A 56,168-nucleotide genomic window follows, 5' to 3' on the forward strand; every position below is an offset into this window, starting at 1 on the left:
AATCTCTTGTCTGGTGGCGATAGCGAAGAGGTCACACCCGTTCCCATACCGAACACGGAAGTTAAGCTCTTTAGCGCCAATGGTAGTTGGGACTTTGTCCCTGTGAGAGTAGGACGTTGCCAGGCACCTGAAAAAGGACTAGCTATTTTAGCTAGTCCTTTTTTGTTTACAATTTATTTGTTTTGTGAAAAAGTATAGTAAGAACAATAAAATTCACGATTTGCAGGTTTTGAAATAAATTTTAGTGGCAACGATAAAAGTAAAGAATAAACTTTAATAGTACATAGTTGAAAATTTTTTCGTTTCCTTTTATATTTAAATTAAGGTCAAATATAGTCAAAGTCAGAAGGAGGGGGCAGTGTGCCAAATATCTCTGACATTATCGAACAGTATTTAAAACAAGTACTTGAATTAAGTGAAAGAGAAATTGTTGAAATAAGGCGCAGTGAGATTGCTGATAAATTTCAATGCGTTCCGTCGCAAATTAATTACGTTATCAATACCCGTTTTACAGTTGAGAGAGGTTATCTTGTAGAAAGTAAGCGAGGCGGCGGCGGTTTTATTCGTATTGCAAAAGTAAAAATGCATGATGCAGCGGATTTGTTTCAGCAAGTAATTGAGATGATTCAAAATGAAATTTCACAAGTAAGTGCTGAAAACGTCATTATTAGGTTAGTTGAAGAAAAAGTCATCACAGAACGAGAAGCAAAAATCATGTTGAGTGTTATCAATCGTTCAGTTATTAATATTGAACTTCCTTATCGTGATGAGCTAAGGGCTAATCTTTTAAAAGCAATGCTTAATTCATTACGCTACCGATAAGCTCATGATCTATTTTATTTAGAACAGGGAGTGATGACAGGATGATTTGTCAGCAATGTGAAACGAGACCTGCAACTCTTCACTTCACAAAAATCATTAATGGTGAAAAGACGGAGATGCATGTATGTGAACAATGCGCTTCAGAAAATGGAGATGCATTTTCTTTTTCAAATCAGCAAGGTTTTTCAATCAATAACTTACTAGCTGGCCTACTTAACCTAGATCCAGCAGTAACTGAAAATTATAAGCAACAAAGTCAGGAGATTCTTTCTTGTCCTACTTGTGGCATGACATATCAAAAATTTGCTAAAATCGGCAGGTTTGGATGTGCAGATTGCTACAAAACATTCGAGCGACCTCTTATTCCTTTCTTGAAGAGGCTGCATGGAGGTAATTATCTGCATCATGGAAAAATACCAGCAAGAATTGCAAGTAATCTTCATTTAAAAAAGGAATTACAGGCATTAAGATTGAACTTAAAAGAGTATATCGAAAAAGAGGAGTTTGAGAAAGCAGCCGAACTCCGAGATCACATTCGGTTACTAGAAAAGAAGATGAACGAATCGAGAGAGGAGGAAGCGTAATTCATGTCCCAGGATTTGTTCTTTTCCCAGCCTGTTAGCTCTTGGATGCGTCAAGAAGCTTCGAATTCAGATATTGTTCTAAGCAGTCGAATCAGGCTGGCTCGAAATTTAACTCATTATCTTTTTCCAACTCTCTTTTCTAAAGAACAAGCAGTTGAAGTGGTTCGAGCATTCGAGCAAGTTTTTCAAAAAAGTGAAAACACCAATCAGTGGAATTTGCATTTACTAAAGATGAACGAATTACAGCCTCTTCAAAAGCAAGTGTTGGTTGAAAAGCATCTTATCAGTCCTAACTTGGCTGAAGGAGATAACAACGGAGCTTGTTTTTTATCAGAAAAAGAAGATTTGAGTATTATGGTTAATGAAGAAGATCATTTACGCATACAATGTTTATTTCCAGGCCTTCAATTATCTGAAGCTTTAAGCACAGCGAATAAAGTAGATAATTGGATTGAGAAATACGTAGATTATGCGTTTGATGAAAATAGAGGGTATTTAACCAGCTGTCCCACAAATGTGGGTACTGGGCTACGTGCATCTGTGATGATGCATCTGCCGGCTTTAGTGATGACCCGTCAAATTCATCGTATTATTCCCGCTATTAACCAGCTTGGCTTAGTGGTGAGAGGAATTTATGGAGAAGGTAGCGAAGCTTTAGGGAATATCTTTCAAATTTCTAATCAGATAACCTTAGGGAAATCTGAAGAAGATATTGTGGCAGATTTAAATAGTGTCGTACAGCAGTTGATTACACAAGAGCACTCTGCAAGAGACGCGCTGTTTAAAACATCTCATGTAGAGTTAGAAGATCGAGTGTATCGTTCATATGGAGTATTGGCCAATAGCCGTATTATTGAGTCAAAAGAAGCTTCACAATGTTTATCAGATGTTCGATTAGGAATCGATTTAGGGTATATAAAAGGACTGAGTCAAAATATATTGAATGAACTTATCATTATGACGCAGCCAGGCTTTTTACAAAAGTATTCGGGAGGTCCTCTAAAACCTCAAGAACGTGACATTAAAAGAGCCACCTTAATTCGAGAACGTCTCACTATAAATAAAAACACAAATTAAACGTGGAGGGTGACGATTATATGATGTTTGGTAGATTTACAGAGCGCGCACAAAAAGTATTAGCTTTAGCACAGGAAGAAGCACTACGCCTAGGTCACAACAACATTGGAACGGAGCATATTTTATTAGGTATCGTTCGTGAAGGTGAAGGAATTGCAGCAAAAGCTCTTTCTGCTCTAGGCCTAAGCACTGAAAAAATTCAAAAAGAAGTGGAAGCATTAATTGGCAGAGGCCAAGAATTAACGCAGACCATTCATTATACACCTCGAGCGAAAAAAGTCATTGAACTTTCAATGGATGAAGCCCGAAAGCTTGGTCATTCTTATGTAGGAACAGAACATATCTTACTAGGCTTAATTCGTGAAGGTGAAGGCGTTGCAGCACGCGTTTTAAATAATTTAGGTGTCAGCCTAAATAAAGCTCGTCAGCAAGTGCTTCATTTATTAGGTAGTAATGAAGCTGCTTCAAGTCATCAAGGCGGAGGCTCTTCAAACGCTAATACACCTACGCTAGACAGCTTAGCACGCGATTTAACAGTTGTAGCGCGCGAAGGAAGCTTAGACCCTGTTATCGGACGTGGGAAAGAAATTCAGCGTGTTATTGAAGTGTTAAGCCGACGTACAAAAAACAATCCTGTATTAATTGGGGAGCCAGGTGTCGGTAAAACGGCAATCGCTGAAGGTTTGGCTCAGCAAATCGTCAACAATGAAGTTCCAGAAATTTTACGTGACAAACGCGTTATGACTTTGGATATGGGAACGGTCGTTGCTGGTACAAAATACCGCGGAGAATTTGAAGATCGCTTGAAGAAAGTAATGGATGAAATTCGTCAAGCAGGTAATATCATTCTCTTTATCGATGAGCTACACACATTAATTGGCGCTGGTGGCGCAGAAGGTGCTATCGATGCTTCTAATATTTTAAAACCGTCTCTTGCTCGTGGAGAACTTCAGTGTATCGGTGCTACGACTTTAGATGAATACAGAAAGTACATTGAAAAAGATGCAGCGTTAGAGCGTCGCTTCCAGCCAATTCAAGTGGATGAACCAACGTTGGAAGAGTCTGTTCAAATCTTAAAAGGGCTTCGTGACCGTTATGAAGCGCATCACCGAGTATCTATTTCTGATGAGGCAATCGAGCAAGCGGTGAAACTATCAGATCGCTACATTTCCGATCGTTTCTTACCGGATAAAGCAATCGATTTAATTGATGAAGCTGGTTCAAAAGTGCGTTTACGTTCATTTACAACGCCGCCAAATTTAAAGGAATTAGAGCAAAAATTAGAATCAGTACGCAATGAAAAAGATGCGTCTGTTCAAAGTCAAGAATTTGAAAAAGCAGCATCTTTACGAGATACAGAGCAACGCCTACGCGAAGAATTAGAAGACACAAAGAAAATTTGGAAAGAGCAGCAAGGTAAAGAAAACTCAGCTGTAACCGTAGAAGATATTGCGATGGTGGTATCTAGCTGGACGGGTGTACCGGTCTCTAAACTGGCACAGGAAGAGACAGAAAGACTGCTGAACATGGAAGAGATTCTTCACTCTCGTGTAATTGGGCAAGAAGAAGCGGTAAAAGCAGTTGCAAAAGCTGTGCGCCGTGCTAGAGCAGGCTTGAAAGATCCAAAACGTCCAATTGGTTCATTCATTTTCTTAGGACCAACAGGGGTTGGTAAAACAGAGCTTGCACGTGCATTAGCGGAGTCAATCTTCGGGGATGAAGATGCAATGATTCGTATCGATATGTCTGAGTACATGGAGAAACATTCTACTTCCCGATTAGTAGGTTCACCTCCAGGATATGTTGGATACGAAGAAGGCGGCCAGTTAACGGAAAAAGTAAGAAGAAAACCTTACTCAGTTGTTCTTTTAGACGAAATTGAAAAAGCGCATCCGGATGTATTTAACATTTTATTACAAGTGTTAGAAGATGGACGCTTAACAGATTCAAAAGGCCGTACAGTTGATTTCCGTAATACGATTTTAATTATGACATCAAACGTAGGTGCTGATACATTAAAACGAAGTAAGCACTTAGGGTTCACAGTAGAAGCAGAAGGGCAAGACTACAAAGATATGAAAGGAAAAGTAATGGCGGAAATGAAGCGCGCTTTCCGTCCGGAGTTCCTAAACCGTATCGATGAAATTATCGTCTTCCATTCATTAGAGAAACCTCACTTAGCTGAAATCGTTAAATTAATGGCGGATCAGTTAACAAAACGCTTAAAAGAGCAAGAAATTGATCTTGAGTTAACAAAAGAGGCAATTGATAAGATTGCAGAGGAAGGTTTTGATCCAGAATACGGTGCTCGTCCACTTCGTAGAGCAATTCAAAAACATATTGAAGACCGTTTATCTGAAGAGCTGCTAAAAGGAGTTGTTCAAAAAGGTCAGAAAGTGACGCTAGATGTAGACAAAGGAGAATTTGTTGTTAAATCCTCCGCTCCAAGCAGCATCAGCTAAATTTACTCAAACCAAGACGAGGCATACGAAAAAACACGTATGCCTCCCTTTTTATTTTAGCTTAGGAAATAGTGTACAATAGAGATAGAAATCGATTGAATGAACGGAGAGATTGATAACATAATGGCGAAACGAAAAACAAAATTTGCATGTCAGCATTGCGGATATGAATCAGCAAAATGGATGGGGAAATGTCCTGGATGCGGAAGCTGGAATTCTATGGTAGAAGAAATGGAAGAAACGAAATCATCACGCCGAGGAGCTTTTTCCGGAGCTACTGCTTCTAAAGTTCAAAAACCTCAGTCAATTACAGCGATTGAATCTACAACAGAACCACGAATTTTTACACCTTCTGCAGAGTTAAATCGTGTATTAGGTGGAGGTATTGTCCGAGGCTCACTCGTTTTAATAGGGGGAGATCCGGGTATCGGAAAGTCTACTTTACTTTTGCAAACCTCTGCGCAGTTAGCAATGAAACAAAATAAAGTACTATATATTTCGGGAGAGGAATCAACCAAGCAAACGAAGTTAAGAGCGGACAGGTTAGGTGTAAAAGCTGAAGAGCTTTATGTTCACGCAGAAACAAACTTAGAATTAATACTAGAGGCCATCTCAAGCATGCAGCCTGATTTTGTGGTGATTGATTCAATTCAAACCATTTACCATGCTGATGTCACATCAGCGCCAGGAAGCGTCTCACAGGTGCGAGAGTGTACGGCTGAACTAATGCGTGTTGCTAAAACGAATGGAATTGCCATCTTTATTGTGGGGCATGTAACGAAAGAAGGGGCCATTGCAGGTCCAAGACTTCTTGAACATATGGTGGATACGGTTCTTTATTTTGAAGGAGAGCGTCATCATACGTATCGTATATTAAGAGCGGTTAAGAACCGGTTTGGGTCTACAAATGAAATGGGCATTTTTGAAATGAAAGAAAGTGGGCTAGAAGAAGTATTGAATCCGTCTGAAATCTTTCTAGAAGAACGGTCTCAGGGAGCAGCAGGGTCGGTTGTTGTCGCTTCAATGGAGGGGACAAGACCCGTATTAGTAGAGCTGCAGGCGCTAATCAGTCCAACGAGCTTTGGAAACCCTAGAAGAATGGCGACGGGAGTAGATCATAATCGCGTTTCGCTTATCATGGCTGTTTTAGAAAAGCGTGTAGGAATGCTGCTGCAGAATCAAGATGCTTATTTAAAAGTAGCAGGTGGAGTGAAATTAGATGAACCAGCAATTGATTTAGCTGTAGCCGTTAGCATTGCTTCAAGTTTCAGAGATGCTGCTTCTAGCGCTACAGATGTTATTGTAGGAGAGGTAGGATTAACAGGTGAAGTACGCCGAGTATCTAGAATTGAACAGCGCGTTCAAGAAGCGGTAAAATTAGGGTTCCAACGAATTATTATCCCAGAGAAAAATTTAGGAGGATGGAAAGTCCCAGATGGTATTGATGTGATTGGGGTATCAACAGTAGCGGAGGCTCTGCAATATACATTAGGAGGATAAGCAGTGGAAGGAGAAAAAACAACAGTTAGTCAAAAACAAATATCAGAAATTCTGCAGTTTGTAGCACCAGGAACCCCTATTCGTGACGGTATCGATAACGTCTTGCGGGCAAAGACGGGCGGCTTAATTGTTATGGGCTACAATGAACAAGTCAAAAAGATGGTAGATGGAGGATTTTCGATTAATTGTGCATTTACACCTGCGCATTTATACGAGTTAGCCAAAATGGATGGAGCGCTTATTTTAAACGACAGTGGAAGCAAGATATTATTTGCTAATGCTCAGCTCATGCCAGACCCCTCTACTCCTTCTTCACAGACAGGAATGCGACACCGTACAGCAGAGCGCGTAGCTAAGCAGTCAGGTGTATTGGTGATAGCCATTTCACAAAGAAGAAATGTGATTACGCTTTACAAAGGGTCTCTGCAGTATGTATTGAAAGACATTAGCGTTATTTTAGCAAAAGCGAATCAAGCGCTTGGAACACTTGAGAAGTACAAGGCGGTATTAGACGAATCGATTACAAGTCTCAGTGCATTAGAGTTTGAAGAGCAAGTAACTCATACAGACGTGCTGCAGTCGCTTCATCGTACAGAAATGGTTCTGCGTATTAAAAATGAAATTTTGAGCTATATTAGCGAGTTAGGAACAGAAGGAAGACTAATCCGTCTCCAAATGAATGAACTACTTTCCCACTTAGAGGAAGAAGCAACTTTATTAATCAAAGATTATATGTATGACCTCAGCTTTGACCCTTACCGAGTAATTGAACGCATGCAGCAGCCATCAAATAATGTTCTTCTCGATGACCAGACGCTTCTTCGCTTAATGGGATATCCCATGTATACAAGCTTTGAAGACAGCGTTATTCCTAGAGGGTATCGAATGCTTCATAAAATTCCAAGACTTCCATCGATTATTATTGAAAATCTCATTGATGAATTAGGGGATTTAAAAACGATAGCAGATGCGTCGGTAGAAGAATTGGATGAGGTAGAAGGCATCGGTGAAATTCGAGCACGGAAAATCAGAGAAGGCCTAAAAAGACTAAAAGAGCAGCATCTTACAAACCGTCAGCTATAGGATATTAATTGACATTAAATGTTTGATTCATTAAGATATTGTGAAAATACAAAAAAAGTGACAGTTTGTTTACAAATTCTGTTTTTTGGTTAAATAACAGGTTTCAATCATTGTAAACTGTTTATAATGATAAAAGGAGGTGAAGGCGTGTTAAAACGTTTTGTACAGTTATTTTTTATTATTACAGGTGGTACATTGGGCGTCTTTTTTATACCTGAACTTATTCAATTATTAAATCTGCAAGATGTAGCATTTCTAGAAAAGCCTTACGTCGATGCAATACTGGGAGCCATTTTGTTTTTCCTTGTCACGTTTTGGATTGTTGATTATATAGTTGAATTAATTCGCCGAGTGGAAGAGGCGTTACTGAAGGCGCCTGTAACGGATGTGCTTTTTGGGAGCTTAGGATTGATTTTAGGGCTTATTGTAGCCTACTTGGTCGGAGCTTTTTTAGGCAGAATTCAACTTCAAGTAGTAAGTACCATTTTACCAATCTTTCTAAGTATTCTTTTAGGTTACTTAGGGTTTCAAGTCGGATTTAAAAAACGTGATGAACTTGTAAGCGTGTTTTCGATGCCAGCTCGAATTGGGAAGAAAAAAGGACAAGAAGAAGAAACAGATAACGAAGAATCATTAAAGTCTCTTAAGATTTTAGATACAAGCGTTATTATTGACGGCCGTATCGCAGATATTTGTCAAACAGGATTTTTAGACGGAACGATTGTTATTCCGCGCTTTGTGCTTGAGGAACTTCAGCATATTGCTGATTCGTCGGATGTTCTAAAACGAAACAGAGGTAGACGAGGTCTAGATATTCTAAACCGTATTCAAAAAGAACTGGCAATGAAGGTAGAAATTTATGAAGGCGATTTCGAGGACATTCAAGAAGTAGACAGCAAGCTGGTTAAACTAGCAAAGCTGACTTCCGGTTTGGTCGTGACAAACGATTTTAATTTAAATAAAGTATGTGAACTTCAAAATGTTGGCGTTTTAAATATCAATGACTTAGCAAATGCCGTCAAGCCAATTGTACTTCCAGGAGAAGAAATGAACGTATTGGTTATAAAAGACGGTAAAGAGCACAATCAAGGTATTGCCTATCTTGATGACGGTACAATGATCGTGGTAGAAGAAGGAAGAAATTATATTGGAAAGCAAATTGATGTACTGGTGACGAGCGTACTCCAAACCTCAGCAGGCCGTATGATTTTTGCGAAACCTAAGTTATTAGAAAAAGCACTGTGACGTAACAGGTAAAGGGAGTATACCGATGAAGTATGAAATTATCGTGTTAGCTGCAGGTCAGGGGAAGCGAATGAAAGCGGGGCGGAACAAACAATTTTTAACTATTCAAAACGTTCCGCTTATCATTCATACGCTGCAAAAATTCGAACAAGATCCTTGGTGCAGTGGAATTGCACTAGTCGTAAACGAAAAAGAAGTAGAGATTTTTGAAGAGTTATTAATCGAATATCCAATTCAAAAGGTTCAATCATTGACAGTTGGAGGCGATGAACGTCAACATAGCGTTTATAACGGTCTTAAAAGTTTAAAGCAGGCTCAGATGGTATTAATTCATGATGGCGCTCGTCCATTTGTTCAACAAAACACAATCCATGAGTTAGTAGAAAAAGCTGCTAGTGATAAGGCTGCTGTGCTGGCTGTTCCAGTAAAAGACACAATTAAGCGTGTGGAACAGGGTACTGTCATTGAAACAGTTGAGCGCTCTAGCTTGTGGGCTATTCAAACGCCGCAGGCTTTTCTTTTTGATGTAGTAATGGATGCACACGAAAAAGCAAAAACAAATGAATACTTAGGCACCGATGATGCAAGCTTAGTAGAAAAAGCGGGGCAAAAAGTATCGATTGTAGAGGGAAATTACGATAATATAAAACTAACAACACCAGAAGATTTGTTATATGCAGAAGCTATATTAACAAAGCTAAACAGGACTGAAGGAGTGGAAAAATGAACATTCGAGTAGGACAAGGTTTCGACGTACATGAATTTGCAGAAGGAAGACCTTTAATCATCGGAGGTTTAGAAATTCCGTATGAAAAAGGATTATTAGGCCATTCAGATGCAGATGTGCTGTTACATACAATCGCAGATGCCTTATTAGGAGCGGCGGCTAAAGGAGATATCGGAAAGCATTTTCCAGATACAGACCCTGAATTTAAAGATGCTGATTCAGCAAAGCTTCTTCAACATGTATGGAAACTACTAAAAGATGAAGGTTATGAATTAAGCAATGTAGATTGCACGATTATTGCGCAAAAACCTAAAATGGCTCCTTACATTGAACCAATGAGAGAGCGTATTGCGCAGCTGTTAGAAGCAAGCATTTCTCAAATTAACGTCAAGGCAACAACAACAGAAAAGTTAGGCTTTACGGGACGTGAAGAAGGAATTGCCGCCCAAGCAGCCGTTTTAGTTTATCAAAAATAAAAACAGTTGACTTTGACAGATACCTATTTGGTGATAAAATTAGAACATGTCTAAAACATATAAATACATACTATAAGTAATATTAAATTGGAGGTCATCTTAGTTATGTCAAGCGAAGTAAGAGTTCGTTATGCCCCGAGTCCAACTGGACATCTTCATATAGGGAATGCAAGAACAGCACTATTTAATTATTTATTTGCACGAAATCAAAACGGTAAATTTATTATCCGTATTGAAGATACAGATCAAAAGCGTAATATCGAAGGCGGAGAAGAAAGTCAGCTGCGCTATTTAAAATGGTTAGGTATTGAATGGGATGAGAGTATCGACGTAGGCGGCGAGTACGGTCCTTACCGCCAGTCTGAACGTACGGAAATCTATCAAAAATATACGGAAGAACTTCTTGAAAAAGGATTAGCTTATCACTGTTACTGTACGTCAGAAGAGCTTGAAAAAGAGCGTGAAGAACAGCAGGCGAACAGTCAAATGCCGCGCTATTCAGGTAAGTGCCGTAACTTAACAGCTGAGCAGCGTGCTGAACTAGAAGGAGAAGGCCGCGAGCCAAGCATTCGCTTCCGTGTTCCTAGTAACACAGAAATTAAATGGAATGATATTGTCAAAGATGAAGTATCATTTGAGTCTGAAGGCATTGGTGACTTCGTTATTGTGAAAAAAGACGGTACACCCACATATAATTACGCTGTAGCCATTGATGATTATCTAATGAAGATGACACATGTTCTACGCGGAGATGACCATATCTCTAATACACCGAAGCAAATTCTTGTGTATGAAGCTTTAGGCTGGACGCCTCCTGTATTTGGTCATATGACATTAATCGTAAATGAAAATCGCCGTAAGCTAAGTAAACGTGATGAGTCAATCATTCAGTTTATTGAGCAATATAAAGAATTAGGCTACTTGCCGGAAGCACTGTTTAATTTTATTACAATGCTTGGTTGGTCACCTGTGGGAGAAGAAGAAATCTTCTCTAAAGAACAGTTCATTGAAATTTTTGACCCAGCTCGTTTATCAAAATCTCCAGCACTATTTGATACAAGCAAATTACGTTGGATGAACAACCAATACATGAAAAAATTGGATTTAGACGAGGTAGTAGCTTTATCAGTTCCGCACTTAGTGAAAGCTGGAAAAGTTGAAGAAGCGCGCGATGTAGAAACAGAACAATGGGTACGTGACTTAGTTGCTCTATACCAAGAACAAATGAGCTTTGGCGCTGAGATTGTTGAACTTACTGAAATGTTCTTTAAGAAAGAAATTGATTACAGTGAAGAAGCAAAAGCAGTGCTTGCTGAAGAACAAGTACCGGAAGTGTTAAAAGCATTTGCTGAAGAGATTTCTTCCTTAGAAGAATTCAGCGCTGATGAAATTAAGGCAGCAACAAAGGCTGTACAAAAAGCAACAGGTCAAAAAGGTAAAAAACTATTTATGCCAATTCGTGTAGCAACAACAGGCGAAACACATGGTCCTGAGCTTCCAAAAGCTATTTCTCTTTTAGGAAAAGAAACAGTTTTAGCTCGTTTAGAAAGCATTTATAGTTAACAAATTTCTATTTTGCCCATATGATAAAGTAATCAAATATGGATATCGTTGAGAAGGAAGAGTAGGCAAGTTCATTGCATATCAGAGAGGGTTATCACCGGCTGAAAGTAACCTATGACAAAACTTGTTGAAGTGCGCCTTTGAGTCTTTTGTTGAATGCTACTAAGTAAGTAGGCAAAAGCGGGTACTTTCACGTTATGAGAGAAGAGTTGGGATCGTTTGTTGATCCAAACAGAGTGGAACCGCGTATATACGTCTCTGTGTCATTTGACATAGGGGCGTTTTTTTATACAATCAATGAGTAGATAGAGGAATAGCGGAATTGGGGTGAGATGATGCTAAAGTTGTTAAAGGAAGACATTGAGGCCATATTTGAACAAGATCCTGCAGCAAGAAGTTATATTGAAGTGATATTAACCTATTCAGGGTTGCATGCTATTTGGGCACATAGATTAGCTCATGGGCTTTTTAAAAGAAAGTGGTTTTTTCTGGCACGTGTAATCTCACAAATTAGCCGATTCTTCACAGGGATTGAAATTCATCCGGGTGCGAAAATTGGCCGCCGATTTTTTATTGACCACGGGATGGGAATTGTTATTGGGGAAACGTGCGAAATTGGAGATAATGTAACAGTATATCAAGGAGTAACACTCGGAGGAACAGGGAAAGAAAAAGGAAAGCGTCACCCGACGATCGAAGACAATGTCTTAATTGCAACAGGTGCTAAAGTGCTAGGGTCGATTACGATTCATGCGCACTCCAAAATTGGAGCGGGCTCAGTTGTATTAAATGACGTCCCAGAAAACTCAACGGTTGTTGGTATCCCTGGCCGAGTCGTCATTCAAAATGGCGTCCGGATTCCAAAAGATTTGAATCATCAAGATTTGCCAGATCCAGATGCAGAGCGTTTTAAACAGCTAGAGAAAGAAATTTTACACCTGCAAAATCAATTAAAGGAATTAAAAGAAGGGAAGATTCACCATGGCAATTAAGCTATATAACACGTTAACACGTCAAAAAGAGACGTTTGTACCGCTGGAAGAAAACAAAGTCAAAATGTACGTGTGCGGACCGACCGTGTATAACTATATTCATATTGGAAATGCGCGTCCTGCAATCGTATTTGATACGGTGCGCCGCTATTTAGAATTTAGAGGTTACGATGTAGAGTATGTCTCAAACTTCACAGATGTGGATGATAAATTAATTAAGGCAGCAAAAGAGTTAGGAGAAGATGTTCCAACGATCGCAAACCGCTTTATCGATGCCTACTTTGAAGATACGTCAGCTCTTGGATGCAAGCATGCCGATGTGCATCCACGCGTGACTGAAAATATGGATATCATTATTGAGTTCATTGATGAACTGGTGAAAAAAGGATATGCATATGAGTCAGAGGGTGATGTATACTATCGTACACGTAAGTTTGAAGGATACGGAAAATTATCACATCAATCTATTGATGAATTGCAATCCGGTGCTCGTATCGAAGTTGGAGAAAAGAAAGAAGATCCATTAGACTTTACTCTTTGGAAAGCAACCAAAGATGGGGAGATCGCATGGGATAGCCCTTGGGGTCAAGGAAGACCAGGCTGGCATATCGAGTGCTCTGCGATGGCACGCAAGTATTTAGGTGATACAATTGATATCCACGCAGGCGGTCAGGATTTAGCTTTCCCTCATCACGAAAATGAAATCGCCCAATCAGAAGCGCTCACTGGGAAATCGTTTGCGAAATACTGGCTTCATAACGGATATATCAATATTGATAATGAAAAGATGTCTAAATCACTAGGGAACTTCGTGTTAGTTCATGACATTATTAAAAAGCATGATCCGTCCCTACTTCGATTCTTTATTTTATCTGTTCACTATCGTCACCCAATTAACTATAACGAAGAAATTTTAGAGAATACGCGCAAAGGGTTTGAGCGTCTGCAAACAGCTTACGGCAACTTAACTCACCGTCTAGAGGCAGCAACAAATCTTCAAGAAGATGCTTCAGAATGGTTCGAAAAGCTAAAAGAGCTTCGCGAAACGTTTGTTGAAGAGATGGATGATGATTTTAATACGGCAAATGCCATTTCTGTTCTGTTCGAGCTAGCAAAGCAAGCTAACTTGTATTTATTAGAACAAACAACGTCTACAGATGTAATTGAAGCCTTTATTAAAGAGTTTAAAGAATTAGGTACTGCAATAGGCATTACGTTTGGAGAAGCTGAACTTCTAGACGAAGAAATTGATCAATTGATCCAAGATCGTATTCAGGCTCGTAAAGATCGTAATTTCCAATTAGCAGATCAAATTCGAGATGAATTAAAGGCTAAAAATATTATTTTAGAAGATACCGCACAAGGAACAAGATGGAAAAGAGGATAATAGTGTTATGAGCAGCAGTAAATTAGATGTAAAACAGCTAAATAGCTTAGCTCTTGCTTATATGGGTGATGCGGTGTTTGATTTACATGTTCGCCGCCACCTGCTGGTGTTAGGGACAGTGCGCCCTAACCAGCTTCATAATAAAGCTAAAAAATATGTATCAGCAAAAGCACAAGCGCAAATCGTATATTATTTTAAAAATGAAAACTTTTTTACTGAAGAAGAAGAAGGTGTACTGCGCCGAGGACGCAATGCAAAGTCCGGTACAGTCCCTAAAAACACAGATGTGCAAACGTATCGCTACAGTACAGCATTTGAAGCGGTCGTAGGCTATTTGTATCTTTTAGGTGAAGAAGAAAGAATGATGGAACTTATTACTAAAGCTATCTCTTTCGTCGATGAAGGAGAGGGAGGAATGAATCATGGAACATGAATTTATTATTGGACGTAATCCGGTCCTAGAAGCCCTAAAGTCTGGGCGTGACATTAACAAACTATGGATTGCCGAAGGATCGCAAGGCGGTTCTATGGGGCAAATCACGCAGTTAGCAAAACGTAATGGTGTATTAGTGCAGTTTGTACCGAAAAAGAAAATTGAACAAATGGTAGACGGTATTCATCAAGGAGTAGCTGCACAAGTTGCTGCTTATCAATATGCAGAGTTAGATGATTTATTTAACTTAGCGGAAAAACGTAATGAAAGTCCGTTTTTTCTTCTGCTAGATGAGCTTGAAGATCCCCATAATTTAGGTTCTATTATGCGAACAGCCGATGCCGTTGGCGCACACGGTATTATTATTCCAAAGCGCCGTTCAGTTGGATTAACGGCCACTGTAGCTAAGGCCTCTACAGGAGCGATTGAACATGTCCCTGTAGCAAGGGTAACAAACCTATCAAGGACGATTGATGAATTAAAAGATCGAGGCGTATGGATTGTTGGAACAGATGCGAAAGAAAGCGATGATTATCGCAACTTAGATGGAGGTATGCCGCTTACGTTAGTGATTGGAAGCGAAGGAAAAGGCATGAGTCGTTTGATTCGTGAAAAATGCGACTTCCTTGTACAACTTCCAATGGTTGGGCATGTTACATCGTTAAATGCATCTGTAGCAGCTAGTCTTCTCATGTATGAGGTTTACCGAAAACGCCATCCTCTAGGTGAATAAGAATGGATATTCTGCTGGTGGATGGTTATAACATGATAGGTGCGTGGCCCGACCTAAGAAAGCTTAGAGATAATGATTTAGCCGGTGCTCGAGACCTGTTAATCGAAAAGATGGCAGAGTATCAAGCATATATGGGGTACCGTGTCATTATTGTCTTCGATGCTCATATGGTCGAAGGAATTGAAAAGAAGGCAAAAAATCATAAGGTTGACGTTGTATTTACAAGAGAAAATGAAACAGCGGATGAGTACATTGAAAAGCTGGCTCAAGAGCTAAGCAATGTAAAGACACAGATTCATGTTGCTACATCTGATTTCACGGAGCAGTGGGCAATCTTTGGACAAGGTGCGCTCAGAATTTCTGCTCGAGAATTGCACAACGAAATTGAGCAGATTGAGAAACATATTAATCTTGATGTGAAGTCTATTCAAAATCAAAAGCCAGCGGCACGCATTCAACTTTCCAATCAAGTAGCCGAAATTTTCGAAAAATGGCGTCGGGGACAGCGGTGAGGTTATTGACGGTACGGAATTAGCTACTGTATAATATTTCTATCTACTGTGCGGTCGGGGGGATCGATATGGGCGATAATTATGGGAGAAAACTGCATGCTCATTTCGAACAACAAGAGGATGAAACAGTTGTCGATCTTGTGCATAAAGGCGATATTGACGCATTAGAGTATTTGATTCATAAATACAAAAACTTTGTGCGAGCAAAGGCGCGGTCATATTTTTTAATTGGGGCAGACCGTGAAGATATTGTACAAGAAGGTATGATAGGGTTATATAAGGCAATTAGAGATTTTAGAGAAGATAAGCTAACTTCGTTTAAAGCTTTTGCTGAACTTTGCATTACCAGGCAAATTATTACCGCTATTAAAACCGCAACAAGGCAAAAACATATTCCATTAAACTCTTATGTATCATTGGACAAGCCAATATATGATGAAGAGTCCGACCGAACCTTAATGGATGTTATTTCGGGGACAAAAGTAGCAAATCCAGAAGAGTTGCTCATTAATCGAGAGAAGTTTGATGATATTGAATTAAAGATGGCTGAACTTTTAAGTGATCTTGAGCGAAAAGTTCTCGTTCTTTATTTAGATGGTCAATCTTATCAAGAGATTTCAGAAGAGTTAAACCGCCACGTCAAATCCATCGATAATGCACTTCAGCGTGTGAAAAGGAAATTAGAGCGCTACCTCGAGATTCGTGAAATCACAATGTAGCCTTCTATCCTCATATTGACATGCTAAGAAAGTCTGTGATACTTTTTTATAGACATTATCACTCTATAGGTGGTTGACATTATGCGTAAAAAAGTTGTACTTGCGTGTGTGCAATGCGCTAGTCGTAACTATACGACTATGAAAAACACACAGCAAAACGAAGAGCGTTTAGAAATGAAGAAGTTTTGCAAAACGTGTAACGCACATACGATTCATCGTGAAACAAAGTAGATCAATAATCTGCACAGACTAATACCCCTTTTAATTTATTGGAGGTTACAAACATGAACCGTGTAGGAAATTTCTTACGTGATGTTGGGCGTGAGATGAAGAAGGTAAGTTGGCCTAAAAAAAATGAGCTAACTCGTTATACAATTACTGTTATTTCTACAGTTGTATTTATGACACTCTTTTTTGTAGTAGTTGATTACGGAATTTCGTCACTTATTCGTTTAATCCCTTGAATAAATTGACTTAAATCATGGTATAATAAAGCTAAATTATGTTTTTTTCAGAAAAGCCCGGAGACGGGTTTTTTAATTTGCTTTAAGAATGATTGTGCTAGGAGTCAACTATTTTCCTAGTGCGTTGTCTGTGCAATAGATTAGGACATCTTATTTTATAGTGAGCTGGGAGGGAAGGACGTATAGTCCTCAGAAATGGAGAAAAATTGGTATGTAGTCCATACTTATTCTGGATATGAAAATAAAGTAAAAACAAATTTAGAAAAGCGCGTAGAAACAATGGGTATGCAAGATAAAATTTTCCGCGTTGTTGTTCCTGAAGAAGAAGAAAGAGAAATTAAGAACAACAAAGAAAAGATTACAAAGAAAAAAGTATTTCCAGGGTACGTGTTAGTTGAAATCATCATGACGGATGATTCATGGTATGTAGTTCGTAATACACCTGGCGTTACAGGCTTTGTAGGTTCAGCAGGTTCTGGCTCAAAGCCAACTGCTCTTCTACCAGAAGAAGTAGAAATGATCTTAAAACAAATGGGCATGGACGAGAAGCATGCTGACTTTGACTTTGAACTAAAAGAAACAGTATTGGTTCAAGAAGGTCCGTTTGCAAACTTCGAAGGTACCATTGAAGAAATCGATACAGATAAACGTAAAGTTAAGGTTCATGTGGATATGTTCGGAAGACAAACGCCAGTAGAGCTAGACTTTACACAAATTGAAAAAATATAATCTGTAAGACCTTGCAATTCATGAAGTTTAATGTTAATATTTCATAAGTCAGTATGTCTCAAAACTAGAGACTAAAACAACTATTTCTTTATTTTATATATAAAGAACATTGAGTGGGAGGGCATCGCCCTATTACCACATCACGGACTTAAGGAGGTGTGTCTCGTGGCTAAAAAAGTAATTAAACTTGTTAAGTTACAAATTCCTGCAGGTAAAGCAAATCCAGCGCCACCAGTTGGTCCTGCATTAGGTCAAGCCGGTGTTAACATCATGGGTTTCTGTAAGGAGTTTAACGCTCGCACAGCTGATCAAGCTGGTCTTATCATTCCTGTTGAAATCACGGTATTTGAAGACCGTTCATTTACATTTATTACGAAAACTCCACCTGCTGCTGTACTACTTAAGAAAGCGGCTGGTATTGAGTCTGGTTCTGGTGAACCAAACCGTAATAAAGTTGCAACAGTCAAGCGTGACAAAGTGCGTGAGATTGCTGAAACTAAAATGCCTGACTTAAACGCTGCTAGCGTTGAATCTGCAATGCGCATGGTAGAAGGTACAGCGCGCAGTATGGGAATCGTAGTTGAAGACTAATTCCATTTGATTGGGTGTTAGAAGGTTGCGAGAAATGGAAGTTTTCCTATGCTCGCAACCTTTATTAGTGGGAGGTTATTCCGTTAAAACCACATAAGGAGGAAACAAAAATGGCTAAAAAAGGTAAAAAGTACGTTGAAGCTGCTAAGCTTGTAGATCGTACACAAACTTATTCAGTACAAGAAGCGATTGAATTAGTAAAGAAAACAAACACAACTAAATTTGATGCAACTGTAGAAGTAGCATTCCGTTTAGGAGTTGACCCTAAGAAAGCTGACCAACAAATTCGTGGTGCAGTAGTACTACCAAACGGTACAGGTAAAACTCAACGTGTATTAGTATTCGCTAAAGGCGAAAAAGCTAAAGAAGCTGAAGCTGCAGGCGCTGACTACGTTGGCGATGCTGACTACATCAACAAAATCCAACAAGGTTGGTTCGAGTTCGATGTAATCGTAGCTACTCCAGATATGATGGGTGAAGTTGGTAAACTTGGTCGTGTATTAGGACCTAAAGGTTTAATGCCAAACCCTAAAACTGGTACAGTAACATTTGATGTTCAAAAAGCAGTTAACGAAATCAAAGCTGGTAAAGTAGAATACCGCGTTGATAAAGCTGGTAACATCCACGTACCAATCGGTAAAGTATCTTTCGAAGAGAGCAAGTTAGTTGAAAACTTCACTACAATCTTCGAAACTATGGTAAAAGCTAAGCCGGCAGCAGCAAAAGGCACATACATGAAGAACGTAGCTGTTACTTCAACAATGGGCCCTGGTATCAAAGTTGATACTGCTTCATTCTCTGCTTAATAAATTTGGAAATAAATCGGTGTTGACTTTTTGAAAGTCCCTGATTATAATAGATAATGTTGTTAAAAAGAATAACATTTGTACCGTAGACAGTAGGTGCTGCAAAGCTTAATTTCCTACCGAGGTGTGTGAGATAAATTAGTGAAACGTTATGGTTCGCTTACTACACCTCCATGTCTTTATTGTCATGGGGGTTTTTTATTGCACCTTGTCTGAGTGTACGGAAGGAAATCTACAGGAGGTGTAAAGATGAGCAACGTAATTGAACAAAAGAAACAAGTCGTAGACGAAATTGCTGAAAAACTTCAAGCGAGTAACTCAATAGTTGTCGTTGACTACCGTGGTTTGAATGTTGCTGAAGTTACTGAACTTCGTAAGCAATTACGTGAAGCAGGCATTGAGTTCAAAGTTTACAAAAACACTTTAACTCGCCGTGCTGTAGAAAAACTTGAACTAACAGATCTTAATGATGCGTTAGTAGGTCCAAATGCAATCGCATTTGGTGGAGAAGATGTTGTTGCTCCAGCTAAAATTCTAAACAACTTCGCGAAAGAACACGAAGCGTTAGAAATCAAAGCTGGTGTAATTGAAGGTAATGTTGCATCTGTTGAAGAAATTAAAGCACTTGCAGAACTACCATCTCGCGAAGGCTTACTTTCTATGTTGCTTAGCGTGCTTCAAGCTCCAATTCGCAACCTTGCTCTTGCTACAAAAGCTGTGGCAGATCAAAAAGAAGAACAAGGTGCATAATCTAGTCTGTTATATATAACACAATCACAAGGAGGAAATTAACAATGACTCAAGAACAAATCATTGAAGCAGTTAAAAATATGACTGTTTTAGAACTTAACGATTTAGTAAAAGCAATCGAAGAAGAATTTGGCGTAACTGCTGCTGCTCCTGTAGCTGTAGCTGGCGGTGCTGCTGGTGAAGCTGCTGCTGAGAAAACTGAATTTGACCTAGTACTTGAAAGTGCTGGCGGACAAAAAATCAAAGTTATCAAAGTAGTACGTGAAATCACTGGTCTTGGCTTAAAAGAAGCTAAAGAAATCGTTGATAACGCTCCAAAAGCTCTTAAAGAAGGTATTTCTAAAGAAGAAGCTGAAGAAGCAAAAGCTAAACTTGAAGAAGTTGGCGCTTCTGTAGAAGTTAAGTAATTATTGCTTAACAACTGATATAAAAAAGCTCGCTTGTACAAGCGAGCTTTTTTGCTTCTGTCATCCTTTTCATTTATAGTAAAGAAGAACATATTGATTAGGAGGTTCTATTTTGACAGAACATTATTTTTCTAATACACCATCGTCTGCAAGTAATGAAGAGCGCTTTTCATTTGAATTGAGAGGAACCTCTTTTTCATTTACGAGTGACCGCGGTGTTTTTTCAAAAAAAGAGATCGATTTTGGATCGCGCCTGTTAATTGAAACGTTTCAAATGCCCGAGAGTCCCGGCCCGCTTCTGGATGTTGGATGCGGATATGGCCCAATTGGGTTGGCACTTGCAAAAGAGGACAGCCAAAGAAACGTCCATATGGTTGATGTTAATGAACGTGCATTAGCACTAGCTCAAAAAAATGCTGAAGTTAATTCAGTATCAAATGTTTCAATCTATCAAAGCTCTTGCTATGAAAATGTGAAGGAAACGAATTTTGCAGCTATTCTTAGTAATCCGCCGATCCGTGCGGGTAAAAAAGTTGTTCATGAAATTCTAGAAAAATCATTAGATCACCTTGCTGACCAAGGAGAACTTTGGATTGTGATTCAGAAAAAGCAAGGAGCGCCATCTGCTCTTGCGAAATTAGAATCTCTATTTAATGAAGTAGAAGTAGTAGAAAAGAAAAAAGGGTATTATATCATATGTGCTAAAAAATGTTGACTAATATTTTTTAGTATGTTAGCATTATAAAATGCCAATATATAAATATTCCATATAAGCTCGGGTTATACATAAAATAAAAGGTATAATTTTGAATTATATGGGAAAAACTAATAAAATCAATAGTACGTTTTTATGAAATTGTGGTTTTCTATTTAAAGAGACCATTTTTCTTTTGTTCAATAATAAACATATGGTTTATTATATATTTTGAATAATAACGCTTGATTTGAGGGGTGAATCAGTTGACAGGTCAACTAGTTCAGTATGGACGCCACCGCCAACGCAGAAGTTATGCTCGTATTAGTGAAGTTTTAGAGTTACCGAACTTAATCGAGATTCAAACGGCTTCATACCAATGGTTTTTAGATGAAGGTTTACGAGAAATGTTCCAAGATATTTCTCCGATTGATGATTTTACAGGTAACTTATCACTAGAATTTATTGATTACAGCTTAGGTGAGCCAAAGTATTCAGTAGGAGAGTCCAAAGAACGTGATGTAACTTATGCAGCACCTCTTCGTGTTAAGGTGCGGTTAATTAATAAAGAGACAGGTGAAGTAAAAGACCAAGATGTGTTCATGGGAGATTTCCCATTGATGACCGAAACAGGTACCTTTGTGATTAATGGTGCTGAGCGTGTTATCGTATCACAGTTGGTTCGTTCACCAAGTGTTTACTATAGTGGAAAGCTTGATAAAAACGGTAAAAAAGGATATACAGCAACTGTTATCCCTAACCGTGGTGCATGGCTAGAATATGAAACTGATGCAAAAGATGTAGTATACGTGCGTATTGATCGTACTCGTAAACTGCCAGTAACAGTGCTGTTACGCGCGCTAGGTTTCGGTTCTGACCAAGAGATTATCGATTTAATCGGTGATAATGAATACATCCGTAATACGCTTGAAAAAGATAATACGGAAACAACGGAAAAAGCGCTATTAGAAATCTATGAGCGTTTACGTCCGGGTGAACCACCGACAGTTGAGAATGCGAAGTCTCTATTAGTATCTCGCTTCTTTGATCCAAAACGATATGACTTAGCGAACGTAGGTCGCTATAAAATTAATAAAAAGCTTCATATCAAACATCGCTTATTTAATCAAAAGCTAGCTGAAACATTAGTTGATCCTGAAACAGGTGAAATTATTGCAGAAAAAGGCGCAATGATTGACCGCCGTCTGCTAGATCGCTTGATTCCGATGCTTGAAGGTGGAGTAAACTTCAAAACTTATAGTCCGGTTGGTGGAGTAGTAGAAGACGATGTTACATTACAATCTATTAAGATTTATGCGCCAAATGATCCAGAAGGTGAAAAAATCATCACTGTATCAGGTAACGCATATGTAACAGAAGAAGTTAAAAATATCACGCCTGCTGATATTTTAGCATCAATTAGTTACTTCTTTAACTTGCTTCATCAAGTAGGAGACACAGATGATATCGACCACTTAGGTAACCGTCGCCTGCGTTCTGTAGGTGAATTGTTACAAAACCAATTCCGTATCGGTTTATCTCGTATGGAACGTGTTGTTCGTGAAAGAATGTCAATTCAAGACACGAATACAATCACACCTCAACAATTAATTAATATTCGCCCAGTTATTGCGGCGATTAAAGAGTTCTTTGGAAGTTCTCAATTATCACAGTTCATGGATCAAACGAATCCATTAGGCGAATTGACGCACAAACGTCGTCTTTCAGCTCTAGGACCTGGTGGTTTAACGCGTGAGCGCGCTGGTTTTGAAGTGCGTGACGTTCACTACTCCCACTATGGCCGTATGTGTCCGATTGAAACTCCAGAGGGTCCGAATATCGGGTTAATCAACTCACTATCTTCTTATGCAAAAGTAAACAAATTCGGTTTCATCGAAACACCTTACCGTCGTATCGATCCTGAAACAGGTAAAGTGACAGAGCGAATTGACTACTTAACAGCTGATGAAGAAGATAACTATGTTGTAGCCCAAGCGAACGCTCGTCTAGGCGATGATGGTTCATTCTTAGATGAAAATGTCGTTGCACGTTTCCGTGGAGAAAACACGGTTATCCGTCGCGATCGTTTAGATTATATGGATGTATCACCAAAACAAGTTGTATCTGCCGCTACAGCATGTATCCCATTCTTAGAGAACGATGACTCTAACCGTGCATTAATGGGTGCGAACATGCAACGTCAAGCAGTACCTTTATTAAATCCTGAAGCACCAATCGTAGGTACAGGTATGGAATACGTATCTGGTAAAGACTCTGGTGCAGCCGTGATTTGTAAATATCCTGGCGTTGTAGAGCGCGTAGAAGCAAAACAAATTTTTGTTCGCCGCTATGAAGAAGTAGACGGACAAAAAGTTAAAGGTAACTTAGATCAATACAAATTATTAAAATTTGTTCGTTCTAACCAAGGTACTTGTTACAACCAGCGTCCAATTGTTTCAGTTGGCGACGAAGTAGTAAAAGGTGAGATCTTAGCCGACGGTCCTTCAATGGAAAAAGGTGAGCTTGCTTTAGGACGAAACGTAATGGTTGGTTTCATGACATGGGATGGTTACAACTATGAGGATGCCATCATCATGAGTGAACGCCTTGTGAAAGATGATGTATATACGTCTGTTCATATTGAAGAATATGAATCTGAGTCTCGTGATACGAAGCTTGGACCTGAAGAAATTACGCGTGACATTCCAAACGTAGGTGAAGATGCGCTTCGCAACTTAGATGAGCGTGGAATCATCCGCATTGGTGCAGAAGTAAAAGACGGAGATCTTTTAGTTGGTAAAGTAACGCCAAAAGGTGTAACAGAACTAACAGCTGAAGAACGTCTTCTACACGCTATTTTCGGTGAAAAAGCGCGTGAAGTTCGTGATACTTCTCTTCGTGTACCGCACGGCGGCGGTGGAATCATTCTTGATGTTAAAGTCTTCAACCGTGAAGATGGCGACGAATTACCACCAGGTGTAAACCAATTAGTCCGTGTATATATTGTTCAGAAGCGTAAAATTTCTGAAGGTGACAAAATGGCCGGTCGTCACGGTAACAAAGGTGTAATTTCACGTATTTTACCTGAAGAAGATATGCCTTATCTACCAGACGGTACGCCAATTGACATCATGTTAAACCCATTAGGGGTACCATCTCGTATGAACATCGGTCAGGTGCTAGAGCTTCATTTAGGTATGGCTGCTCGTAAGCTTGGCATTCACGTTGCGTCTCCAGTATTTGATGGTGCGCGTGAGGAAGATGTGTGGGCAACAATCGAAGAAGCTGGCATGTCTCGTGATGCTAAAACAGTTCTATATGATGGTCGAACAGGTGAACCATTCGATAACCGTGTATCAGTAGGAATCATGTACATGATCAAACTTGCTCACATGGTAGACGATAAACTTCACGCTCGTTCTACTGGACCATACTCACTTGTTACACAACAACCACTTGGTGGTAAAGCGCAGTTCGGTGGACAGCGTTTTGGTGAGATGGAGGTATGGGCACTTGAAGCATACGGTGCTGCTTACACATTACAAGAGATCTTAACAGTGAAATCAGATGACGTAGTAGGTCGTGTGAAAACATACGAAGCAATTGTTAAAGGTGAAAACATTCCAGAACCTGGCATACCTGAATCGTTCAAAGTATTAATTAAAGAACTACAAAGTTTAGGTATGGATGTGAAGATGCTTTCTGCTGACGAGCAAGAAATTGATATCATGGACTCAGAAGAGGACCATGAGCAACCAACAGAATCAATTATTGCTGATAACGAAGAAAGCCTTTCTGAAGGACAAAAAGATCCTGTCACAAAAGAGTAAGGAATTACTTTCATATAAACGTTAAGGGAAAAAACCTGTAGATTAAAAGGGAGGTAGGCTCCTTGCTAGATGTAAATAACTTTGAGTATATGAAAATCGGTCTAGCTTCGCCAGATAAAATTCGTTCTTGGTCGTACGGTGAGGTAAAAAAACCTGAAACGATCAACTATCGTACGTTAAAACCTGAAAAAGACGGCTTATTCTGTGAGCGTATTTTTGGTCCACAAAAGGACTGGGAATGTCACTGCGGAAAATATAAGCGCGTTCGTTATAAAGGTGTTGTATGTGATCGTTGCGGCGTAGAAGTTACGCGCGCAAAAGTTCGTCGTGAACGCATGGGTCATATCGAACTAGCTGCACCTGTTTCTCATATTTGGTACTTTAAAGGTATTCCTAGCCGCATGGGACTTGTCTTAGACATGTCCCCTCGTGCGCTAGAGGAAATCATTTATTTTGCTTCTTATGTAGTAACAGATGCTGGTGATACACCACTTGAAAAGAAACAGCTTTTATCAGAGAAAGAATACCGTGCGTATCGTGAGAAGTACGGACAAACTTTCCATGCAGCAATGGGTGCTGAAGCTGTTAAGAAATTATTGCATGACATCGATCTTGATAAAGAAGTAGATGCTTTGAAAGAAGAATTGAAAACTGCTCAAGGTCAACGTCGTACACGTGCCATTAAACGTTTAGAAGTACTAGAGGCTTTCCGTCATTCTGGTAACGAACCTTCTTGGATGATTTTAGACGTTCTACCGGTTATTCCGCCAGAACTTCGTCCAATGGTTCAATTAGATGGTGGACGCTTTGCTACGTCTGATCTAAATGATTTATATCGCCGTGTAATTAACCGTAACAACCGCTTAAAGCGTTTATTAGACCTTGGAGCTCCTAGCATTATCGTTCAAAACGAAAAGCGTATGCTTCAAGAAGCTGTAGATGCATTAATCGATAATGGTCGTCGCGGACGTCCGGTAACAGGACCAGGTAACCGTCCATTAAAATCTCTTTCTCACATGTTAAAAGGTAAGCAAGGTCGCTTCCGTCAAAACTTATTAGGTAAACGTGTTGACTACTCTGGCCGTTCGGTAATCGTTGTAGGTCCGAACTTAAAGATGTATCAATGTGGTCTTCCAAAAGAAATGGCGTTAGAGCTTTTCAAACCTTTCGTAATGAAAGAGCTTGTTGAACGCGGTTTAGCTCATAACATCAAGAGTGCAAAACGTAAAATTGAACGCGTGCAACCTGAAGTATGGGACGTATTAGAATCGGTTATTAAAGAGCATCCAGTTCTTTTAAACCGTGCACCAACGCTACACAGACTAGGTATTCAAGCATTTGAACCTACGCTTGTAGAAGGTCGCGCTATCCGTCTTCACCCGCTTGTATGTACAGCATATAACGCTGACTTTGACGGTGACCAAATGGCGGTTCACGTTCCATTATCTGCAGAAGCACAAGCAGAAGCACGTATCTTAATGCTTGCTGCTCAAAATATCTTGAACCCTAAAGATGGTAAACCAGTTGTTACACCTTCACAGGATATGGTATTAGGTAACTACTACTTAACGCTTGAGCGTGAAGAGGCAGTTGGAGAAGGTATGGTATTCAAGGATACAAATGAAGCACTATTAGCGTACCAAAACGGTTATGTGCATCTTCATACACGTGTAGGTGTGTATGCAGGTTCTTTAAACAACGAAACGTTTACAGAAGCACAAAATCAACAGTTGCTTGTTACAACGGTTGGTAAATTAGTTTTCAACGAAATTTTACCAAAATCGTTCCCATACATTAACGAACCAACAAGAGAAAACTTAGAAGTGAAAACTCCTGAGAAGTACTTTGTTGAAAAAGGTGCAGATGTGAAGGAATTCATCAAGAATCAACCGGCTATCGCACCGTTTAAGAAAAAAATCTTAGGTAATATTATCGCTGAAGTATTTAAACGTTTCAAAATTACTGAGACTTCTAAAATGCTTGACCGTATGAAAGACCTAGGTTTCAAATATTCTACTAAAGCCGGTATTACAGTTGGTGTAGCTGATATCGTGGTTTTAGGAGAAAAAGAAGTTATCTTAACAGAAGCGCAAGCTAAAGTAGATAACGTACTAAAACAATTCCGTCGCGGTTTAATTACTGAAGATGAGCGTTATGAGCGTGTTATCTCTGTATGGAGTAGCGCGAAAGACGTTATCCAAGGTAAATTAATGGCGTCATTGGACAAACGCAACCCAATCTTCATGATGAGTGACTCTGGTGCCCGTGGTAATGCATCTAACTTCACTCAGCTTGCAGGTATGCGTGGACTAATGGCCAACCCGTCTGGTCGTATCATTGAGTTACCAATCAAATCTAGTTTCCGTGAAGGTTTAACAGTATTAGAGTACTTTATCTCTACCCATGGTGCACGTAAAGGTCTTGCCGATACGGCTCTTAAAACAGCTGACTCAGGTTACCTTACTCGTCGTTTGGTTGACGTGGCACAAGACGTTATCGTACGTGATGACGACTGCGGTACAGACCGCGGTATTCTGGCTGTTGCAATCAAAGAAGGAACAGAAGAAATTGAGAAACTTGATGAGCGTCTAATTGGACGTTATGCAAGAAAAACACTACTTCACCCAGGAACAAACGAAGTGTTAGTGAAAGAAAACGAACTAATTACAGAAGACCTAGCTGAAACAATTGTGGATGCTGGTGTTGAAGAAGTATGGATTCGTTCTGCATTCACTTGTAACACTCGCCACGGTGTATGTAAAAAATGTTACGGTCGTAACCTTGCAACTGGTTCAGAAGTTGAAGTGGGTGAAGCAGTTGGTATCATCGCTGCTCAATCTATCGGTGAGCCAGGTACACAGTTAACGATGCGTACATTCCATACAGGTGGGGTTGCTGGAGACGATATCACTCAAGGTTTACCGCGTATCCAAGAGATCTTCGAAGCGCGTAACCCTAAAGGTCAAGCCGTTATTTCTGAAATTGAAGGTACAATTGCCGGCATTTCTGAAGGACGCGATCGTCAACATGAAATTACTGTTCAAGGAGAGATTGAAACTCGTTCTTACACAGCTCCGTACAGTGCACGTCTGAAAGTTATTGAAGGACAGCGCATTGCACGTGGTCAAGAATTAACAGAAGGTTCAATTGATCCTAAAGAATTACTAAAAGTAAAAGATATCACGGCTGTACAAGAGTACTTGCTTCGTGAGGTGCAAAAAGTATACCGTATGCAAGGGGTAGAAATTGGAGATAAACACGTAGAGGTAATGGTTCGCCAAATGCTTCGTAAAGTGCGTGTAATGGATTCGGGAGATACAGATGTATTACCAGGTTCATTACTTGATATTCACCAATTCACTGATGCAAATGAAAAAGTATTACTTGAAGGCAATCGTCCAGCGACGGGCCGTCCTGTATTACTTGGTATTACAAAAGCATCTCTTGAAACTGATTCCTTCTTATCTGCTGCGTCATTCCAAGAAACAACGCGTGTTCTTACGGATGCTGCAATTAAAGGAAAACGTGATGAGTTGCTTGGACTTAAAGAGAATGTTATCATTGGTAAGCTAGTTCCGGCTGGTACAGGTATGACGAGATATCGTAATGCTGAACCGATCAAAAACCAAGCTGAAGAAACGGTAACAATCGACTAATTATAAAATCATTACTCTAGAATGGATGTTTTTTTAAAAAACTACAAAACGTTAGTTGACATCCATTCTAGGGAATGATACTATATCAAAGGTGCTCCTATAAACTACCTGTTACTTTGGAGGATATGATAATGTCTTATGAAAAAGTATTACAGGCTGATCATATTATTGTAGGAACAAAGCAGACGGTGAAAGCATTAAAAAAAGGTACAGTAAAGGAAGTCATCATTGCTGAAGACGCTGATTTTTATGTCACATCCATTGTGGCAAAAACGGCACAGCAAGAAAACGTTCCGTATACGTATGTCCCTTCTATGCGAAAGCTTGGTCAAGCTTGTAGGATAGAAGTTAACGCTGCAACTGTTGCAATTATTAGTTAACACGTTTTTGAACTTTTAGTTTCAAAGACTTTGTTTTTTGCTAAAAAATGAACCACCTGGATGTGTGGTCTTACAAAAGGCGAAAGGAGGAAAATTTAAATGCCTACTATTAACCAATTAATCCGTAATGGTCGTGTGAGTAAAGGTAAAAAATCTGACTCACCTGCTTTAAACAGAGGTTACAACAGCTTCAAAAAAGCTCAAACTAATCAATCTTCTCCACAAAAACGTGGTGTATGTACACGTGTGGGTACTATGACACCGAAGAAACCGAACTCGGCTCTTCGTAAATATGCTCGTGTACGTTTAACAAACGGTATCGAGGTAACAGCTTATATCCCAGGTATTGGTCACAACTTACAAGAACACAGCGTGGTACTTATCCGCGGTGGACGTGTAAAAGATTTACCAGGGGTACGTTACCATATCGTACGTGGTGCACTTGATACTGCTGGTGTGGATGGCCGTATGCAAGGTCGTTCTAAATATGGTACTAAGCGACCAAAAGCAGCTAAAAAATAATAGCTTAACAATTAATAGATAAACTTTTAAAAGTGAAAGGAGGAAGTAGAATGCCACGTAAGGGACCTGTTGCAAAAAGAGACGTATTACCAGATCCGATTTACAATTCTAAGCTTGTATCTCGCTTAATCAACAAAATGATGCTTGATGGAAAGCGCGGTAAGTCACAAGCTATTCTTTATAGAGCATTCGATTTAGTACAAGAGCGCAGTGGTAAAGAAGCTATGGAAGTATTCGACCAAGCTCTTAAAAACATCATGCCTGTACTAGAAGTTAGAGCACGCCGTGTAGGGGGTTCTAACTACCAAGTTCCTGTAGAAGTACGTCCAGAGCGTCGTACTACTTTAGGTCTTCGTTGGTTAGTAAACTATGCTCGTCTTCGTGGAGAAAAAACGATGGAAGAGCGTTTAGCTAACGAAATCCTTGATGCAGCTAACAACACTGGTGCTGCAGTTAAGAAACGTGAAGATACTCACAAAATGGCAGAAGCTAACAAAGCATTTGCTCATTACCGTTGGTAATCTTTTAACGAAACTTTTTAAAAAACAAATTATAATATGGAAGGAGAAATACCTAAGATGGCAAGAGAGTTCTCCTTAGAAAACACTCGTAATATTGGAATCATGGCTCACATTGATGCTGGTAAAACAACAACAACTGAGCGTGTTCTTTATTATACTGGCCGTATCCATAAAATTGGTGAAACTCATGAAGGAGCTTCACAAATGGACTGGATGGAGCAAGAGCAAGAACGTGGTATCACTATCACGTCTGCTGCGACAACTGCTGCTTGGAAAGGTCACCGCGTTAACATCATCGATACTCCTGGACACGTAGACTTCACTGTTGAAGTTGAGCGTTCATTACGTGTACTTGATGGCGCTGTGGCAGTTCTTGATGCTCAATCTGGTGTTGAGCCTCAAACAGAAACAGTATGGCGTCAAGCGACTACGTACGGTGTTCCCCGTGTCGTATTCGTTAACAAAATGGACAAAATTGGTGCTGACTTCTTGTACTCTGTAAAAACGATCCACGATCGTTTAGGTGCAAATGCTCACCCAATTCAGTTGCCAATTGGTGCTGAAGATGAGTTCGAAGCAATCATTGACCTAGTGGAAATGAAAGCATACTTCTACGAAGATGACTTAGGTACTCGTTCAGAGTCTCGTGAAATTCCTGAGGAATACAAAGAGCAAGCTGAAGAATACCGTGCAAGCTTAGTAGAAGCTGTTGCAGAACTTGATGAAGAATTAATGATGAAGTACTTAGACGAAGGCGAGCTTACAGTTGAAGAACTAAAAGCTGGTATCCGTAAAGGTACTTGTGACGTTGAATTCTACCCAGTTATCTGTGGTTCAGCATTCAAAAACAAAGGTGTACAATTAATGCTAGATGCAGTAATTGACTACCTACCATCTCCAGTTGATGTACCAGCAATCCAAGGTATCGTACCTGACACAGAAGAAGAAGTTACGCGTGAGTCTAGCGACAACGCTCCTTTCTCAGCATTAGCGTTCAAAGTTATGACGGACCCTTATGTTGGTAAATTAACGTTCTTCCGTGTGTACTCTGGTGTACTAAGCTCTGGTTCATACATCAAAAACTCTACAAAAGGTAAGCGTGAGCGTGTAGGTCGTATCCTACAAATGCATGCTAACTCTCGTGAAGAGATTTCTGAAGTATACGCTGGAGATATCGCGGCAGCTGTAGGATTAAAAGATACTTCTACTGGTGATACTCTATGTGACGAAAAGAGTCTTGTAATTCTTGAGTCTATGGAATTCCCAGAGCCAGTTATCTCTTTATCTGTTGAGCCAAAATCAAAAGCTGACCAAGATAAAATGACTACAGCTCTTCAAAAGTTACAAGAAGAAGATCCAACTTTCCGTGCGGAAACTAATACAGAGACTGGTCAAATCATCATCTCTGGTATGGGTGAGCTTCACCTTGATATCATCGTTGACCGTATGCGTCGCGAATTCAAAGTAGAAGCAAACGTTGGTGCTCCTCAAGTAGCTTACCGTGAAACTTTCCGCGCTGGTGCGAAAGTTGAAGGTAAATTCGCTCGTCAATCTGGTGGTCGTGGACAATTCGGTCACGTTTGGATTGAGTTCGAACCTAACGAAGAAGGAAAAGGCTTTGAATTTGAGAACAAAATCGTTGGTGGTGTAGTTCCACGTGAATACATCCCTGCAGTTCAAGCTGGTCTTGAAGATGCATTACAAAACGGTGTTCTTGCTGGTTATCCATTAATCGATATCAAAGCTGCTTTAGTTGATGGATCTTACCATGACGTTGACTCAAGTGAGATGGCGTTTAAAATTGCCGCTTCTATGGCTCTTAAAAACGCAGTATCAAAATGTAACCCAGCTATCCTTGAACCAATGATGAAGGTTGAAGTTGTTATCCCTGACGAATACTTAGGAGATATCATGGGTGACATTACGTCTCGCCGTGGACGTGTAGAAGGTATGGAAGCACGCGGTAACGCTCAAGTTGTACGTGCATTCGTTCCACTTTCTGAAATGTTTGGTTATGCAACTGCATTACGTTCAAACACTCAAGGTCGCGGAACATATTCTATGCACTTCGATCACTACGAAGAAGTTCCTAAATCAATTTCAGAAGAAATTATTAAAAAAAATAAAGGTGAATAATTGATTTTCACTCTTTATTGAAGTATAACTACTTATGTACGCTGTGAAAGTGGAGCTCATTCCCTTTCCCGGCCTCATAAAACATAAACTACATGAATTTTAAGGAGGATTTTCGAATGGCTAAGGAAAAATTCGACCGTTCAAAAACACATGCCAATATCGGTACAATTGGTCACGTTGACCATGGTAAAACAACTTTAACAGCTGCTATCACTACTGTTCTTGCTAAGAAAAGTGGTAAAGGTGCAGCAATGGCTTACGACATGATCGACGCTGCTCCAGAAGAGCGCGAGCGTGGAATCACAATCTCAACTGCACACGTTGAGTATGAAACTGACACTCGTCACTATGCACACGTTGACTGCCCAGGACATGCTGACTATGTTAAAAACATGATCACTGGTGCTGCTCAAATGGATGGCGGTATCTTAGTAGTATCTGCTGCTGATGGTCCAATGCCACAAACTCGTGAGCACATCCTTCTTTCTCGTCAAGTAGGTGTACCTTACCTAGTTGTATTCTTAAACAAATGTGACATGGTAGACGACGAAGAGCTACTTGAATTAGTAGAAATGGAAGTACGTGACCTTCTTTCTGAATACGACTTCCCTGGTGACGATGTACCAGTAATCAAAGGTTCTGCTCTTAAAGCTCTTGAAGGCGACGCTGATTGGGAAGCTAAAATCATCGAGCTTATGGACGCTGTTGATGAGTACATCCCAACTCCAGAACGTGACACTGAAAAACCATTCATGATGCCAGTTGAGGACGTATTCTCAATCACTGGTCGTGGTACAGTTGCTACAGGTCGTGTAGAGCGTGGACAAGTTAAAGTTGGTGACGTTATCGACATCATCGGTTTAACTGAAGAGCCAAAATCTACTACTGTAACAGGTGTAGAAATGTTCCGTAAGCTTCTTGACTATGCTGAAGCTGGCGACAACATCGGTGCTTTACTTCGTGGTGTAGCACGTGAAGAAATCCAACGTGGACAAGTATTAGCTAAACCAGGCTCAATCACTCCACACACTAAATTTACTGCTGAAGTATACGTTCTTTCTAAAGACGAAGGTGGACGTCACACTCCATTCTTCACAAACTACCGTCCACAGTTCTACTTCCGTACAACTGATGTAACTGGTATTTGTAACTTACCTGAAGGCGTAGAAATGGTAATGCCTGGCGACAACATCGAAATGACTGTTGAACTTATCGCTCCAATCGCGATTGAAGAAGGTACTAAATTCTCAATCCGTGAAGGTGGACGTACAGTAGGCGCTGGCGTTGTAGCTAAAATCAGCGAGTAATTTCTCGTTCAGTAAAAGGAGTAGGGTAACCTACTCCTTTTTTATTTGGTGATAAAAGGTAAAGATAGTTTTTACTATTACACTTGCAAAATGATCTCCTTTTATATATAATGAAAAAAGTGTGCGACACATGAAAAAGTTTTTTAACTTTATTGTTGCAATATGAACCCATTTTTAGTATAATAAAAATGTTGGTCTTTGACTGCGATGATGCGGAAGGTTGCCGACACACCCGGCCGCTTTGCCATGGCGAGTGTGGGGAAATTTCCGCGGAGAATGTCTATTGTGAAATAGGCGAAAAAGGAGGGAAAATAATGGCAAAAGAAAAAATTCGCATTCGTTTAAAAGCATATGATCACAGAATTCTTGATCAATCTGCTGAGAAAATCGTAGAAACTGCAAAACGTTCTGGTGCGGCTGTATCTGGTCCGATTCCATTACCGACTGAAAAATCAATTTATACAATTCTACGTGCAGTACACAAATATAAAGATTCTCGTGAGCAGTTCGAAATGCGCACGCATAAACGCTTAATTGATATCGTGAATCCAACACCACAAACTGTTGATTCATTAATGCGTTTAGACTTACCATCTGGTGTAGATATCGAAATTAAACTTTAATTTAAAATAAAGAATGAAAAGATACTTAGGAGGTGTGACTAATGGCCAAAGGAATCTTAGGAAGAAAGATCGGTATGACTCAAGTATTTGCTGAAAATGGTGACTTGATCCCAGTAACAGTAATTGAAGCTTCTGCTAACGTAGTTCTTCAAGTTAAAAACGCTGAGACAGACGGTTACGAAGCAATCCAATTAGGTTTCGAAGATATCCGTGAAAAACTATCTAACAAACCTGCAAAAGGACATGCTACTAAAGCTAATACTGCTCCTAAGCGCTTCATCCGTGAGTTACGCGGTGTGGACGCTTCAGCATATGAAGTTGGTCAAGAAGTCAAGGTTGATATTTTCGCAGAAGGCGATGTAATTGATGTAACAGGAATCTCAAAAGGTAAAGGTTTCCAAGGTGCTATTAAACGCCACGGACAATCTCGCGGACCTATGTCTCATGGTTCTCGCTACCACCGTCGCCCAGGTTCAATGGGTCCTGTAGCTCCAAACCGCGTATTCAAAGGTAAATTATTACCAGGACGCATGGGTGGAGAGCGCATCACTGTGCAAAACTTATCAATCGTTAAAGTTGACGCAGAACGCAATCTTTTATTAGTAAAAGGTAACGTGCCAGGAGCTAGAAAATCTCTAGTTACTGTTAAATCTGCAGTTAAATCTAAATAATAATTCTTCGAGAAAGGAGGAATAACCAATGCCAAAAGTAGCATTGTTTAACCAAAACGGTGAAAACGTTGGAGAAATCGAACTTCAAGATGCCGTTTTCGGTATCGAACCAAACAACAAAGTACTTTTCGACGCGATCGTAATGCAACGCGCATCTCAACGTCAAGGTACTTCTAAAGTTAAAAATCGTTCTGAAGTAAGAGGCGGTGGCCGTAAGCCATGGCGTCAAAAAGGTACTGGTCGTGCTCGTCAAGGATCTATCCGTTCTCCACAATGGCGTGGTGGTGGCGTAGTATTTGGTCCAGTTCCAAGAAGCTATAGCTACAAATTACCTAAAAAAGTTCGTCGTTTAGCAATTAAGTCTGCATTATCAACTAAAGCTCAAGATAACAGCATCGTTGTTCTTGAAGCTCTTTCTTTTGACGCTCCAAAAACAAAAGAAATGGTAGCAGTTCTTAAAAACCTAACAGTAGAACGCAAAGCATTAGTAGTAACTGCGGATCTTAACGAAAATGTTGCACTTTCAGCACGTAATATTCCTGGTGTAACAGTTGTTGCAGCTAATGGTTTAAGCGTATTAGACGTTATGAACCATGACAAGCTTGTAATCACTAAAGACGCAGTTGAAAAAGTAGAGGAGGTGCTTGCATAATGAAAGATCCTCGTGATATTATTAAGCGCCCCGTAATTACAGAACGTTCAACAGACTTAATGGCTGAGAAAAAATATACGTTTGATGTTGATGTAAGAGCTAATAAAACTGAGGTTAAAGATGCTATCGAAAAAATCTTTGACGTAAAAGTTGAAAAAGTAAACATCATGAACTACAAAGGTAAATTCAAGCGTGTAGGTCGCTACAGTGGTCTTACTAACCGTCGTCGTAAAGCGGTAGTAACACTAACTCAAGAGAGCAACGAAATCGAATTCTTCGAAGCTTAAGATTAATAGAGAAGGAGGGAAATTGAGATGGCGATTAAAAAGTATAAACCAACCTCAAATGGTCGTCGTGGTATGTCAGTTTCTGATTTCGCTGAAATTACTACTGACAAACCAGAAAAATCGTTACTTGCACCTGTCAAGAGAAAAGGTGGTCGTAACAACCAAGGTAAATTGACTGTTCGTCACCAAGGTGGTGGGCACAAGCGTCAATACCGTATCATCGATTTTAAACGCGATAAAGATGGAATACCTGGACGCGTTGCTACAATCGAATATGATCCAAACCGTTCAGCTAACATCGCATTAATTCATTATGCTGATGGTGAAAAACGTTACATCCTTGCTCCTAAAAACCTAAAAGTAGGTTTAGAAGTTATGTCAGGTCCTGAAGCTGACATCAAAGTAGGTAACGCGCTTCCTTTAGCTAACATTCCTGTTGGTACAGTAGTACACAACATCGAATTGAAACCTGGTAAAGGTGGACAATTAGTTCGTTCTGCAGGTACATCTGCTCAAGTACTTGGTAAAGAAGGTAAATACGTATTAGTACGTTTAACTTCTGGTGAAGTACGCATGATCCTTGCAACTTGTCGTGCAACTGTAGGTCAAGTTGGTAACGAACAACACGAGTTAATCAACATCGGTAAAGCCGGTCGTTCTCGTTGGTTAGGTATCCGTCCAACTGTACGTGGTTCTGTAATGAACCCTAACGATCACCCACACGGTGGTGGTGAAGGACGTTCTCCAATCGGACGTAAGTCTCCAATGAGTCCATGGGGTAAACCAACACTTGGTTACAAAACTCGTAAGAAGAAAAACAAATCCGATAAATTTATCGTTCGTCGTCGTAAAAAATAACGGGATTGAGCTACGGTTCAAACGAACCGTAGGACAATCACGAAGGGAGGTTCATTTATGGGTCGCAGCTTAAAGAAAGGACCTTTTGTAGATGACCATTTAATCAACAAAATTGAGAAGTTAAACGAAACTGACAGCAAGCAAGTAGTAAAAACTTGGTCTCGTCGTTCAACTATCTTCCCTCAGTTCATTGGTCATACAATTGCTGTATATGACGGTCGTAAACATGTACCAGTTTATGTTACTGAAGACATGGTAGGTCACAAACTTGGTGAATTCGCACCATCTCGTACTTACAAAGGTCACGCAAGTGATGATAAGAAAACAAGACGCTAATATGAGAGGAGGCTTTTAAATGCAAGCTAAAGCTGTCGCGAGAACAGTACGTATTGCTCCTCGTAAAGTTCGTTTAGTTGTAGATTTAATTCGAGGTAAGCAAGTGGGTGAAGCGCTAGCAGTGCTACTTCACACGCCAAAGGCTGCTTCTCCAGTCGTTGAGAAAGTATTAAAATCTGCTATTGCCAATGCAGAACACAATTATGAAATGGACGCTAACAATTTAGTTATTACTGACGCTTTTGTTAACGAAGGTCCAACTTTAAAACGTTTCCGTCCACGCGCTATGGGACGTGCAAGCCAAATTAACAAGCGCACAAGCCACATCACAATCGTGGTATCAGAAAAGAAGGAGGGATAATTCATGGGTCAAAAGGTAAATCCGGTCGGTCTTCGCGTCGGTGTCATCCGTGATTGGGAATCAAGATGGTTCGCTGGCAAAGACTACGCTGACTTATTACATGAAGACTTAAAAGTACGTGAATATATCGCTAAACGTTTAAACGATGCAGCTGTTTCTAAAGTTGAAATCGAACGCGCTGCTAACCGCTTAAACGTAACGATCCACACTGCAAAACCTGGTATGGTAATTGGTAAAGGTGGTACTGAAGTAGAATCACTTCGTAAAGCTCTTAACCAATTAACAGGCAAGCGTGTACACATTAACATCCTTGAAATTAAACGAGCAGATTTAGATGCTAAACTAGTAGCTGAAAACATCGCTCGCCAACTTGAGAACCGTGTATCATTCCGTCGTGCTCAAAAGCAAGCTATCCAACGTAGCATGCGTGCTGGCGCACAAGGTATCAAAACAATGGTATCTGGTCGTTTAGGCGGAGCAGATATCGCTCGTTCTGAATATTACAGTGAAGGTACAGTTCCACTTCATACACTTCGCGCTGATATTGACTATGCTCACGCTGAAGCAGATACTACTTATGGTAAACTTGGTGTGAAAGTATGGATCTATCGTGGAGAGGTTCTTCCTACTAAAAAGAAAACTGAGGAAGGAGGAAAATAATTATGTTATTACCAAAACGCGTTAAATATCGTCGCGAACACCGCGGAAAAATGCGTGGACGCGCTAAAGGTGGTACGGAAGTACATTTCGGTGAATTCGGTTTACAAGCTACTGAAGCTTCTTGGATTACAAACCGTCAAATCGAAGCTGCTCGTATCGCAATGACTCGTTACATGAAACGTGGCGGTAAAGTATGGATTAAAATTTTCCCTTCTAAACCTTATACTGCTAAGCCTCTAGAAGTCCGAATGGGTTCTGGTAAAGGTGCTCCTGAAGGTTGGGTAGCAGTTGTTAAACCTGGAAAAGTAATGTTTGAAATTTCAGGTGTATCTGAAGAGGTTGCACGTGAAGCTTTACGTTTAGCTGCACACAAGCTACCTGTAAAATGTAAGTTTGTAAAACGTGAAGAAATTGGTGGTGATTCTAATGAAAGCTAATGAAATTCGTGACCTTACCACTGCTGAAATTGAACAAAAAGTTAAGGCTTTAAAAGAAGAGTTGTTTAACCTTCGTTTCCAATTAGCGACTGGACAATTAGAGAATACTACTCGTATTCGCGAAGTGCGCAAATCGATCGCTCGTATGAAAACTGTAGTTCGTGAAAGAGAGATTGCTGCTAATAAATAATTAAGTCTGAGAGGAGGCTTTCAGAATGAGTGAACGCAACCAACGTAAAGTTTACACTGGCCGCGTAGTTTCTGACAAAATGGATAAGACTGTTACTGTTCTTGTTGAAACTTACAAAAAGCATTCGCTTTATGGCAAGCGTGTAAAATACTCAAAGAAATTCAAAGCTCACGATGAAAACAATACAGCTCAACTAGGCGATATCGTGAAGATCATGGAAACTCGTCCGTTATCAGCTACTAAACGTTTCCGTCTAGTAGAAGTTGTAGAAAAAGCTGTTATCATCTAATAGTTAAGATAGATCGGATAAGAATGATTCATCCGAAGGGAGGTTTCGTACATGATTCAACAAGAATCTCGTTTAAAAGTTGCAGACAACTCTGGTGCACGTGAGGTACTTACTATTAAAGTACTTGGTGGTTCAGGTCGTAAGACAGCAAACATTGGTGATGTTATCGTTTGTACGGTGAAACAAGCAACACCAGGAGGCGTTGTTAAAAAAGGTGACGTTGTTAAAGCTGTTGTTGTACGTACAAAAAGTGGTGTTCGCCGTACTGACGGTTCTTACATCCGTTTCGACGAAAATGCTTGCGTAATCATCCGTGACGACAAAGGACCACGTGGTACTCGTATCTTCGGACCAGTTGCTCGTGAATTACGTGATAACAACTTCATGAAGATCGTATCATTAGCTCCAGAAGTTATCTAATTGATATATAGAACAAATACAAAATGCCTTTTAAGGAGGTGCGAATAGGATGCATGTTAAAAAGGGCGACAAAGTAGTGGTTATCTCTGGTAAAGACAAAGGTAAGCAAGGTGAAGTACTTGCAGCTTTCCCAAAGAAAGACCGTGTACTTGTTGAAGGTGTGAACGTTGTGAAAAAACACTCTAAACCTTCTCAAGTAAATCCACAAGGTGGAATCGTTAGCCAAGAGGCACCTATCCACGTATCAAACGTAATGCCGTTGGATCCTAAATCTGGTGAGCCAACTCGTGTTGGGTACCAAGTTATCGATGGCAAAAAGGTACGTGTAGCAAAAAAATCTGGTGAAACTTTAGATAAATAATTAATGAAATGTGAAGGGAGGTTTAGTTCACATGAACCGTCTTAAAGAGAAATTTACAAAAGAGATTACTCCTGCTCTAGTTAGCAAGTTTAATTATGAATCTGTAATGCAAGTGCCAAAAATCGACAAGATCGTAATCAACATGGGTATCGGTGATGCTGTTTCTAACTCAAAAGCTTTAGATAACGCTGTTGAAGAACTAGCTGAAATCACTGGTCAAAAACCTGTTGTAACTCGTGCGAAAAAATCTATCGCTGGTTTCCGTCTTCGTGAAGGTATGCCAATCGGTGCGAAAGTTACTTTACGCGGCGAGCGTATGTACGAATTCTTCGATAAACTAGTATCAGTATCACTTCCACGTGTGCGCGATTTCCGTGGTGTATCTAAAAAAGCATTTGATGGTCGTGGAAACTACACGTTAGGTGTTAAAGAACAATTGATCTTCCCAGAGATCGATTATGATAAAGTAACTAAAGTTCGTGGTATGGATATCGTTATTGTTACAACAGCAAACACTGATGAAGAAGCTCGTGAGCTTTTAACTCAGTTCGGTATGCCATTCCAGAAGTAATAACTGCCAACGTTAAGCAGAGGAGGCGAAAATGTGGCTAAAAAATCAATGATTGCGAAGCAAAAACGCCAGCAAAAATTCCAAGTACAAGAGTATACACGTTGCGAACGTTGTGGACGTCCACACTCAGTACTACGTAAATTCAAGCTTTGCCGTATTTGTTTCCGTGAGCTTGCTTATAAAGGTCAAATTCCTGGTGTTAAAAAAGCTAGTTGGTAAAACCCAAGTTTGGGAAGGAGGTAAATTAATATGGTAATGACTGATCCTATTGCAGATTTACTAACTCGTATCCGCAATGCGAACATGGTTCGTCATGAGAAAATTGAAGTTCCTGCTTCTAACATTAAGAAGCAAATTGCAGAAATCCTTAAGCGTGAGGGTTTCGTACGTGATGTAGAATACATCGAAGACAACAAACAAGGTATTATCCGTATCTTCTTAAAATACGGTTCAAATAACGAACGTGTAATTACAGGCTTAAAACGTATCAGTAAACCTGGTCTACGTGTTTATGCAAAAAATAACGAAGTACCACGTGTACTTAACGGTTTAGGTATCGCAATCGTTTCTACTTCTCAAGGTGTTTTAACTGACAAAGAAGCTCGTCAAAAGCAAACTGGTGGAGAAGTATTAGCGTACGTTTGGTAATAAGTTTTAAATGTGAATGGAGGTGTAACTATGTCACGTGTTGGTAAAAAGCCTTTAGAACTTCCAGCAGGTGTTACAGTTACGAACGAGAGCAACACTGTAACTGTAAAAGGACCAAAGGGTGAATTAACTCGTACATTCCACCCTGAAATCGAAATTAAAGTTGAAGACAACGTATTAGTTGTTAATCGTCCTAGTGACAATAAAGAGCACCGCGCTCTTCACGGAACTACTCGTAGCCTTTTAGGTAACATGGTTGAAGGTGTTACTAAAGGATTCGAACGTGGTTTAGAATTAGTCGGTGTAGGTTACCGTGCACAAAAATCTGGTAGCAAATTAGTATTGAGCGTTGGATACTCTCACCCAGTTGAGATTACTCCTGAAACAGGAATCGAAATCGAAGTTCCTTCTCAAACTAAGATCGTTATTAAAGGTATTGATAAAGAACGCGTAGGTGCATTAGCTGCAAATATTCGTGACGTTCGTCCACCAGAGCCTTACAAAGGTAAAGGTATTCGTTACGAAGGCGAATATGTACGTCGTAAAGAAGGTAAAACTGCTAAGAAGTAATGCCGGTTAGGTAAAAGAAAGGAGTGCCCGAAATGATCACGAAGCTTGATAAAAACAAAGTTCGTAAAAAAAGACATGCTCGTGTTCGTGCGAAGTTATCTGGAACTGCAACTCGTCCGCGTTTAAACGTGTTCCGTTCTAATCAACATATTTACGCACAAGTTATCGACGATTTAAATTCAGTAACAATCGCAAGTGCTTCAACGTTAGATAAAGACCTGACTTTAGAAAGCACTGGTAACACTGAAGCTGCTATCAAAGTTGGCGAATTAGTCGCTAAACGCGCAGTAGAAAAAGGTGTAAACGAAGTAGTATTCGACCGTGGCGGTTATTTATATCATGGCCGTGTTAAAGCATTAGCTGACGCTGCTCGTGAAGCTGGATTACAATTCTAATTGTAAAAGGAGGGAAAATCATGCGTCGTATTGATCCAAATAAATTAGAGCTTGAAGAACGTGTTGTTACCGTTAACCGCGTAGCTAAAGTTGTGAAAGGTGGACGTCGTTTCCGCTTCGCTGCATTAGTTGTAGTTGGTGACAAAAACGGTCACGTTGGATTCGGTACTGGTAAAGCACAAGAGGTACCAGATGCAATCCGTAAAGCAATTGAAGATGCGAAGAAAAACTTAATTACTGTACCTATGGTTGGTACAACTATTCCACACGAAATCCTTGGACAATTTGGTGCAGGTCAAATTTTCTTAAAACCTGCTTCTGAAGGTACAGGAGTTATCGCTGGTGGCCCAGTTCGTGCGGTACTAGAATTGGGTGGAGTAAGTGATATTCTATCTAAATCTTTAGGTTCAAACACTCCAATCAACATGGTACGTGCAACTCTTAACGGTTTAGCTAACCTAAAACGTGCTGAAGATGTTGCAAAACTACGTGGCAAGACTGTAGAAGAACTGTTAGGATAAGGGAGGGATATGGAATGGCAAACAAACTAGCAATTACCCTTACTCGTAGCGTAATTGGTCGTCCAGAAGATCAACGTGTAACTGTTCGTACACTTGGCCTACGTAAGTTAAATCAAACTGTCGTTCAAGACGATAATCCTGCAATTCGCGGAATGATTAACAAAGTAGCTCACCTTGTTACAGTAAAAGAGCAATAAGTATAAATTGTCACTCTAAGGAGGTGCTCCGGAATGAAACTTCATGAATTGAAACCAGCTGAAGGTTCACGTAAAGTACGTAACCGTGTAGGTCGTGGTACTGGTTCAGGTAACGGAAAGACTTCAGGTAAAGGTCACAAAGGGCAAAACGCTCGCTCTGGCGGTGGCGTAAGACCTGGCTTCGAAGGTGGTCAAACTCCTTTATTCCGTCGTCTTCCAAAACGTGGGTTCACTAATATCAATCGCAAAGAATACGCGATCGTTAATTTAGAAGCTCTTAACCGTTTTGAAGATGGAACTGAAGTAACACCAGAATTATTAATCGAAACTGGTTTAGTAAGCAAAGCAAAAGCTGGCGTTAAAGTACTAGGAAACGGTACATTAAACTCTAAGCTAACTGTTAAAGCTGCTAAATTCTCTTCAACTGCTAAAGAAGCTATCGAAGCTGCTGGCGGTACAGTTGAGGTGATCTAATGTTTCAAACAATCTCCAATTTAATGCGCGTGCGTGAAATAAGACAAAAAATCTTTTTCACTTTGTTAATGTTAATTGTCTTCCGAATTGGTACATTTATTCCTGTACCTAGTGTTAATACGGATGTACTAAAATTGCAAGATGGGTTAAATGTATTCGGGGTTCTGAATACATTTGGCGGCGGCGCGTTAAAAAACTTCTCCATTCTTGCTATGGGCATTATGCCTTATATTACAGCATCCATCATCGTCCAATTATTACAGATGGATGTTGTACCTAAGTTTACAGAATGGTCAAAGCAGGGAGATGTTGGGCGCCGTAAATTAGCTCAAGTAACTCGTTATGGAACAATTGTGCTTGGATTTATCCAGGCTTTAGGTATGTCTATAGGATTCAACAATATTTCGGGCGGACAATTGATCGCTAATCCAGGAATTTCTACGTATCTTCTAATTGCTACAGTGTTAACGGCAGGTACTGCCTTCTTAATGTGGTTAGGAGAGCAGATTACTGCAAAAGGCGTAGGTAACGGTATTTCTATCATTATCTTTGCTGGGATTGCAGCTGGTATTCCGACAACATTAAATCAAATTTATGCACAGCAATTTGAAGACGTTGGGGATCAATTATTCATTCGTATCGTAACGGTAGTTTTAATTGCGATTGCAGTTTTAGCTATTATTGTTGGGGTTATTTACTTCCAACAAGCGCTACGAAAAATTCCTATTCAATATGCAAAGGGTTCAGCTGGTCGTAATCCTGTTGGAGGTCAATCCACTCATTTGCCGTTAAAAGTAAATGCAGCTGGGGTTATTCCTGTTATCTTTGCAGTTTCATTTATTATTACACCACCAACAATTGCATCATTTTTCGGTCCAAATGATGTAACGGCGTGGATTCAGAATACATTTGACTATACTAAGCCAATTGGTATGATAGTGTATGTAGCGTTAATCATTGCTTTTTGTTACTTCTATACTTTTGTTCAAGTTAACCCTGAACAAGTAGCAGAGAACTTGAAAAAGCAAGGTGGCTACATCCCAGGCATCCGTCCTGGTAAAAGCACACAAGCTTATTTAACGAAAGTGTTATATCGTCTGACATTAATCGGTTCGATATTCCTTGCGTTAATTGCTGTGTTGCCGGTTCTGTTCATCAAAATTGCAAACTTACCATCATCTGCTCAGATCGGCGGTACTAGTTTGTTAATTGTTGTCGGTGTAGCTCTTGAGACAATGAAACAGCTTGAGAGTCAATTAGTGAAACGCCATTATAAGGGATTTATTAAGTAAAGCTGTTTAGTGGGAAGCAAGCTGCTTTCCCATTAAACGGATAAGATACTGAGGGGGAAGCAAGAAATGAATTTAGTGTTAATGGGCCTTCCTGGTGCTGGGAAAGGTACTCAAGCAGAAAAAATCGTTGAGCATTACGATATCCCTCATATCTCAACAGGAGATATGTTCCGAGCTGCAATTAAAGAAGGAACGCAACTAGGTTTAAAAGCTAAATCATTTATGGATCAAGGTAACCTTGTTCCTGATGAAGTAACAATTGGAATTGTGCGCGAGCGTTTAAACAAACAAGATTGTGAAAACGGCTTTTTACTTGATGGCTTCCCAAGAACAGTAGCCCAAGCAGAAGCTCTTGAAACAATTACAAAAGAACTAAACAAGCAAATTGATTATGTGATTAATATTGATGTAGATCAAAGCATTTTAATGGAGCGTCTTACTGGACGCCGCATTTGTAAAGATTGCGGAGCTACTTACCACTTAGTATTCAATCCTCCTGCGAAAGAAGGAGTTTGTGACAAATGTGGCGGAGAGCTTTACCAACGTGCAGATGACAATGCTGAGACGGTTTCAACTAGACTTTCAGTTAATGTTAAACAATCTCAACCTCTACTTGATTTCTATCAAGAAAAAGGTTATCTACGCAATATTAATGGTAATCAAGATATTAACATTGTGTTTGAGGATGTTCGTCAATTACTTGCTGGGGTTAAGCAATGATCATTTGCAAGACACCAGAGGAAATTGAGGTCATGCGTGAAGCTGGAAGAATTGTGGCTTTAACTCATCAAGAGTTAAAAAAGCATATCGCTCCAGGTATTACGACTATAGAATTGGATGCAATTGCTGAAAATTTTATTCGTCAACATGATGCAATTCCGTCTTTTAAAGGGTATAATGGTTTTCGCGGCAGTGTATGTGCTTCTGTGAATGAAGAATTAGTTCATGGTATTCCGGGTGAACGCAAGCTTAATGAAGGAGATATCATCAGTTTAGACATCGGAGCTAAATTCGGTGGCTATCACGGTGATTCAGCTTGGACATATGGAGTAGGAAAGATTTCATTAGAAAATCAAGAGCTGCTTAATGTGACTGAGCAATCTCTCTACAAGGGATTAGCAGAAGCTAAGCCGGGTGAGCGTTTGTCGAATATTTCACATGCTATTCAACAGTACGCAGAATCACGTAACTTTTCGATTGTAAGAGAATATGTTGGCCATGGGGTCGGCAAAGACTTACATGAAGATCCGCAAGTACCTCATTATGGTCCACCGAATAAAGGACCGCGTCTACGTCCAGGCATGGTATTGGCAGTTGAGCCAATGGTGAATGCTGGTATGCGATATGTAAAAACATTACCTGATAACTGGACAGTTGTCACAGTAGATGGTAAAATGTGTGCGCACTTCGAACATACTATTGCAATTACTGAGACGGGATATGAAATTCTGACAGCATTGTAATGTTAAAGGATGTTATCTCTATCCATTCCTCGCTAGATGCACTGGACAGTAAACAGTAATTATCTAAATTCACGATGATCGTTTTTCGTCTGAATTGCTGTTAAAATGGTAAAGATGTATATTAGCGTCAATCATCTTGAATTTAATGATTACGATCTCCGGATGTTCAGAACAGGTTCTTTTTAAGTCGTTTAATGATAGCTTGTTACTGTTTCAAAGAAAGGAGAGCACTTTAATGGCAAAAGACGATGTAATTGAAGTTGAAGGTACAGTTGCTGAAACTTTACCTAACGCTATGTTCAAGGTAGAATTAGAAAATGGTCATACAGTACTTGCTCACGTATCAGGAAAAATTCGCATGCATTTCATTCGAATCTTACCTGGTGATAAAGTAACTGTAGAATTGTCACCATACGATTTAACTCGCGGTAGAATTACGTACCGTTTCAAATAAAACCTATGCACTCCGTACTATCAAGGAGGTATGAAACATGAAAGTCAGACCATCAGTTAAACCAATCTGCGAAAAATGTAAAGTTATCCGTAGAAAAGGTAAAGTAATGGTAATTTGTGAAAACCCTAAGCATAAACAAAAACAAGGTTAATCAATAAGGAGGTGCACTATTCATATGGCACGTATTGCTGGTGTTGATATTCCTCGTGACAAGCGTGTAGTAATTTCATTAACATACATTTTCGGTATTGGTCGTCCAACTGCTGAAAAAGTTCTAGCTGAAGCTGGAGTTTCTGAAGATACTCGCGTTCGTGACTTAACAGAAGAAGAATTAGGTAAAATTCGTGATATTTTAGATAGCTATAAAGTAGAAGGCGATCTTCGTCGTGAAGTTTCTTTAAACATCAAACGTTTAATTGAGATTGGTTCATACCGTGGTATCCGCCACCGTCGTAGTTTACCAGTTCGTGGTCAAAACAGTAAAAACAATGCTCGTACACGTAAAGGCCCACGCCGTACTGTAGCGAACAAGAAGAAATAATTAGTAAGGGAGGTCATTAACAGATGGCACGTAAAACTAATACACGTAAACGTCGCGTGAAAAAGAATATTGAAGCTGGTGTAGCTCATATTCGCTCAACGTTTAACAACACTATTGTAACAATTACAGATGTTCACGGTAATGCGATTGCTTGGTCTAGTGCAGGCGCACTTGGCTTCAGAGGTTCTCGTAAATCTACTCCATTTGCTGCGCAAATGGCTGCTGAAACTGCTGCTAAAGTTTCTATGGATAACGGAATGAAAACTCTTGAAGTTACAGTTAAAGGCCCTGGTGCTGGTCGTGAAGCAGCTATCCGTGCTCTTCAAGCTGCAGGTTTAGAAGTAACAGCTATTAAAGATGTTACTCCTGTACCTCACAACGGATGCCGCCCACCAAAACGTCGTCGTGTATAATTAATATGTATAGATTCTATTTCGTTGTCTATAATGATGATGGTGTAGAATTTATTCATGCAACGAAATGTTTTCCATTTGTTGTGCACATTCGGGAACTGTCTAATAGGGAATTTCGGTTAGGCATTTGAGAAATCAGCCGTCTAGCCGAGGTTTCGACGTTTTGAAGGAGGGTTTATATTGATAGAGATTGAAAAGCCAAAAATCGAAACGGTAGAAATCAGCGATGATAGAAAGTACGGTAAATTCGTCGTCGAACCACTTGAGCGTGGATATGGTACTACTTTGGGTAACTCCTTACGTCGTATCCTATTATCCTCACTCCCTGGTGCAGCTGTAACATCTATTCAAATTGAAGGTGTATTACATGAATTTTCAACAGTTCCTGGAGTTGTTGAAGATGTAACAAACATCATTTTAAACGTTAAAAAGTTAGCGTTAAAGATTTACTCTGATGAAGAGAAAACACTTGAGATCGATGTTAAAGGTCCTGGTACAGTAACGGCTGCTGACATTCAAGCAGACAGCGATATCGAAGTTCTAAATCCAGATCTTCATATTGCAACACTTGAGTCAGATGCTCATTTCCGTATGAGACTTACTGCTCGCACAGGTCGAGGTTATAATCCTGCCGATGCTAACAAGCGTGAAGACCAACCAATTGGTGTACTTCCAATTGATTCAATCTATACGCCTGTTACTCGCGTATCGTATTATGTAGAGAATACTCGTGTTGGTCAAATGACAAATTACGATAAGTTAACGTTGGATGTTTGGACTGACGGTAGCATCGAGCCAGAAAAAGCTGTTGCTTTAGGTGCAAAGATTCTAACTGAACACTTAAATATCTTCGTTAACTTAACAGATGAAGCTCAAAAAGCAGAGATCATGGTAGAAAAAGAAGAAGACCAGAAAGAAAAAGTTCTAGAGATGACGATCGAGGAACTGGATTTATCTGTTCGTTCTTACAACTGCTTAAAACGAGCAGGCATCAATACTGTACAAGAGCTTGCTAATAAAACAGAAGAAGATATGATGAAAGTTCGTAACTTAGGCCGTAAATCTTTAGAAGAAGTTAAAGCTAAACTTGAAGAATTAGGTTTGGGTCTACGTAAGGACGACTGATTATATCTACCTGTTTAACTACTTAACAAAGGAGGGGACCTCACATGTCTTACCGTAAATTAGGTCGTACAAGCGCACAACGCAAGGCGCTTCTTCGTGATTTAACAACTGATTTAATCATCAGTGAACGCATTGAGACAACTGAAGCTCGTGCAAAAGAATTACGTTCAACTGTTGAAAAAATGATTACTTTAGGTAAACGTGGAGATCTACACGCTCGTCGTCAAGCTGCATCTTACATCCGTAATGAAGTAGCTAACGAAGAAGCTGGTCAAAGCGCTTTACAAAAACTATTCAGCGATATCGCTACTCGCTACGAAGATCGCCAAGGCGGTTACACTCGTATCTTAAAAGTTGGACCTCGCCGTGGTGACGGTGCTCCAATGGTTATCATTGAATTAGTTTAATATTTTTAATACAGATAGAAAAGGGCGAGACAGTGTGTAACTAGTCGTTGCCCTTTTTTTATACCTTAAACCGGGTAAATAGTGTAAAAAGCCAATGTAGGCAATGCTGCAATAGAAAAAGCTGAGAGGAAGATAGCGTTGAAAGAAATGTCTTTAGAGGTAAAAGATTTATGCTTTCGATACGATCCTGAAGCAGACCTAACATTAGATCACCTTTCTCTCTCTGCTTATAAAGGTGAATGGTTAGCGATAGCTGGACATAATGGATCTGGTAAGTCGACGCTGGCACGAATTCTAAACGGCCTTTTGCTACCTGAAAAAGGAACGGTTCGAGTGGGCGATACTCTTTTATCTGAAGAAACAATATGGGATGTGCGCAAGCAGATTGGAATGGTGTTTCAAAATCCAGATAATCAATTTGTTGGCTCAACCGTTCAAGACGATATTGCGTTTGGGCTTGAAAACAACGGGATTCCATTTGAGATTATGGAAAAACGTATACCTGAAGCAATCGAAATGGTCAACATGAGTGCTTTTCTGGATCAAGAGCCTCATCAGCTATCAGGTGGACAAAAACAGCGTGTGGCCATTGCGGGTATAATTGCCGTACAGCCATCTGTCATCATTCTAGATGAAGCAACATCCATGTTAGATCCTATTGGGCGAACTGAAGTACTTGAAACTGTTAGAAAATTAAAAGAAGAAAAACAACTGACGGTTATTTCAATTACTCACGATTTAGATGAAGTAGCAATGGCTGACAGAGTCGTTGTGATGAACAAAGGGAAGATCTATGCAACAGGTACTCCACGCGAAGTATTTGCATTAGGTTCCAAGTTAACGGATATTGGACTAGACTTGCCGTTTTCCGTTAAACTAAGCCATCGTTTTGCTTCCGTAGGAATTCCTTTATCAAAAATTCATTTAACAGATGAGGACTTGGTGGACGAACTATGGACATTATATTCAAAGAAGTAGAGCATCGTTATCAAGTTAATACACCATTTGAACGAATTGCTCTACATGACTTAAATTTAAACATTAAATCAGGTACATTTTTGGCTGTTATTGGCCATACTGGTTCTGGGAAATCAACAATCATACAGCATCTGAATGCCTTATTGAAGCCAACTGCTGGTGAAATTCAAATCGGTGAGCGCACCATTAAAGCCAATCGAAAAGAAAAGAATTTAAAAGCTATTCGTCAGCAAGTAGGCGTGGTGTTTCAATTTCCAGAACATCAGCTTTTTGAAGAAACGGTAGAAAAAGATATAGCTTTTGGACCAATGAATTATGGCGTTTCGGAAGAAGAAGCAAAGCAAAAAGCAAGAGAGCTTATCAAGTTAGTAGGGCTGCCAGAAGACATTCTGACCAGATCTCCTTTTGATTTGAGTGGTGGACAAATGCGTCGCGTAGCGATAGCAGGTATTCTAGCTATGAATCCTAATGTGCTAATTTTAGATGAGCCAACTGCTGGATTGGACCCTAGAGGGCGTCAAGAAATTATGAATATGATTTATCGTCTTCATAAAGAAAAAGGCTTGACGACGATTCTCGTGACTCACAGCATGGAAGATGCAGCTATGTACGCTGATGAGCTAATTGTGATGAATAAGGGAACGATTGCGATGAAAGGGTCACCTAGAGAAGTGTTTGGTCAGTACAAGCAGTTAAAAGAATATGGATTGGATGTTCCAGAATCGCTTCGCTTTATGCTGAAGCTGCAAGAGAAATTTCAGCTTGAAGCATCGGATACGGTTATTACCTTTTCTGAGGTGGTAGAGAAAGTGCAGCACCTTATGCAGCAAGGTGAACGATTATGATGAACTCAATCATTATTGGTAAGTATGTGCCGGGTCATTCGGTTGTCCATCGAATGGATCCTCGGGCCAAGCTGCTTCTCGTATTTGCGTATGTATTAATTGTGTTTTTAGCAAATAACCCTATTGGCTATGCTTTTTTAGGTGTGTATACCCTTATGATAGTGGCCATGAGTAAAGTGCCCGTTTCGTTTATTTTAAGAGGGTTAAAGCCCGTTATGTTTATTATTATCATCACGTTTCTATTGCACATTTTTATGACAAAGGAAGGTCCTCTTTTGTTTGAATGGGGATGGTTTTCTGTCTATAAAGGCGGCCTTATTCAAGGTGTTTTAATTTCCTTGCGCTTCTTGTTCTTAATTTTAATTACGACGATGCTAACTTTAACGACTACGCCTATTGAAGTAACAGATGGAATGGAAAGCTTGCTGAATCCATTTAAAAAGCTTAAGCTTCCCGTACACGAATTAGCTTTAATGATGTCCATTTCTCTTCGCTTTATTCCTACATTGATGGAAGAGACAGATAAAATTATTAAAGCGCAGACAGCACGAGGGGTGGACTTTAGCAGCGGTCCCGTTACGGATCGTTTGAAAGCTGTCGTTCCTTTACTTGTTCCTCTATTTATAGGTTCATTTAAGCGTGCTGAAGAGCTGGCTATTGCCATGGAGGCAAGGGGTTATAAAGGCGGAGAAGGGCGTACAAAGTATCGTCAATTGAAATGGGGAAGCATAGATACAATTATGCTTTTACTTCTGCTGGCAGTAGCAGTTGTTTTAGTGCTGATTAGAACGTAAAGATTGTTTGGTGAAAAGATGAAACGTTTAAAATGTATAGTTGCATACGATGGCACACACTTTTCAGGTTATCAAGTTCAGCCCAATAAGCGAACTGTTCAACTGGAGATTGAAGCCGTTTTAGAGAAAATGCATAACAAAAAAGTGCCGATTTACGCCTCTGGACGAACGGACACAAATGTTCATGCACAGGGGCAAGTCATTCATTTTGATACAAACCTAAATATTCCATGTGATAAGTGGAAAAAAGCATTGAATTCAATGCTACCAGATGATATTGTAATGAAGAATGTATGTGAAGTTGATGCACATTTTCACGCCCGGTATGACGTTACTTCAAAAGAGTATCGCTATCATATTTTGCGCGGCGAAGATCGAAATCCTTTCACTCGTTCTTATGCATACCATTACCCTTATCCATTAGACTACTCAAAAATGAAAAAAGCCATCACATATTTACTCGGTACACACGACTTTACAAGCTTTTGTTCAGCGAGAACAGAAGTGGAAGATAAGATTCGTACGATTTACAAGATTGATATGTATGAAGAGAATATTCAGCTTGTGTTTAGATTCGTTGGAAGTGGCTTTCTGTATAATATGGTTCGTATTCTTGTTGGAACGCTTTTAGAAGTAGGACAAGGCCGTATTGAACCAGATGCTATAAAAGATATTCTAGAAAGCAAATCACGTCCTCGTGCAGGGAAAACTGCGCCTTCGCAAGGACTATATTTATGGCGCGTTTTCTATGACAACTAAACCTGGTGTAACATTTTCTTGACATTAGTAGCTTAAAGATATAATATATCATATGGTATGTATTTTAACCCCACGGTTAGCCCCGGAAATTAATCGTGTTGAAATAGAAGGTTGAAATAATTTTATAATTGATGATGAAAATTAGGAGGGAAACTCATGCGTACAACTTTCATGGCGAAAGCAAACGAAGTAGAGCGTAAATGGTATGTTGTCGATGCTGAAGGTAAAACTTTAGGTCGTTTAGCAAGTGAAGTAGCATCAATCTTACGCGGTAAACATAAACCAACTTTTACACCACATGTTGATACTGGTGATCACGTGATCCTTATCAATGCGTCAAAAATCGAACTAACAGGTAAGAAATTAACTGATAAAATTTATTACCGTCACAGCATGCACCCAGGTGGTTTGAAACAACGTACAGCATTAGAAATGCGTACTAACTACTCTGAGAAAATGCTTGAATTAGGAATCAAAGGCATGCTTCCAAAAGGTAGCCTAGGCCGTCAAATGTTTAAAAAATTACATGTGTATGCTGGTGAAGCACATCCACATGAAGCACAAAAACCAGAAGTTTACGAACTTCGCGGATAATTAATAAGAGGAGGTTATTATCTTGGCACAGGTACAATATTACGGAACTGGTCGTCGTAAAAGCTCTGTTGCTCGTGTACGTTTAGTACCAGGTAACGGTCGCGTAACAATCAACGGTCGTGAAATCGAAGAATACATTCCATTTGCTGCACTACGTGAAGTAGTAAAACAACCACTTGCTTTAACTGAAACTGTAGGTAACTATGACGTATTTGTAAACGTTAATGGTGGAGGTTATGCAGGTCAAGCTGGCGCTATTCGTCACGGAATCTCTCGTGCTTTATTAGAAGCAGACCCTGAATACCGTGGAACATTAAAACGTGCTGGTCTATTAACTCGTGACGCTCGTGCGAAAGAACGTAAAAAATACGGTCTTAAAGGCGCTCGTCGTGCACCACAATTCTCAAAACGTTAATTTTATATTACGTTTCAAGCCTTGGTCTTTGGACCGAGGCTTTTTTTATTTGTTGTTTGCGTATGAGACGAAGGCTTGTGCAGACAATATGTAAAAAAGGGAGGCGTTATGGTGAACGAGGTTACATATTTAAAAGAAAAACGTTATGAAAAAGAAATGAAATATGAACGCAAAGTCCTAAGAGAACTGTCGTTTGATTTGCTTCAAGAGAGGCTGCGTCGTTATTTTCATCCCATGTTTCAGTGGAATATGCTAGGAGACGAACATGTGGAGGAGTACTGTCTTGATATTGCCATCGAATCATTTTTATTAGGTGCCCGGGTGAGTAAACGTGGTAAAGGCTACGAAGACTTTCAGAAGCACAGTAAGCAAGAAGAGTCTCTTTTAATTGATACATTGTACGGAGCCGTCAGCATGTCTGTAACAGATCTTTATCAAGACGGTCTGTATTATTTGTGTCAAGGATATGTGCAAGACTGGTGGAAAGAAGGTTATCGTACCGCAGAAAAAAGACGTCGGTTACGTTTGCATTAAAAAGTACTCATAATTCCCGTTCTTGTCCCATATAGAAATAAATAGGTGAGGCAAGAAGGGAAGGGATAAAATGTCTAAAGTAAAAATAATGAGCACAATTATAGCGCTTCTCGTTCTTTTTGTCATTGTACAATATCAGATAGATCATAGAACATCATCCGGTTCGCTTTCACTCCCTCTTAGCGGGAAAGTTATTGTACTAGATCCTGGACATGGCGGTGTTGATGGAGGAGCCGTAGGAGAGGATGAAGTGCTTGAAAAAGAAATAACTCTTAAAATTTCGTTGATGCTTCGGGACTATCTGCAAGAGCAAGGAGCACTTGTTATTATGACGAGAGAAAAAGACGAAGACCTAGCGGCCAAAGACACAAGAGGATACAGTCGCAGAAAAGTAGAGGACTTAAAAAATCGCTTAACGATGATTAATAAATCCAATGCTGATTTGTACTTAAGTATTCACTTGAATGCTATTCCATCCTCTGCATGGAGAGGGGCTCAAACTTTCTATTACGGGTCCCTAAAAGAAAACGAGCAAGTGGCTAAACTCATTCAACAAGAGTTAAGAAATAATCTGGATAATACGAGTCGTGAAGCAAAAGCTATTCAAACTCTTTACCTTCTTAAGCATTCTAAGCCACCAGGTGCTCTGGTTGAAGTAGGATTCTTATCAAATCCTACAGAACGTAAAATGCTTCAATCGAAACGCTATCAAAAAAAGTTAGCTGAATCCATTTATGAAGGAGTCAGCCGGTATTTTACTGGAGAAAAGCCTAAATAAAAAGCATAGCATCCTTCTATTCAGAAAAATCTAATATGTATGATATACTTGATAGTATAAATAAATAGATTTTAACATGGTGGTGGGAGTATGCTAACGGAAAAGCAAGTAAAAGAAGTAGTAGGGGAAATTACAGATCCATTTTTAAATAAAAAACTATCAGAAACAGATGCGATTAAAGAAATAACAATTAAATCTGAAAAACAGCATATAAGCCTGAAGATTGCTGTTGCAAAAACAGGCACTAGTGAACAGCTGAGCCTTCAAGGCACAATTGTAGAAGAATTAAAAAAAGCAGGTGTACAGTCGGTCGGACTGCGATTTGTTGAGTTTACGCCTGAAGAACTTCAGCAGTACCGCGCTGAGCAACCGAATACTGGCAACTTACTAACTAGTCCGAATGCACCTGAATTTATTGCTATTGCCAGCGGTAAAGGAGGCGTTGGTAAATCAACAGTCTCTGTTAACTTGGCCGTTTCTCTAGCTCGTTTAGGAAAGAAAGTTGGTTTAATTGATGCTGACATTTATGGATTCAGCGTTCCAGATATGATGGGAATCACACAGCGTCCTGTAGTAGAAGGTGAAAAGATTATTCCAGTTGACCGTTTCGGAGTAAAAGTTATTTCCATGGGCTTCTTTGTAGAAGATAATTCACCTGTTATCTGGCGAGGACCTATGCTTGGAAAAATGTTGACAAGCTTTTTTACAGAAGTTGAATGGGGAGAATTAGATTATCTTTTACTAGACTTACCTCCCGGAACAGGTGATGTCGCATTAGACGTTCACTCTATGCTTCCTGCTTGTAAAGAAGTGATTATTACAACACCACATCCTACAGCAGCATTTGTTGCAGCTAGAGCGGGTGCTATGGCTTTGAAAACCGATCATGAGGTAATTGGAGTTGTAGAAAATATGGCCTACTTTGAAAGCCAGCTAACAGGGGAAAAAGAGTATGTATTTGGTAAAGGCGGAGGTCCAAAACTTGCTGAGGAACTTCAGACAGAGCTGTTAGGACAGCTTCCGTTAAGTCAGCCTGACTGGAATGAAGAAGATTTTGCACCTTCCATTTACGATGAATCGCATCGTTTAGGTAAAATATATGGAGAGATTGCAAGCAAGATTGCATTTATTTGCGAAAATGAAAAATCAGCAACAGGAAAATAACAAAAAGCACGCGCTGTTCGAGCGCGTGCTTTTTGCTATTATACAGAGAGTTCAATCTGCGCCTTTTTTAAATCAAATGCAAGGTTTTGTTTTAAGAGAGCTAAAAATGTTTTTCCAGCTGTACTTACGGTGTGAGACTGGTGCTTTAAAATGCCGATTGCAGGCCCCTCATGCAAGTCATGAATCGTTTTAACCACCACTTGATCTGGGGGAAGAGTTGCGCTTATTTGTGGAACAACGGCTACTCCTAAGTTTTCTTTTACAAAATGCTGAAGTGTGCTAATAGTGCCTAACTGGACTTTAGCAGGCAGTTGACCTGTTCGTTCAAAGATTAGCTGCTCAATTTTCTTTTGAACGGAAGATTGCCCAGCTGTAATCAGCGTTTCGTGTATTAAATCTTTTGCAAAGATTGTTTTTCTTTTTGTTAGAGCATGATTGAATGGTAGTAGCAGCACAAGTTTTTCCGTTAGTAATGCCTCAAATTCTATATCTCTGAACGATTCTGAGACAGTGCCAATCGCGAAATCAATTTCTTGATTGCGTATATGTTGATGAAGATGCTTTTCGTCTGCAACGAGTAAGCTAATTTCTGTGTTGGGATATCTTTTTTTAAATAATGAGAGAATGGAAGGCAGTCGACTGCTTGCTGTAGGCTCTGCAGCACCTATACGGATAGTGCCAGCTTCACCTGTTGAATAATCCTTTAAGGTGTTATTTAGATATTCATATTCCTTTAGTAAAATATTTGCCCGTTCGTAAAAGATTTTACCTGCTTCAGTAAGTTTTATGCTTTTTCCTCGTTCTAAAAGCTTAAATCCTAGTTCGGATTCCAACTTTTGAATGTGCAGTGTAATAGTAGGCTGAGAGTACTTTAAATATTCAGCGGCTAATTGAAAACTCCCTAAACGAACAATGGTTTGAAACGTTTTAATAACGCGAAATTCCATCGAATTCCCTCCTTTTGCTATAAAACGATTGTGTTA

The 56,168-nt window shown here is 39.8% G+C and carries 71 protein-coding genes, 1 rRNA gene and 2 other annotated features; of the genes, 71 read left to right on the forward strand and 1 reads right to left on the reverse strand.

The window, feature by feature from the left end:
* The first annotated feature begins 9 nt into the window (after positions 1-9).
* From rrf to AC0C45_RS27425, 71 genes are all read left to right on the forward strand, one after another.
* Positions 10-125, forward strand: a 5S ribosomal RNA gene (rrf, locus tag AC0C45_RS27075).
* Positions 126-360: 235 nt separating this feature from the next.
* Positions 361-822: a CtsR family transcriptional regulator gene (locus AC0C45_RS27080; RefSeq protein WP_013054895.1), complete on the forward strand. Its 462-nt coding sequence runs from the start codon at positions 361-363 to the stop codon at positions 820-822.
* Between the two features lie 41 nt (positions 823-863).
* A complete protein-coding gene (locus AC0C45_RS27085; protein WP_016762716.1) occupies positions 864-1,406 on the forward strand; it encodes a UvrB/UvrC motif-containing protein in 543 nt (180 codons plus the stop codon).
* 3 nt (positions 1,407-1,409) lie between these two features.
* Complete coding sequence (locus AC0C45_RS27090) at positions 1,410-2,483, forward strand: protein arginine kinase (RefSeq protein ID WP_472929110.1); 1,074 nt, start codon at positions 1,410-1,412, stop codon at positions 2,481-2,483.
* Positions 2,484-2,503: 20 nt separating this feature from the next.
* Positions 2,504-4,945: an ATP-dependent protease ATP-binding subunit ClpC gene (gene clpC, locus AC0C45_RS27095; protein WP_016762717.1), complete on the forward strand. Its 2,442-nt coding sequence runs from the start codon at positions 2,504-2,506 to the stop codon at positions 4,943-4,945.
* A 123-nt stretch (positions 4,946-5,068) separates the two neighbouring features.
* Positions 5,069-6,445 (forward strand): DNA repair protein RadA, encoded by a 1,377-nt coding sequence (radA, locus tag AC0C45_RS27100; RefSeq protein WP_013054899.1) that lies wholly within the window; start codon positions 5,069-5,071, stop codon positions 6,443-6,445.
* A gap of 3 nt (positions 6,446-6,448) precedes the next feature.
* Positions 6,449-7,528 (forward strand): DNA integrity scanning diadenylate cyclase DisA, encoded by a 1,080-nt coding sequence (gene disA / locus AC0C45_RS27105; RefSeq protein WP_013054900.1) that lies wholly within the window; start codon positions 6,449-6,451, stop codon positions 7,526-7,528.
* A gap of 147 nt (positions 7,529-7,675) precedes the next feature.
* Positions 7,676-8,773: a PIN/TRAM domain-containing protein gene (locus AC0C45_RS27110; RefSeq protein WP_013054901.1), complete on the forward strand. Its 1,098-nt coding sequence runs from the start codon at positions 7,676-7,678 to the stop codon at positions 8,771-8,773.
* Between the two features lie 25 nt (positions 8,774-8,798).
* Entirely contained in the window at positions 8,799-9,500 is a 702-nt protein-coding gene (gene ispD / locus AC0C45_RS27115; RefSeq protein ID WP_016762719.1) for a 2-C-methyl-D-erythritol 4-phosphate cytidylyltransferase, read from the forward strand.
* Entirely contained in the window at positions 9,497-9,976 is a 480-nt protein-coding gene (gene ispF, locus AC0C45_RS27120; RefSeq protein ID WP_013054903.1) for a 2-C-methyl-D-erythritol 2,4-cyclodiphosphate synthase, read from the forward strand. Before ispD ends, ispF begins: the two co-directional genes overlap by 4 nt.
* 105 nt (positions 9,977-10,081) lie before the next feature.
* Positions 10,082-11,539, forward strand: a complete 1,458-nt coding sequence (gene gltX / locus AC0C45_RS27125; RefSeq protein WP_237893271.1) for a glutamate--tRNA ligase — start codon at positions 10,082-10,084, stop codon at positions 11,537-11,539.
* 39 nt (positions 11,540-11,578) lie between these two features.
* Positions 11,579-11,802, forward strand: a binding site (T-box leader).
* Between the two features lie 72 nt (positions 11,803-11,874).
* A complete protein-coding gene (gene cysE / locus AC0C45_RS27130; RefSeq protein ID WP_013054905.1) occupies positions 11,875-12,531 on the forward strand; it encodes a serine O-acetyltransferase in 657 nt (218 codons plus the stop codon).
* Positions 12,521-13,918 carry a cysteine--tRNA ligase gene (gene cysS, locus AC0C45_RS27135; protein ID WP_074897852.1) on the forward strand — a complete coding sequence of 466 codons (1,398 nt, stop codon included), beginning with the start codon at positions 12,521-12,523 and terminating at the stop codon, positions 13,916-13,918. Before cysE ends, cysS begins: the two co-directional genes overlap by 11 nt.
* A 7-nt stretch (positions 13,919-13,925) precedes the next feature.
* Entirely contained in the window at positions 13,926-14,351 is a 426-nt protein-coding gene (locus AC0C45_RS27140) for a Mini-ribonuclease 3 (RefSeq protein ID WP_013054907.1), read from the forward strand.
* Positions 14,341-15,084 (forward strand): 23S rRNA (guanosine(2251)-2'-O)-methyltransferase RlmB, encoded by a 744-nt coding sequence (gene rlmB, locus AC0C45_RS27145; protein WP_013054908.1) that lies wholly within the window; start codon positions 14,341-14,343, stop codon positions 15,082-15,084. Before AC0C45_RS27140 ends, rlmB begins: the two co-directional genes overlap by 11 nt.
* Positions 15,085-15,086: 2 nt before the next feature.
* Positions 15,087-15,596, forward strand: a complete 510-nt coding sequence (locus AC0C45_RS27150; protein WP_237893272.1) for an NYN domain-containing protein — start codon at positions 15,087-15,089, stop codon at positions 15,594-15,596.
* Between the two features lie 68 nt (positions 15,597-15,664).
* Positions 15,665-16,315 carry an RNA polymerase sporulation sigma factor SigH gene (gene sigH, locus AC0C45_RS27155; protein WP_013054910.1) on the forward strand — a complete coding sequence of 217 codons (651 nt, stop codon included), beginning with the start codon at positions 15,665-15,667 and terminating at the stop codon, positions 16,313-16,315.
* 81 nt (positions 16,316-16,396) lie between these two features.
* The gene (gene rpmG, locus AC0C45_RS27160; protein ID WP_013081365.1) at positions 16,397-16,546 is read left to right on the forward strand and encodes a 50S ribosomal protein L33; all 150 of its coding nucleotides are present in this window, start codon (positions 16,397-16,399) and stop codon (positions 16,544-16,546) included.
* Between the two features lie 53 nt (positions 16,547-16,599).
* Positions 16,600-16,779 (forward strand): preprotein translocase subunit SecE, encoded by a 180-nt coding sequence (gene secE, locus AC0C45_RS27165; protein ID WP_013054912.1) that lies wholly within the window; start codon positions 16,600-16,602, stop codon positions 16,777-16,779.
* 195 nt (positions 16,780-16,974) lie between these two features.
* Entirely contained in the window at positions 16,975-17,508 is a 534-nt protein-coding gene (gene nusG / locus AC0C45_RS27170) for a transcription termination/antitermination protein NusG (protein ID WP_013054913.1), read from the forward strand.
* Between the two features lie 165 nt (positions 17,509-17,673).
* The gene (gene rplK, locus AC0C45_RS27175; RefSeq protein WP_013054914.1) at positions 17,674-18,099 is read left to right on the forward strand and encodes a 50S ribosomal protein L11; all 426 of its coding nucleotides are present in this window, start codon (positions 17,674-17,676) and stop codon (positions 18,097-18,099) included.
* Between the two features lie 110 nt (positions 18,100-18,209).
* Positions 18,210-18,905 (forward strand): 50S ribosomal protein L1, encoded by a 696-nt coding sequence (gene rplA, locus AC0C45_RS27180; protein WP_013054915.1) that lies wholly within the window; start codon positions 18,210-18,212, stop codon positions 18,903-18,905.
* Positions 18,906-18,970: 65 nt separating this feature from the next.
* Positions 18,971-19,114 (forward strand) — a sequence feature (ribosomal protein L10 leader region).
* 40 nt (positions 19,115-19,154) lie between these two features.
* On the forward strand, positions 19,155-19,655 hold the full coding sequence (rplJ, locus tag AC0C45_RS27185) for a 50S ribosomal protein L10 (protein ID WP_013054916.1): 501 nt from the start codon (positions 19,155-19,157) through the stop codon (positions 19,653-19,655).
* Between the two features lie 44 nt (positions 19,656-19,699).
* Positions 19,700-20,062 (forward strand): 50S ribosomal protein L7/L12, encoded by a 363-nt coding sequence (gene rplL / locus AC0C45_RS27190; protein ID WP_013054917.1) that lies wholly within the window; start codon positions 19,700-19,702, stop codon positions 20,060-20,062.
* A 112-nt stretch (positions 20,063-20,174) separates the two neighbouring features.
* Entirely contained in the window at positions 20,175-20,777 is a 603-nt protein-coding gene (locus AC0C45_RS27195; RefSeq protein WP_013081367.1) for a class I SAM-dependent methyltransferase, read from the forward strand.
* Between the two features lie 245 nt (positions 20,778-21,022).
* The gene (gene rpoB / locus AC0C45_RS27200) at positions 21,023-24,586 is read left to right on the forward strand and encodes a DNA-directed RNA polymerase subunit beta (protein WP_013081368.1); all 3,564 of its coding nucleotides are present in this window, start codon (positions 21,023-21,025) and stop codon (positions 24,584-24,586) included.
* A gap of 62 nt (positions 24,587-24,648) precedes the next feature.
* The gene (gene rpoC / locus AC0C45_RS27205; protein ID WP_013081369.1) at positions 24,649-28,242 is read left to right on the forward strand and encodes a DNA-directed RNA polymerase subunit beta'; all 3,594 of its coding nucleotides are present in this window, start codon (positions 24,649-24,651) and stop codon (positions 28,240-28,242) included.
* Between the two features lie 131 nt (positions 28,243-28,373).
* Positions 28,374-28,622 carry a 50S ribosomal protein L7ae-like protein gene (locus AC0C45_RS27210; RefSeq protein WP_013054921.1) on the forward strand — a complete coding sequence of 83 codons (249 nt, stop codon included), beginning with the start codon at positions 28,374-28,376 and terminating at the stop codon, positions 28,620-28,622.
* A 99-nt stretch (positions 28,623-28,721) separates the two neighbouring features.
* A complete protein-coding gene (rpsL, locus tag AC0C45_RS27215; RefSeq protein WP_013054922.1) occupies positions 28,722-29,144 on the forward strand; it encodes a 30S ribosomal protein S12 in 423 nt (140 codons plus the stop codon).
* A 50-nt stretch (positions 29,145-29,194) separates the two neighbouring features.
* Positions 29,195-29,665, forward strand: coding sequence for a 30S ribosomal protein S7 (gene rpsG / locus AC0C45_RS27220; protein ID WP_013054923.1), 471 nt, complete (start codon positions 29,195-29,197; stop codon positions 29,663-29,665).
* A gap of 57 nt (positions 29,666-29,722) precedes the next feature.
* Positions 29,723-31,801, forward strand: coding sequence for an elongation factor G (gene fusA, locus AC0C45_RS27225; RefSeq protein WP_016762724.1), 2,079 nt, complete (start codon positions 29,723-29,725; stop codon positions 31,799-31,801).
* Between the two features lie 116 nt (positions 31,802-31,917).
* Positions 31,918-33,108, forward strand: coding sequence for an elongation factor Tu (tuf, locus tag AC0C45_RS27230; protein ID WP_013054925.1), 1,191 nt, complete (start codon positions 31,918-31,920; stop codon positions 33,106-33,108).
* Positions 33,109-33,422: 314 nt separating this feature from the next.
* The gene (gene rpsJ, locus AC0C45_RS27235; RefSeq protein ID WP_013054926.1) at positions 33,423-33,731 is read left to right on the forward strand and encodes a 30S ribosomal protein S10; all 309 of its coding nucleotides are present in this window, start codon (positions 33,423-33,425) and stop codon (positions 33,729-33,731) included.
* A 41-nt stretch (positions 33,732-33,772) separates the two neighbouring features.
* Positions 33,773-34,402: a 50S ribosomal protein L3 gene (gene rplC / locus AC0C45_RS27240; protein ID WP_013054927.1), complete on the forward strand. Its 630-nt coding sequence runs from the start codon at positions 33,773-33,775 to the stop codon at positions 34,400-34,402.
* A gap of 28 nt (positions 34,403-34,430) precedes the next feature.
* Positions 34,431-35,054, forward strand: a complete 624-nt coding sequence (gene rplD / locus AC0C45_RS27245) for a 50S ribosomal protein L4 (RefSeq protein WP_013081372.1) — start codon at positions 34,431-34,433, stop codon at positions 35,052-35,054.
* Positions 35,054-35,341 (forward strand): 50S ribosomal protein L23, encoded by a 288-nt coding sequence (gene rplW, locus AC0C45_RS27250; RefSeq protein ID WP_013054929.1) that lies wholly within the window; start codon positions 35,054-35,056, stop codon positions 35,339-35,341. The genes rplD and rplW overlap by 1 nt, the downstream gene beginning before the upstream one ends.
* Before the next feature lie 27 nt (positions 35,342-35,368).
* The gene (gene rplB, locus AC0C45_RS27255; protein WP_013081374.1) at positions 35,369-36,199 is read left to right on the forward strand and encodes a 50S ribosomal protein L2; all 831 of its coding nucleotides are present in this window, start codon (positions 35,369-35,371) and stop codon (positions 36,197-36,199) included.
* 57 nt (positions 36,200-36,256) lie between these two features.
* A complete protein-coding gene (rpsS, locus tag AC0C45_RS27260) occupies positions 36,257-36,535 on the forward strand; it encodes a 30S ribosomal protein S19 (protein WP_013054931.1) in 279 nt (92 codons plus the stop codon).
* Positions 36,536-36,554: 19 nt separating this feature from the next.
* On the forward strand, positions 36,555-36,896 hold the full coding sequence (gene rplV, locus AC0C45_RS27265; RefSeq protein WP_013054932.1) for a 50S ribosomal protein L22: 342 nt from the start codon (positions 36,555-36,557) through the stop codon (positions 36,894-36,896).
* Positions 36,897-36,899: 3 nt separating this feature from the next.
* Positions 36,900-37,556, forward strand: a complete 657-nt coding sequence (gene rpsC, locus AC0C45_RS27270; protein WP_013054933.1) for a 30S ribosomal protein S3 — start codon at positions 36,900-36,902, stop codon at positions 37,554-37,556.
* A gap of 2 nt (positions 37,557-37,558) precedes the next feature.
* On the forward strand, positions 37,559-37,993 hold the full coding sequence (gene rplP / locus AC0C45_RS27275) for a 50S ribosomal protein L16 (RefSeq protein WP_013054934.1): 435 nt from the start codon (positions 37,559-37,561) through the stop codon (positions 37,991-37,993).
* Positions 37,983-38,183 carry a 50S ribosomal protein L29 gene (rpmC, locus tag AC0C45_RS27280; RefSeq protein ID WP_013054935.1) on the forward strand — a complete coding sequence of 67 codons (201 nt, stop codon included), beginning with the start codon at positions 37,983-37,985 and terminating at the stop codon, positions 38,181-38,183. Before rplP ends, rpmC begins: the two co-directional genes overlap by 11 nt.
* Before the next feature lie 25 nt (positions 38,184-38,208).
* Positions 38,209-38,472 (forward strand): 30S ribosomal protein S17, encoded by a 264-nt coding sequence (gene rpsQ, locus AC0C45_RS27285; protein ID WP_013054936.1) that lies wholly within the window; start codon positions 38,209-38,211, stop codon positions 38,470-38,472.
* A gap of 51 nt (positions 38,473-38,523) precedes the next feature.
* A complete protein-coding gene (gene rplN / locus AC0C45_RS27290; protein WP_013054937.1) occupies positions 38,524-38,892 on the forward strand; it encodes a 50S ribosomal protein L14 in 369 nt (122 codons plus the stop codon).
* Between the two features lie 49 nt (positions 38,893-38,941).
* Positions 38,942-39,253 carry a 50S ribosomal protein L24 gene (gene rplX / locus AC0C45_RS27295; RefSeq protein WP_013054938.1) on the forward strand — a complete coding sequence of 104 codons (312 nt, stop codon included), beginning with the start codon at positions 38,942-38,944 and terminating at the stop codon, positions 39,251-39,253.
* 31 nt (positions 39,254-39,284) lie between these two features.
* Positions 39,285-39,824, forward strand: a complete 540-nt coding sequence (gene rplE / locus AC0C45_RS27300; protein ID WP_013054939.1) for a 50S ribosomal protein L5 — start codon at positions 39,285-39,287, stop codon at positions 39,822-39,824.
* Positions 39,825-39,857: 33 nt separating this feature from the next.
* Positions 39,858-40,043 (forward strand): type Z 30S ribosomal protein S14, encoded by a 186-nt coding sequence (locus AC0C45_RS27305; RefSeq protein ID WP_013054940.1) that lies wholly within the window; start codon positions 39,858-39,860, stop codon positions 40,041-40,043.
* A gap of 30 nt (positions 40,044-40,073) precedes the next feature.
* Complete coding sequence (gene rpsH / locus AC0C45_RS27310) at positions 40,074-40,472, forward strand: 30S ribosomal protein S8 (RefSeq protein WP_013081375.1); 399 nt, start codon at positions 40,074-40,076, stop codon at positions 40,470-40,472.
* Between the two features lie 30 nt (positions 40,473-40,502).
* Positions 40,503-41,042, forward strand: a complete 540-nt coding sequence (gene rplF, locus AC0C45_RS27315; protein WP_013054942.1) for a 50S ribosomal protein L6 — start codon at positions 40,503-40,505, stop codon at positions 41,040-41,042.
* 32 nt (positions 41,043-41,074) lie between these two features.
* A complete protein-coding gene (rplR, locus tag AC0C45_RS27320; protein WP_013054943.1) occupies positions 41,075-41,437 on the forward strand; it encodes a 50S ribosomal protein L18 in 363 nt (120 codons plus the stop codon).
* A gap of 20 nt (positions 41,438-41,457) precedes the next feature.
* On the forward strand, positions 41,458-41,958 hold the full coding sequence (gene rpsE / locus AC0C45_RS27325; RefSeq protein ID WP_013054944.1) for a 30S ribosomal protein S5: 501 nt from the start codon (positions 41,458-41,460) through the stop codon (positions 41,956-41,958).
* Between the two features lie 14 nt (positions 41,959-41,972).
* Positions 41,973-42,155 (forward strand): 50S ribosomal protein L30, encoded by a 183-nt coding sequence (gene rpmD, locus AC0C45_RS27330; RefSeq protein WP_013054945.1) that lies wholly within the window; start codon positions 41,973-41,975, stop codon positions 42,153-42,155.
* A gap of 33 nt (positions 42,156-42,188) precedes the next feature.
* A complete protein-coding gene (gene rplO / locus AC0C45_RS27335; RefSeq protein WP_013054946.1) occupies positions 42,189-42,629 on the forward strand; it encodes a 50S ribosomal protein L15 in 441 nt (146 codons plus the stop codon).
* Entirely contained in the window at positions 42,629-43,921 is a 1,293-nt protein-coding gene (gene secY / locus AC0C45_RS27340) for a preprotein translocase subunit SecY (protein WP_013081376.1), read from the forward strand. The genes rplO and secY overlap by 1 nt, the downstream gene beginning before the upstream one ends.
* Before the next feature lie 66 nt (positions 43,922-43,987).
* Positions 43,988-44,641, forward strand: coding sequence for an adenylate kinase (locus AC0C45_RS27345; RefSeq protein WP_013054948.1), 654 nt, complete (start codon positions 43,988-43,990; stop codon positions 44,639-44,641).
* Positions 44,638-45,384: a type I methionyl aminopeptidase gene (gene map, locus AC0C45_RS27350; protein ID WP_016762725.1), complete on the forward strand. Its 747-nt coding sequence runs from the start codon at positions 44,638-44,640 to the stop codon at positions 45,382-45,384. Before AC0C45_RS27345 ends, map begins: the two co-directional genes overlap by 4 nt.
* Before the next feature lie 235 nt (positions 45,385-45,619).
* Complete coding sequence (gene infA / locus AC0C45_RS27355; protein ID WP_010285101.1) at positions 45,620-45,838, forward strand: translation initiation factor IF-1; 219 nt, start codon at positions 45,620-45,622, stop codon at positions 45,836-45,838.
* A 37-nt stretch (positions 45,839-45,875) separates the two neighbouring features.
* Positions 45,876-45,989 carry a 50S ribosomal protein L36 gene (gene rpmJ, locus AC0C45_RS27360; RefSeq protein WP_003156543.1) on the forward strand — a complete coding sequence of 38 codons (114 nt, stop codon included), beginning with the start codon at positions 45,876-45,878 and terminating at the stop codon, positions 45,987-45,989.
* Between the two features lie 24 nt (positions 45,990-46,013).
* Positions 46,014-46,379 (forward strand): 30S ribosomal protein S13, encoded by a 366-nt coding sequence (gene rpsM, locus AC0C45_RS27365; RefSeq protein ID WP_013054950.1) that lies wholly within the window; start codon positions 46,014-46,016, stop codon positions 46,377-46,379.
* A 23-nt stretch (positions 46,380-46,402) separates the two neighbouring features.
* Positions 46,403-46,792: a 30S ribosomal protein S11 gene (gene rpsK / locus AC0C45_RS27370; RefSeq protein ID WP_013054951.1), complete on the forward strand. Its 390-nt coding sequence runs from the start codon at positions 46,403-46,405 to the stop codon at positions 46,790-46,792.
* 180 nt (positions 46,793-46,972) lie between these two features.
* A complete protein-coding gene (locus AC0C45_RS27375) occupies positions 46,973-47,917 on the forward strand; it encodes a DNA-directed RNA polymerase subunit alpha (protein WP_013054952.1) in 945 nt (314 codons plus the stop codon).
* Positions 47,918-47,961: 44 nt separating this feature from the next.
* Positions 47,962-48,324: a 50S ribosomal protein L17 gene (rplQ, locus tag AC0C45_RS27380; protein WP_013054953.1), complete on the forward strand. Its 363-nt coding sequence runs from the start codon at positions 47,962-47,964 to the stop codon at positions 48,322-48,324.
* Positions 48,325-48,462: 138 nt separating this feature from the next.
* The gene (locus AC0C45_RS27385) at positions 48,463-49,302 is read left to right on the forward strand and encodes an energy-coupling factor ABC transporter ATP-binding protein (RefSeq protein ID WP_013054954.1); all 840 of its coding nucleotides are present in this window, start codon (positions 48,463-48,465) and stop codon (positions 49,300-49,302) included.
* A complete protein-coding gene (locus AC0C45_RS27390) occupies positions 49,278-50,147 on the forward strand; it encodes an energy-coupling factor ABC transporter ATP-binding protein (RefSeq protein WP_472929111.1) in 870 nt (289 codons plus the stop codon). The genes AC0C45_RS27385 and AC0C45_RS27390 overlap by 25 nt, the downstream gene beginning before the upstream one ends.
* Entirely contained in the window at positions 50,144-50,941 is a 798-nt protein-coding gene (locus AC0C45_RS27395; protein ID WP_016762726.1) for an energy-coupling factor transporter transmembrane component T family protein, read from the forward strand. Before AC0C45_RS27390 ends, AC0C45_RS27395 begins: the two co-directional genes overlap by 4 nt.
* A gap of 18 nt (positions 50,942-50,959) precedes the next feature.
* Complete coding sequence (gene truA, locus AC0C45_RS27400) at positions 50,960-51,700, forward strand: tRNA pseudouridine(38-40) synthase TruA (RefSeq protein WP_472929112.1); 741 nt, start codon at positions 50,960-50,962, stop codon at positions 51,698-51,700.
* Between the two features lie 156 nt (positions 51,701-51,856).
* Entirely contained in the window at positions 51,857-52,294 is a 438-nt protein-coding gene (gene rplM, locus AC0C45_RS27405; protein WP_013081381.1) for a 50S ribosomal protein L13, read from the forward strand.
* A gap of 22 nt (positions 52,295-52,316) precedes the next feature.
* Positions 52,317-52,709: a 30S ribosomal protein S9 gene (rpsI, locus tag AC0C45_RS27410; protein ID WP_013054959.1), complete on the forward strand. Its 393-nt coding sequence runs from the start codon at positions 52,317-52,319 to the stop codon at positions 52,707-52,709.
* A gap of 108 nt (positions 52,710-52,817) precedes the next feature.
* Positions 52,818-53,243 (forward strand): DUF2521 family protein, encoded by a 426-nt coding sequence (locus AC0C45_RS27415; protein ID WP_013081382.1) that lies wholly within the window; start codon positions 52,818-52,820, stop codon positions 53,241-53,243.
* A gap of 70 nt (positions 53,244-53,313) precedes the next feature.
* Positions 53,314-54,021 carry an N-acetylmuramoyl-L-alanine amidase CwlD gene (gene cwlD / locus AC0C45_RS27420; protein ID WP_034654901.1) on the forward strand — a complete coding sequence of 236 codons (708 nt, stop codon included), beginning with the start codon at positions 53,314-53,316 and terminating at the stop codon, positions 54,019-54,021.
* A 90-nt stretch (positions 54,022-54,111) separates the two neighbouring features.
* Positions 54,112-55,185, forward strand: coding sequence for an Mrp/NBP35 family ATP-binding protein (locus AC0C45_RS27425; protein WP_047932542.1), 1,074 nt, complete (start codon positions 54,112-54,114; stop codon positions 55,183-55,185).
* Between the two features lie 38 nt (positions 55,186-55,223).
* On the opposite strand, the gene AC0C45_RS27430 is transcribed toward AC0C45_RS27425, so the two are convergent.
* Positions 55,224-56,132, reverse strand: a complete 909-nt coding sequence (locus tag AC0C45_RS27430) for a LysR family transcriptional regulator (RefSeq protein WP_013081385.1) — start codon at positions 56,130-56,132, stop codon at positions 55,224-55,226.
* Positions 56,133-56,168 lie beyond the last annotated feature (36 nt).

The sequence above is a fragment of the Priestia sp. VA7 genome (genome assembly GCF_055710015.1).

Coding starts and splice junctions, on each gene's coding strand:
- rpmD (WP_013054945.1), top strand. CDS start 41,973: ATGGCAAACAAACTAGCAATTACCCTTACTCGTAGCGTAATTGGTCGT.
- secY (WP_013081376.1), top strand. CDS start 42,629: ATGTTTCAAACAATCTCCAATTTAATGCGCGTGCGTGAAATAAGACAA.
- rplD (WP_013081372.1), top strand. CDS start 34,431: ATGCCAAAAGTAGCATTGTTTAACCAAAACGGTGAAAACGTTGGAGAA.
- rplV (WP_013054932.1), top strand. CDS start 36,555: ATGCAAGCTAAAGCTGTCGCGAGAACAGTACGTATTGCTCCTCGTAAA.
- AC0C45_RS27140 (WP_013054907.1), top strand. CDS start 13,926: ATGAGCAGCAGTAAATTAGATGTAAAACAGCTAAATAGCTTAGCTCTT.
- rplQ (WP_013054953.1), top strand. CDS start 47,962: ATGTCTTACCGTAAATTAGGTCGTACAAGCGCACAACGCAAGGCGCTT.
- rpsJ (WP_013054926.1), top strand. CDS start 33,423: ATGGCAAAAGAAAAAATTCGCATTCGTTTAAAAGCATATGATCACAGA.
- sigH (WP_013054910.1), top strand. CDS start 15,665: ATGGGCGATAATTATGGGAGAAAACTGCATGCTCATTTCGAACAACAA.
- fusA (WP_016762724.1), top strand. CDS start 29,723: ATGGCAAGAGAGTTCTCCTTAGAAAACACTCGTAATATTGGAATCATG.
- rpsL (WP_013054922.1), top strand. CDS start 28,722: ATGCCTACTATTAACCAATTAATCCGTAATGGTCGTGTGAGTAAAGGT.
- cysE (WP_013054905.1), top strand. CDS start 11,875: ATGCTAAAGTTGTTAAAGGAAGACATTGAGGCCATATTTGAACAAGAT.
- rplN (WP_013054937.1), top strand. CDS start 38,524: ATGATTCAACAAGAATCTCGTTTAAAAGTTGCAGACAACTCTGGTGCA.
- gltX (WP_237893271.1), top strand. CDS start 10,082: ATGTCAAGCGAAGTAAGAGTTCGTTATGCCCCGAGTCCAACTGGACAT.
- rpsG (WP_013054923.1), top strand. CDS start 29,195: ATGCCACGTAAGGGACCTGTTGCAAAAAGAGACGTATTACCAGATCCG.
- cysS (WP_074897852.1), top strand. CDS start 12,521: ATGGCAATTAAGCTATATAACACGTTAACACGTCAAAAAGAGACGTTT.
- rplX (WP_013054938.1), top strand. CDS start 38,942: ATGCATGTTAAAAAGGGCGACAAAGTAGTGGTTATCTCTGGTAAAGAC.
- rlmB (WP_013054908.1), top strand. CDS start 14,341: ATGGAACATGAATTTATTATTGGACGTAATCCGGTCCTAGAAGCCCTA.
- rpmC (WP_013054935.1), top strand. CDS start 37,983: ATGAAAGCTAATGAAATTCGTGACCTTACCACTGCTGAAATTGAACAA.
- rplF (WP_013054942.1), top strand. CDS start 40,503: ATGTCACGTGTTGGTAAAAAGCCTTTAGAACTTCCAGCAGGTGTTACA.
- rplL (WP_013054917.1), top strand. CDS start 19,700: ATGACTCAAGAACAAATCATTGAAGCAGTTAAAAATATGACTGTTTTA.
- rplW (WP_013054929.1), top strand. CDS start 35,054: ATGAAAGATCCTCGTGATATTATTAAGCGCCCCGTAATTACAGAACGT.
- radA (WP_013054899.1), top strand. CDS start 5,069: ATGGCGAAACGAAAAACAAAATTTGCATGTCAGCATTGCGGATATGAA.
- truA (WP_472929112.1), top strand. CDS start 50,960: ATGAAACGTTTAAAATGTATAGTTGCATACGATGGCACACACTTTTCA.
- AC0C45_RS27090 (WP_472929110.1), top strand. CDS start 1,410: ATGTCCCAGGATTTGTTCTTTTCCCAGCCTGTTAGCTCTTGGATGCGT.
- nusG (WP_013054913.1), top strand. CDS start 16,975: ATGGAGAAAAATTGGTATGTAGTCCATACTTATTCTGGATATGAAAAT.
- rpsK (WP_013054951.1), top strand. CDS start 46,403: ATGGCACGTAAAACTAATACACGTAAACGTCGCGTGAAAAAGAATATT.
- rpsH (WP_013081375.1), top strand. CDS start 40,074: ATGGTAATGACTGATCCTATTGCAGATTTACTAACTCGTATCCGCAAT.
- ispF (WP_013054903.1), top strand. CDS start 9,497: ATGAACATTCGAGTAGGACAAGGTTTCGACGTACATGAATTTGCAGAA.
- AC0C45_RS27415 (WP_013081382.1), top strand. CDS start 52,818: ATGGTGAACGAGGTTACATATTTAAAAGAAAAACGTTATGAAAAAGAA.
- infA (WP_010285101.1), top strand. CDS start 45,620: ATGGCAAAAGACGATGTAATTGAAGTTGAAGGTACAGTTGCTGAAACT.
- rpmJ (WP_003156543.1), top strand. CDS start 45,876: ATGAAAGTCAGACCATCAGTTAAACCAATCTGCGAAAAATGTAAAGTT.
- rpsS (WP_013054931.1), top strand. CDS start 36,257: ATGGGTCGCAGCTTAAAGAAAGGACCTTTTGTAGATGACCATTTAATC.
- ispD (WP_016762719.1), top strand. CDS start 8,799: ATGAAGTATGAAATTATCGTGTTAGCTGCAGGTCAGGGGAAGCGAATG.
- tuf (WP_013054925.1), top strand. CDS start 31,918: ATGGCTAAGGAAAAATTCGACCGTTCAAAAACACATGCCAATATCGGT.
- AC0C45_RS27395 (WP_016762726.1), top strand. CDS start 50,144: ATGATGAACTCAATCATTATTGGTAAGTATGTGCCGGGTCATTCGGTT.
- rplE (WP_013054939.1), top strand. CDS start 39,285: ATGAACCGTCTTAAAGAGAAATTTACAAAAGAGATTACTCCTGCTCTA.
- rpsE (WP_013054944.1), top strand. CDS start 41,458: ATGCGTCGTATTGATCCAAATAAATTAGAGCTTGAAGAACGTGTTGTT.
- rplC (WP_013054927.1), top strand. CDS start 33,773: ATGGCCAAAGGAATCTTAGGAAGAAAGATCGGTATGACTCAAGTATTT.
- rplR (WP_013054943.1), top strand. CDS start 41,075: ATGATCACGAAGCTTGATAAAAACAAAGTTCGTAAAAAAAGACATGCT.
- secE (WP_013054912.1), top strand. CDS start 16,600: ATGAACCGTGTAGGAAATTTCTTACGTGATGTTGGGCGTGAGATGAAG.
- AC0C45_RS27425 (WP_047932542.1), top strand. CDS start 54,112: ATGCTAACGGAAAAGCAAGTAAAAGAAGTAGTAGGGGAAATTACAGAT.
- rpsM (WP_013054950.1), top strand. CDS start 46,014: ATGGCACGTATTGCTGGTGTTGATATTCCTCGTGACAAGCGTGTAGTA.
- clpC (WP_016762717.1), top strand. CDS start 2,504: ATGATGTTTGGTAGATTTACAGAGCGCGCACAAAAAGTATTAGCTTTA.
- rpsQ (WP_013054936.1), top strand. CDS start 38,209: ATGAGTGAACGCAACCAACGTAAAGTTTACACTGGCCGCGTAGTTTCT.
- AC0C45_RS27345 (WP_013054948.1), top strand. CDS start 43,988: ATGAATTTAGTGTTAATGGGCCTTCCTGGTGCTGGGAAAGGTACTCAA.
- AC0C45_RS27430 (WP_013081385.1), bottom strand. CDS start 56,132: ATGGAATTTCGCGTTATTAAAACGTTTCAAACCATTGTTCGTTTAGGG.
- rplP (WP_013054934.1), top strand. CDS start 37,559: ATGTTATTACCAAAACGCGTTAAATATCGTCGCGAACACCGCGGAAAA.
- rplA (WP_013054915.1), top strand. CDS start 18,210: ATGGCTAAAAAAGGTAAAAAGTACGTTGAAGCTGCTAAGCTTGTAGAT.
- rpsC (WP_013054933.1), top strand. CDS start 36,900: ATGGGTCAAAAGGTAAATCCGGTCGGTCTTCGCGTCGGTGTCATCCGT.
- AC0C45_RS27390 (WP_472929111.1), top strand. CDS start 49,278: ATGGACATTATATTCAAAGAAGTAGAGCATCGTTATCAAGTTAATACA.
- rpmG (WP_013081365.1), top strand. CDS start 16,397: ATGCGTAAAAAAGTTGTACTTGCGTGTGTGCAATGCGCTAGTCGTAAC.
- rplO (WP_013054946.1), top strand. CDS start 42,189: ATGAAACTTCATGAATTGAAACCAGCTGAAGGTTCACGTAAAGTACGT.
- rplJ (WP_013054916.1), top strand. CDS start 19,155: ATGAGCAACGTAATTGAACAAAAGAAACAAGTCGTAGACGAAATTGCT.
- rplM (WP_013081381.1), top strand. CDS start 51,857: ATGCGTACAACTTTCATGGCGAAAGCAAACGAAGTAGAGCGTAAATGG.
- map (WP_016762725.1), top strand. CDS start 44,638: ATGATCATTTGCAAGACACCAGAGGAAATTGAGGTCATGCGTGAAGCT.
- AC0C45_RS27210 (WP_013054921.1), top strand. CDS start 28,374: ATGTCTTATGAAAAAGTATTACAGGCTGATCATATTATTGTAGGAACA.
- rplB (WP_013081374.1), top strand. CDS start 35,369: ATGGCGATTAAAAAGTATAAACCAACCTCAAATGGTCGTCGTGGTATG.
- AC0C45_RS27085 (WP_016762716.1), top strand. CDS start 864: ATGATTTGTCAGCAATGTGAAACGAGACCTGCAACTCTTCACTTCACA.
- cwlD (WP_034654901.1), top strand. CDS start 53,314: ATGTCTAAAGTAAAAATAATGAGCACAATTATAGCGCTTCTCGTTCTT.
- AC0C45_RS27150 (WP_237893272.1), top strand. CDS start 15,087: ATGGATATTCTGCTGGTGGATGGTTATAACATGATAGGTGCGTGGCCC.